Genomic DNA, 57,671 nt, shown 5'->3' on the forward strand with positions numbered 1-57,671 from the left:
TAAATATCCAGTTGCGTCAAAACCTTCCCCAGTCATTTTATGCCATCCAGCAACCATCCAGTTGTAACCGAGCCATAATCGTAAAACAGTCAGCAGGCCAGCAGCAACCTTGTTTCCCCTAAGCCAATCAGCAAACATATCAATCGCTTCCCTTCAAGAATGATTTATTATTTGATTACACTACAATATATTGATCCTCCATTTTAATATGAGGGCTGGAAGCCTTTGTTCACAAAATAGCAAAAACATATTGTCAGGATTTTGAACACTTGACGATGGTGATAACGGTAAAAAAAGAGCCAGGCAATTGCCAGGCTCTTTTTTTATAATTTCAGTTAAACTGCTTTATTCGCAGTTTCAGCTTCTCTTTTGAATACAGTTTTGCGGATGAAAGGGACCACCCAGCGGTCCAAACCGTATTTACCAGCGTTGTAGCCAGCGAAAAGGATAATGAAGCCGAAGAAGATGTCAGTTGGGTTGTGAGATACTGTTCCGGCAAGGAAGAAGCTGAAGTTCATCACTAGACCGAAGAACATAGCAGCTGTTGTCAAAGTACCAAGGATCAATCCAAGGCCAACTAAAAATTCACCAAGCGGAACGATGAAGTTGAACAATTCGATATTCGGAATCGCAAAGCTTTCAAGGAAGTTCACGTACCAACCATAAACCATGTTTCCATCAGGACCTTTTACCGGATTAGCAACGGCATTTTTTAAATAGCCAGTTGCATCAAAGCCTTCACCAGTCAACTTGCCCCAACCAGCAGTCATCCAGTTATATCCGAGCCAAACCCTAATCACAGTCAACAGGCCAGCAGCAATATTGTTTTCTCTCAACCATTTAGCGAACATATAAATCGCTTCCCTTCAAAAATAATTAATTATTGATTACACTTACAATATATCAGAATCCGAAATAAAAATGATTATTTTGTGAAACTGTTCACAAAAAAGCAACAACAAATTGACAGAATATTGAACATGAATTCTATAAAGAGGTTTTAAAGGCTACAGTGCCTAGATAGATAAAGAGCTTAATCAGGAAGGGTGAATATTAATGGACCAACAATCAGGGGCAACTCAACACAAACCAGACACTGAAAAAATCTGGAGCAGGGATTTTTTATTCATTTTCCTTGCCAACTTTTTTATATTCCTTGGATTCCAAATGACACTGCCGACGATTCCATTGTTTGTGGAGCAGCTGGGGGGAAATGATCAACTGATCGGTTTCATAGTAGGAATCTTCACTTTTTCTGCATTGCTCGTCCGTCCTTTTGCAGGGCGCATGCTTGAAACCCAGGGGAGAGGCTTTGTTTACTTGATCGGCCTGGCGATATTTGTGATATCCGTTGGCTCATTTGGGTTTGCAGTCAGTATCGCCTTCTTGTTTTTAATGAGGGTTGTACAGGGAGTAGGCTGGGGTTTTTCTACTACTGCTTCTGGCACAATTGCAACAGATTTAATCCCACCCCGACGGAGAGGCGAGGGAATGGGTTACTTTGGGCTCTCCGGAAACGTTGCACTTGCGATGGGACCGACTCTCGGCTTAGCACTCGCTGAAGTCATTACGTTCAAACAGCTGTTTTTAGCTAGTGCCTTTCTCGGCCTGACAGCTTTTCTATTAGCATCAAGGATCACGTATAAAAAAGTTGAAAAAAGTGAGAGGGAAATCGAGCGGCGCAAATGGGATGTATATGAAAAATCTGCTTTGCAGCCATCTTTATTGCTATTATTCATCACGGTGACCTTTGGAGGAATCGCATCTTTTCTGCCACTATATTCGGCCCAAAAAGGTATTGAAGGAATCCAGTGGTACTTTTTCATTTTTGCGATGTCCCTGATGCTGTCACGGTCCTTTGCCGGAAAGCTTTATGATAAAAAGGGCCACGGCGCGGTTTTCCTGCCAGGGACTTTATTAATCATGACCGGGATGATCCTGCTGGCATGGCTGCCGAATAGTCTTGTTATGTTGATCGCAGCAGGGTTATATGGTTTCGGGTTTGGGGCCGTCCAGCCGGCGCTGCAGGCATGGGCCGTCCAGGATGCTCCGATGAATCGCAAGGGTATGGCGAATGCAACCTTCTTCTCCTTTTTTGATTTAGGCGTTGGGGTTGGCGCAATGGCTTTTGGCCAAATCGGGCACTGGCTTGGATATGGCAGCATCTATATTGCCTCAGCCATTTCAGTTTCGATATCTATTATCTTATATATTTTTATGGCGAGAAGGACTGTCAAAAATTAGACCTGTTCCATACCGGAGCAGGTTTTTTATTTGAAGAAAAAGCGTTATACAAATTAAAATACGATTATAGGTATTTATTGGGATTAGAGCAGCGCCCGTTGGCATATTTTACGGCTTTTAAAAAATATGGTGCAGGGTATAGAGGAGTATAGTCTTCATTAACCTATGAAAACAAAAAATGCAGGAGGAATCGCTATGTATTTCAAATCTTTTTTTGATGATCAGCTAGCACATATGTCTTATTTGATAGGCTGCCAGAGAACGGGTGAAGCCATTATCATTGACCCGGCAAGGAATATCCATCCGTACCTGGATATCGCAAAAAAAGAAGGCTTCAATATTTCGGCCGCAACAGAAACTCATATTCATGCAGACTATCTCTCTGGTGCAAGGGAACTTGCTCACCATCATGGCGCAAAGCTTTATGTATCAGACGAAGGGGATAAAGACTGGAAGTATCAATATGTCGATCAGTATGAGCATGAATTGCTGACTGAGGGCTCGACTTTCAACATTGGGAATATTTATTTTGAAGTTATTCACACACCGGGCCATACACCGGAGAGTATTTCATTCCTGTTGACTGACAAGGGCGGCGGTGCTAACGAACCGATGGGCATTTTCACCGGTGACTTCCTGTTTGTAGGCGATGTCGGCCGTCCAGATCTTTTGGAAAAAGCTGCAGGCATTAAAGATACATCTGAATCAGGGGCGCGCCAGATGTTCGAATCCCTCCGCAAAGTGGAAAAACTGTCTGACTTCCTGCAGGTATGGCCAGCTCACGGCGCGGGCAGTGCCTGCGGAAAATCCCTCGGCGCTGTGCCGATGTCCACTTTAGGCTATGAGAAAAAATTCAATTGGGCTTTCCAAATCAACGAGGAGGAAAAATTCGTAGAGGAGCTACTTTCTGGTCAGCCAGAACCTCCTAAGTATTTCGCCGAGATGAAAAAGCTCAATAAAGTTGGCCCAGAATTACTTCGTAGGGAGGAAACTCCTGAAGTTTCGTTCTCGGATGCCAACAATGCAGCAGTCATCGACACCCGGCCAGCAGATGAGTTCGCGGAGGGACATGCTGAAGGAACAATCAACATTCCGTACAACAAATCTTTCACGAACTGGGCAGGCTGGCTATTAAGCTATGAGCAGGACATCGTGCTGATTGCTGATCCTGAAAAGCTTCCTGACGTAAAGAAGTCGCTACAGTCGATTGGTCTTGACCAGGTGACTGGTTACATTGACCCGAAAGAACTAGGTGGTAAGCTGGAAGAATACAAGACCGTAACGGCCACCGAGGCAAAGGAACTGATGGAAGATGAAAACTACTTTGTGATCGATGTCCGCAACCAGAGCGAGTGGGACAGCGGCCATATTCCAGGTGCCCACCATCTTATGCTCGGAAGCCTGACTGAAAACCTGGACAAGGTACCAAAAGACAAGAAAATCATCGCACATTGCCAGTCAGGCGCACGCTCCGCAATCGGTACAAGCCTGTTGCTGAAAAATGGCTACAAAGACGTAGTCAATCTCGAAGGCGGCTACTCCGCCTGGGAAGAAGAAGGACTACCTGTTAAAAAAGATTAAAGAACTAGAGCCAGCTCAGCACAGATGAGCTGGCTTTTTGCATTTCATTAGAGTGAACCAGAAACTTTAAGGGATTGCGGAAAAGATTAGAAGCCTATTGGCGCCATTTTCATGAGAAATGGAGAAAAGAGGTCACCGATGAGGCGTATTGGCGCATGGATTTGTAGTAAACAGGAAAAACAGGTAACCAATAGAGCGTATTGGCATCTCGATTTGCAAGAACCAGGAAATTAAGGTCGCCAATAGAACCTATTTGCGCCTAATCTTGTAAAAAACTGAGAAAACAGGTCACCAACGACCTGACTGGAAAACTTAATGGGATTTTATTCTGTTACTCGAGTTGTCCCCGTGACGCATCAAAAGATGAACAAACTATGACCAACCTATTAAAAAATCTGTAACAACGGGCTAAACAGTTGATTCTGCTTGCGTTGAGCTTTAATTTAGATATAACAGATATCCGATAAGAGGGGATTAGCGTGAAAATATTAGTCATTGAGGATAATGAGAGTGTCTGCGCGATGATTGAAATGTTCTTTTTAAAAGAGGGCATCGAAGGGCAGTTTGTGAATGATGGACTGAAAGGGTACGAGGCTTTTAATAAAGGCGAATGGGATTTGTTGATTGTCGACTGGATGCTTCCGGGAATGGATGGTGTCACCTTATGCAGGAAGATCAGGCAGGAGGGCAGTGATGTACCGATCATCATGCTGACGGCGAAGGACAGTGAGTCGGACCAGGTGCTCGGACTGGAGATGGGGGCGGATGATTATGTGACGAAGCCCTTCAGCCCGCTTGCTTTAATGGCAAGGATCAAGGCTGTGGCCCGACGTTATCAAAAGCAAAAGCCAGAAGAAAATAGTGAAGTTGGGACTAGCCTTATAAAAGTCAATAAGGAAACACGTGAGGTGACGCTTGGTGGCAAGCCAGTAACGAACTTGACGCCAAAGGAGTTTGACCTCCTTCTCTTTTTCGCCCAGCACCCACGCCAGGTTTTCACTCGGGAGCAGCTTCTCGAGCGGGTCTGGGGATACCAGTTTTATGGAGATGAGCGTACTGTTGATGTCCATATCAAACGTTTGAGAAAAAAGATTGGTACGCCTGAACAGCCACTGTTCCATACTATTTGGGGCGTCGGGTATAAATTCGATGAGTCGGTTGATGGGCATGAAGGTTAAGTATATTTACCAGCAGTTCATTAGCCATATCAGCATCATCATCGTGGCTTTCCTCATCCTGAGCCTTGTTTTTACACAGTATGTGGAAACGCTGGTTTATAAAAATAAGACGGAGGAGCTTATTTCCTATGGGGAGAATATCCTTCGCGATCTTGATCGAGGCAGTGAGCGCCCTGACCAGGTGATTAATCAATATGCCCGCGTTCTTTTTGGCCGGGACATTCAATTCAGTGTGTTTGATGAAAATATTCAACTTCTCAATCCAATCAGATGGAGGGGCCCGGCAATTGAACTGACGGAAAAAGAGTTGAGCCAGCTTACAAAAGGAACGCCAATCGTAAAAAATTATGATCTAGAACGCTATAACCGGGCAGTGACCCTGGTTGTTTTGCCATATTTGGACCGAGGCGATTTTGTTGGCGGCATTCTTCTTACCTCTCCAATTAGCGGGACACGGGAAATGATCACTGAAATCAATAAGTACTTATTTTATACAATGCTAATCGCACTTGCCGTATCGTTCCTGTTGAGCTGGGTGCTGGCGCGCATCCATGTCAACCGGATCAAAAAGCTTCAGGAAGCAACATCGGTGGTTTCAGCAGGGGATTATACGGTAAAAGTTCCGTCCTCTGACTTCGATGAGATCGGTGAATTGGCGAATGATTTTAACAGCATGGTGAGCAAGCTTAACGAATCCAAGTCTGAAATCGAAAATCTGGAAAACCGCCGCCGCCAGTTTATGTCTGATGTATCACATGAATTGAGGACTCCGCTCACGACCATAAGCGGGATCATTGAAGGTTTGAGGAATAATATGATTCCAGAAGCTGAAAAAGACCGAGGCATCAATTTGGTCAGCCAGGAAACGAAGCGGCTGATCAGGCTGGTGAACGAAAACCTCGACTATGATAAAATTCGCTCAAATCAGGTACAGCTTTTCAAAGAAGATATTGAATTGGTTGAGGTGCTGGAAATCATCCAGGACCAGCTCGGATTTCAGGCGGAGGAGCAGCATAATCGGATTGAGATCGAAGCTGAGGAATCAGTAATGGTCCATGCCGATTATGACCGGCTTGTCCAGATTCTCATCAATATTACGAAAAACAGCATCCAGTTCACTGAATACGGGACAATTTGGCTGCGTGGCAGGATGGATGGGCCCCATACGGTCATTGAAGTCGAGGACACTGGCATGGGAATTGAACCAGCTGAGATTGAAAAGATCTGGCATCGTTTTTACAAAGCGGACATCTCAAGGACAAGTAATCCATTTGGGGAATTTGGGCTTGGTCTGTCCATCGTCAAACAGCTGGTACAGATGCATGACGGAAAAATAAAAGCGGAAAGCGAGCATGGAAAAGGGACAAAGTTTGTGATCGAGCTTCCGTTTCGATAAGATGGAAAATGAAGCTGCGGGCATTGCCGCCAGCTTTTGCTATTTGAAAGGGTGAACAACATGGTTCGTTTCGGAGTGGTAGGTACGAATTGGATTACAGAAGCATTTATTAAAGGAGCAAGTCACCATAAGGATTTTCAGCTGGCGGCAGTTTATTCTCGTTCAAAGGAACGAGCTGCAGAGTTTGCGGGTAAATTTGGAGTTAATACCATTTTTACTGATTTGGAAGAGATGGCGAAAAGTGATGTGATTGATGCAGTCTATATCGCCAGCCCAAACTCAATGCATGCAAGCCAGGCAATTACATTCATGGAAAATGGCAAGCATGTGCTGTGTGAAAAAGCGATCGCGTCAAATAGCGACGAGTTGGCACACATGATAAAGACTGCAAAAGAAAATCATGTAGTTTTGATGGAGGCATTAAAATCAACGCTCATGCCCAACTTCAAAGCTGTCCAGGATCATATTGATAAAATCGGCAAGGTCAGAAGGTACTTCGCAAGCTATTGCCAGTATTCTTCCCGCTATGACAAATATAAAGAGGGTAAAGTGCTGAATGCCTTTAACCCGGAATTTTCGGCAGGTTCTTTAATGGACATAGGCATTTATTGCATCTATCCGCTCGTTGTTTTGTTTGGAGAACCAAGATCTGTCCAGGCGAATGGCTATGTGCTCGAGTCCGGGGTAGATGGGGAAGGCAGCCTGATATTGAAATACAATGAAATGGATGCTGTCATCATGTTCTCGAAAATCACTGATTCGACTCTTCCATCAGAAATTCACGGCGAAGATGGCAACATCAGGATTGATAAAATCAGCACGCCAGAAAAAGTGGAAATCATCTATCGTGATGGCAAAAAGGAAAATATATCAAGAGAGCAGCTTGCTGATAATATGTTTTATGAAGCAGAGGAGTTCATTACTTTGATTCAGCAGGGTAAAACAGAATCAATGAATAACTCGCTCGAAAACTCGAGAATTACCATGGGAATTTTAGATGAAGCAAGATCGCAAATGGGAGTCAGGTTCCCGAGTGACAAATAAAAAACAGGGCAGGTGCTGTGAGAAGCATCTGCCCTGTTTGTAATATTCACTTTGAGAAATGTCCAGCTCCCGCGCTTTTCGGGGCTGACCAAGTCGCTTGCGCTTTTCTGATTAGTAATTCAAAAACTTCACGCATACCGGGTCCGGAACTTTTACATCAGACTGCAATAATGTCAATTTGCCTGTTTCCTCATTCCGGGAAAATAGAACGACATTGCTGGAATTCTGGTTAGTCGCAATCAGGAATTCCTCACTAGGATCTAGTACAAAATCCCTCGGCCAATTCCCTTCTGTCGATGTGTGTCCGACATATGAAAGCTTGAAGCTTTCAGAATCTACCTGGAAAATAGCAATACTGTCATGGCCGCGGTTGGCAGCGTAAACAAATTTCCCGTCAGATGAAATATGGATGGCGCTTCCCTGGTTGTTTTCAGTGAAATCCGCGGGAAGAGTAGAAACCGCCTGAAGATGTTCAAAACGGCCATCTTCAGAATGATATCTATAGACAAGGACTTCTGAACTGAATTCTGTCATCAAATAGGCAATATTGTTGTTTGGATGGAAAACAAGATGTCTTGGACCGCTTCCTGGGGTTACACGCAATACGCTTTTCTCGATTAACTGGCCGTTATCCAGGGAGTAGGTGATCAACTGGTCGGTGCCAAGGTCGATGACTGCTACGTATTTTCCATCCGGAGTGAAACCGGCATAGTGAGTGTGCGCTTTTTCCTGGCGTTCATCAGGACCTGAGCCTTCATGTACAGCACTTGATAAAACTGCCTCAATACTGCCATTTTCAGGGTTTAGCAGATACGAATCTGCAGAGCCTTTATGATAATTTGCGGATAAAAGCAGGTTGTTTTCTCTGTTCACGCTCACATGGCATGGAGACGCTCCTGCGGAAAGCTGGGTATTGATGAACGATAATTCTCCTGAATCCTTAATGCTGAATCCTGCAACACCACCCGATCCCCCTTCCTTTGCAACTGCATATAGAAAGCGGTTATCTTCGCTGATTGTCAGGTAGGTAGGATTTTCAAGTGCTGCCTCGGCTTTCACTTCAACGATTTTTCCATTTGCAGCATCAAGTGTAAAAGAATAGATGCCCTCACTATCGCCTTTAGTATATGTACCGAAATAGCCTGTGAATTTTTCATTAGCTGCCATTTTTAATGCCTCCAATTTGATTTAAGCATTTATAGTCTAAGTTATAGTCTAGCAAAAAAATCGTGGCGGACAAAATGTTACGAACAACAAGCGATTGGGTAAAATAGTAGATGAGAGCTTCATCTTTTAAAACGGAATGTTAGATAACCTGACCAAAATCTGGACTTTAAACTTTTTAAGGGATATGCTTTTTTTAATGGTGTTCTCGCAAAGGCAGTTTATTGTGAAAGAGCATGATGAATAGTTCATAGTGTTTAGGAGGTTCATTATGAGTTTGCAAAAACAAATTATAGAAGCGTTGAATGTTCGCCCTGAAATCGATCCTCAGGAGGAAATCAAGAAGAGAATCGACTTTCTGAAGGAATACTTACAGACTTCAAAAGCAAAAGGGTTCGTTCTTGGAATTAGCGGAGGCCAGGATTCCACACTTGCCGGAAGACTGGCACAGCTTGCAGTAGAGGAACTGCGCTCAGAAGGTACTGAGGCCAAATTCGTGGCTGTAAGACTCCCATATTCAGTGCAAAAAGATGAAGAGGATGCACAGAAAGCACTGAAATTCATCCAGCCTGATAAAACGATCACGTTCAACATCCAGCCAGCAGTAGATACTTTTAATACGCAGTTTGAAGATGCCATCGGCGATAAAATGACTGATTTTAACAAGGGTAATGCGAAGGCTCGAATGAGGATGATCACCCAGTATGCAATCGCTGGTCAGGAAGGTTTGCTTGTGATTGGTACCGACCATGCCGCGGAGGCCGTAACAGGATTCTTTACCAAATACGGTGATGGCGGAGCCGATTTGCTGCCACTAACTGGCCTGAACAAGAGACAGGGAAGGGAGCTGCTCAAAGCATTGAATGCAGAACCAAGGTTGTATCTTAAAGAGCCAACAGCTGATCTTCTTGACAACAAGCCGCTCCAGGCCGATGAAACTGAGCTTGGTGTGAGCTATGAAGCCATCGATGATTATCTAGAAGGAAAGCAGATTGACGAAGCAGATGCCGCTAAAATTGAAAGAAGATATCTAACTTCAGAGCATAAACGACAAGTACCCGCATCCATGTTTGATTCATGGTGGAAGAAATAAGACAAAAAAGCCTGGCTGATATTTTTTATCAGCCAGGCTTTTCCTTTACTCAGATTGGGCAATTGCAAAATGAGGTGCTTCTTCTCTTTCGGTGACTTTATCAATTTTATCCGTAAACATTTGGAAGACTCTTTTTTTCTCTTCCAGTTCCTTGATATATTCCTTTAAATCATTAAATTTCTCTTCAAATGGCTGATGGTACAATTCACGGATCTTCCTGTTCAAGTCAGGATTGACGGTTGATTGCACAACCTGCTTCGTGATGTTGAATTTATATGTATATACCTTTAGCTCATTTTTTACTTCTTCATATTCCGCGTCAATTTCTTTAAGAATCTCTTCAATTTCTGCTTTCCATTCATCTAGCGACATCTTAACATGCTGTTCCATACGGATCCTCCTGCCATTCGCCTGTAATAAAGCTTCTTCTCTCTATTCTAGCAAGTGAATTTTACATGGAGATTGCTGGTATATTACAATGTTAAAACAATCTACTCCGAACCAGAGCTCCCTTCGGACAAAATCAGGGGACGAAGCAGGGAAAATGTCTGAACAAGTCCTGCCCTTCCCTTCCCAAAAGACGTGCCTATCAATCTGCGACAATAAATGTTTCGCGGATTATGTTTTCACATTATCTGGCCGTGGGATAATAGACTCATATTTGTAATTAATTGGCGAATTTTGTTGAAAAAATAGTCCTTAAGATTTATATTTTAATTAGAACTGAAAAAGGCAAACTTATCGAAAGGTAAGGACGCAAAGCCACGAGTCTAAGGCTTTTTTAGCTATGATCGTCGGGTTGCCAAAAAAGATCGGATGCAATAAAAAGATAGGTAAATGGTTTTGCTTTACCTCTTGTCGAAAAAATCCGCCATCTTTTTGGGGATTTTTTATTTTGGAATGTCCCTTTCTACACAATATTGCAAAAAGAACTGAATTTCACGTTTGCATATTGCGAGATAGGTTAAATAATACTTAAGTTACTTGACAGGACAAAATAATATAATCCTTTTGGCAGGTTTGGTTTTTAGCAGATAGGATTTCAAATTTTAACGGAAGGTGGAGGAATCGTTGACTGTATTATTTGGGACGGTAGAGTACTTCGAACGGGAGATAGAGTTTCATTTATCAGAGATAGAAAAAAGAGAACGGCTGATAGAAGAAATCAACCAAATTCAAATGAAGCTTGAAGAAGAACTGCTGAATGATTTTATTTGCGACGAGAAGCTAAGGATGGAATGCTTACAGAATTTATCAAATGCTTGCAGTAAATTAACTGAAGATTATGTAGTTTGAAAACTACTAAAATATAAAAGCCTGTGGTCCGGACCACAGGCTTTTACTATTAATCAATATTTTCTATAATGGTCGCAACGCCCATGCCGCCACCGATACAGAGAGTTGCCAGTCCGTATTTCTGCTCTCTCTTCTTCAATTCATGGATAAGCGTTACAAGGATTCTTGCGCCGCTCGCTCCAATTGGGTGGCCTAGCGCAATCGCTCCTCCATTGACGTTAACATTTTCTTCACTCATGCCAAGCTCCTTCATAACAGAAAGGGCCTGGGCTGCAAATGCCTCATTTGCTTCGACTAAGTCGATATCACTTAATTCCATATCTGCTTTTTTCAAAGCTTTCTTAACGGCATCGACCGGGCCGATTCCCATGATTGATGGGTCAACACCAGCAGAAGCATTCGCCTTGATCGTAACAAGCGGAGTGACTCCGAGTTCTTTTGCCTTTTTGCCGCTCATCACGACTACAGCAGCAGCTCCGTCATTGATTCCGGAGGCATTCGCTGCAGTGACCGTTCCGTCCTTTTTAAATGCAGGTCTTAATTTTCCTGCTTTCTCAAGAGTGCTGCCGAATTTAGGGTGTTCATCCTGATCGACTATGATTGGATCTCCTTTTCGCTGCTTCACTTCGACAGGGACGATTTCATCCTTGAAACGTCCAGAAGTAATCGCTGCTTCTGCTCGATTCTGACTCTTGACTGCGAAAGCATCTTGTTCATTACGTGAGATTTCATATTTTTCCGCAAGGTTTTCAGCTGTAATGCCCATATGGTAGTCATTGAATGCACATACAAGACCATCGCCAAGCAATGTATCGACCATCTTTTGGTCGCCCATTTTGAAGCCTTCACGTGCCCCCTTTAGAACGTAAGGCGCCTGGCTCATGTTTTCCATTCCGCCAGCGACAACAATATCAGCTTCACCTGCTGCAACTGCCTGATATGCCAGGTGAACAGCTTTCAAGCCAGACCCGCATAGTTTATTGATCGTCATGGATGGACATGTCTCAGGGAGTCCTGCTCTCATCGCAGCCTGACGTGCCGGGTTTTGGCCCAGGCCAGCCTGAAGGACATTTCCCATGATGACTTCATCGACAACATCCGCGCTGACATTCGCTTTTTCCAGTGCCGATTTAATAGCCGCTGCGCCAAGATCCACGGCTGATACTTTTGAAAAAGCTCCGCCAAATGCTCCAGTAGCGGTCCTTACTGCACTTGCAATTACAATTGTATTTTCCATTTTAACTGCCCCTTTCGAAATCAAAATAAGAAAGGGGGAATGTCTCCCCCTATGATCTTGTTATTATTATACTAGTCCAGTTAGCTTGTAGACTGCAATGATGAAGAATACAGCTAATGTCTTAATGATTGTGATCGCAAAAATATCTTTATAAGACTGTTTGTGTGTCAATCCTGTAACAGCAAGCAATGTAATGACCGCTCCGTTGTGTGGAAGTGTATCCATGCCACCGGATGCCATTGAGATGACACGGTGCATAACCTCTGGCGGAATATTGAATTCAGTGATGGCTTTCATATACGTATCTGCCATGGCACTCAATGCAATTCCCATACCACCAGAAGCAGATCCTGTCACACCTGCAAGTGTAGTTGTCGTTATTGCTCCATTGACAAGCGGATCTGTAAATGTAGACGAAATTCCTTTACTTACAACTGAGAATCCTGGCAGAGAGGAAATGACTCCGCCGAATCCATATTCTGCTCCTGTGTTCATGGCAGCAAGCAATGCTCCGCCGATTGCCGTGTTGACGCCGACCTTGAATCCGCCCGTAACCTTTTTAAAATCATATAAAAGAGTTGCGATGATCCCAAGAAGCAGAGCCAATTCAACGGACCAAATGCCTACTACTCCAGACATCTGGACGGTTCCGTATGATTCAAGCCCGATTTTTGAAAAATCAAAGCCATCTGGATACCATTTTGGCAGGTTCACTGTAAAGAATTTGTTAGCTAACCCAACGAGCACTAATGGTGCAAAAGCCATTATAGCTCTTAATGTGCTTGTTTTAGCAGTCATATCAATGCCGTTAACGCCTTCCTCAAGTGCATCAGCCTCAGCTGCAGCAGCGGATTCAGCGTTATCAAATCCATAGAAGCCTTCGCCGCGTTTGGCAGCTTTCTTTCGAAGCGTTTCAAGATAAAGTATACCTAATGTGAAAACAAAGATCGCACCAATGATTCCGAGTCCAGGTGCAGCGTAAATATCAGTCCCAAAAAAGCTTGTTGGAATAACGTTCTGGATTTGTGGCGTGCCTGGAAGTGCGTCCATCGTAAAGGTAAACGCTCCAAGTGCAATCGTTCCTGGAATAAGTCTTTTAGGAATGTTCGCTTGTCTAAATAAATTTTTAGCAAAAGGATAGATGGCAAAAACGACTACGAATAAACTAACGCCACTGTATGTTAAGATTGCGCCCATTAATACGATTGCAAGAATCGCACGTGTGCCGCCGACCAATTTAATGATCGATTTTGCGATGGACTCGGCAATTCCAGACATTTCAACGACCTTACCGAAGATCGCACCGAGTAAAAATACAGGGAAATAGTTCTTAATGAATCCGACCATCTTCTCCATGAAGATGTTGCTGAAAAAAGGAAGCACATGGCTTGGATCTGTCAGCAGCACGGCAAGCAGCGCTGCAATTGGAGCAAACAGGATGACTGAATATCCTTTGTATGCAGTGAACATCAACAAACCGAGTGATAAAAGTATAATAAATAGCTCCATATTGGGAACCCCTCTCTAATACACAAGATATAATTGCTTAGATTGCTGCAATATTACTGAAATCAACGGGTGTTTCATTTTTCATGCCCATGGGCTCATCCGTGAAAATCCGGCTGTCCATTAATTTTAAGTCTTTGGCAATCAGTGGACGGAAATTCATTTGGGCAAGAATGTCTCTTTCTATATTGATTCCAGGTGCAATCTCTGTGAGTGTCAGGCCTTCAGGCAACAGTTCAAAAACAGCGCGTTCGGTAATATACATTACCTTTTTCTGATTTTCACGTGCCACATCACCGCTGAAAGTAATTTGTTCTACGTCTTCAATGAATTTTTTGGCTTTGCCCTCCTGAAGGATTTCAAGCGTGCCGTTGCTTGCATTCACCTTTAATCCGCCAGCAGTGAACGTTCCGCAAAAGGCAATTTGCCCCGCATTTTGGGTAATATTGATGAATCCGCCGCATCCGGCAATTTTAGGGCCGAATTTCGATACGTTAATATTGCCTTTTACGTCACATTGCGCCAGGCCAAGGAATGCTGCATCGATGCCGCCGCCATCATAATAATCAAACATATATGGCTGGTCAATGATCGCCTGTGGCCCGATTGAGCAGCCGAAGTCCAGTCCGCCAGCTGCTGTACCGCCAATTGCACCAGGCTCCAGCGTTGGAGTGAACTGGTCATTCATTCCTTCTTCCTGAAGGACGTTCGCAATAATTTCTGGCACGCCGATTCCATAGTTTAATACTTTAATATCTTTGTTCAATAACATTGCCGCACGACGGGCAATCACTTTGCGTTCATTTAACGGATATTTCTTATCTGACTGCTGGTGAACAACATCGCCACGGTAAAAATCTTCATTATGCTGTGTGCCGAATGTTTGCATATGGTTTGCCATGTTTTCAACAATGACAACATAATCTACTAAAATTCCCGGAATAGCGACCAGCTTAGGATCGATTGAGCCGTTTTTGACGATCTTCTCTACCTGGACAATCACTTTTCCGCCGCTGTTGCGGGCGTTCATCGCAATTGATAGGATTTCTAGTGTAAGAGGTTCTTTTTCAAAGCTAATGTTACCATTTTCATCGGCAACCGAACCTTTCAGCAGTGCAAAATCAAGTTTCTGTGTTTTATAGGCAAGATAAGGGTTTCCGTCAAAGCTTACTTTTTCGACAATCTCATCTTTTGTGTTTGTATTCAGTTTGCCGCCATCAATGTCAGGATCAACAAATGTTCCCAGTCCAACATGGGTAATCGTACGTGGTTTGCCTGCAGCTCCATCACGGAACATTTGCGAAATGACTCCTTGCGGAAGATTATAGGCTTCAATTTTGTTATTGACCACTAACGGCTGGAATTTTGGTGCAAGTCCCATATGACCGCCGATGATTCTCTTCACAAGTCCTTCATGAGCGTAATGGTTCATACCCCGGTCCACACCGTCACCGTTTCCTGCTGCATAGATCAGGGTTAAATTGCTAGGAGACTGGCTTTCAAGGAATCTATTTTCTACCTCTTTATAAATTTCTTCTGCGACGCCTACACCGATAAAACCGCCCAGGCCTACAACCGCGTTGTCAGTAAGCAGACTTGCTGCTTCTTTTGATGAAATGATTTTTACAGAAGACATGGTAAACACCTCATTGTAGTATTCTTGTTATATTCGAAGGAGGGCTTATAGTTTTAATCCGCCAGTTACTTCAAGAACGTGTCCATTTACATAGCTGGATTCATCGCTGGCAAGGAAAAGGACGGCATTAGCGATTTCCTGTGGCTGTCCAAGGCGGCCAAGCGGAGTCTTTTCCCTGATTGGCTGAAGGACTTTGTCTGGCACAGTTGCCATCATTTCTGTCTCAACATATCCTGGAGCGATTGCATTTGAGCGAACCGCTGCGCCTTTGCGTGTGAACTCTTTTGCCCACGTATAAGTCATGCCGATTACACCGGCTTTAGTTGCTGCATAGTTTGTCTGGCCAACGTTGCCATAGACACCGACGACAGAAGAGATGCTGACAATAGATCCTTTTCCGTTTTCCATCATGATTGGCGCAACCGCCTGAGTCAGATTGAACACACCTTTAAGGTTGACGTCAATCACTGAATCCCACATATCTTCCGTCATTTTCTGGATTAAAGCATCACGTGTGATGCCAGCATTGTTTATGAGTACATCAATTTTGCCAAACTCATCTTTAACTTCTTCGACAAATTTCGCAACTTGGGCACGATTCGTCACATTCAACTGAACATGGCGCACATTTGGCAATTCATATTCTCCAGTACCCATATCCACAGAATAGACTACCTTGGCCCCTTCATGCGCAAACGTTTCCACAATTTGGCGCCCAATGCCGCGCGCTCCTCCTGTTACAATAGCTACTTTACCTTCCATTCTATTCATAATGTAAGCCCCCTACATGAATTAAAATATGTACATTCTTAATGTAAGCGGTAACAACGATAAAATGAAATACATAAAAATCATATTAATTATAACTTTTGGTTATAAAGAAAAAACAGCAGGAGAAAAAGCCTGTTTTTGCTTCTCTCCCGCTATTTGGATTCTATTTAATATGTTGTTTTACATAATCAATTAATTTTTGGGCTGCGAAAGAGACATACCTGTTTTTCTTTATAATGATGGCAATCCGCCATTTCATTTCAGGATGCTCAATTGGGATTTGTTTGATGTTCTGACTGTTGAACCGCGCCAGAATAGGCCTTGGCAAAATCGAGATTCCTTGATTCAGGCAGACCAGCTCGGTCAAAAAATCCCATTGCGAGCTCTTGAAATAGATATTAGGTTCAAAGCCTGCTTCACGGCAAGCTTTGATGACATGATGATGAAGCAGGAAGGTCTCATTGAGAAGTGCAAAGGATTCATTCTTCAGATCTTCAAATCTAACTTTATCCCTTGCTGCCAGCGGATGGTCGTTATGGACGATTAAGACGACCTCATCCTCAGTAACTGGTATATATTCAATTCGGTCCGAAAGCTCAGGCAGAATGACAAGTCCCAGATCTACATATCCTTTTTCAACCATTTCATACACAGTAACTGCACCGCTTTCAATGATCGAAAGATTGATTCCGGGGTAATCATGCCGAAAGTTTGCAATCAGCGGGGGGAAATAACTGGTCCCAATGACCGGGGGAATCCCCACGCTCACATTCCCAGTTTTTAGATTCTTTGTATCCCGAATTGCTTCGGTAATGGAATCTAATTCCGAAAGCACCTTTTGTCCTTCTTCAAATAGTTTTTCTCCAGCATCTGTTAAAGTCATTTTGTGTTCAGATCTGTCAAATAGCTGGACACCAAGGTCTTCTTCCAGCTTCTTAATCATTTTGCTTAAAGCAGGCTGTGAGAGGTGAAGATTCCTGGCTGCTATCGTAAAACTGTTATCTTTTGCAACTTGAACAAAATAGGCCAACTGTCTGGTATCCATACGTTTTTCCTCCGTCATCTGTCCAATCAATCCATAAGTATGAATATTGTAACACAAGCAGGTTGAAGAAAAATAATCCATGGAAGAAAACATAAGTGAAGTTGGATCCAAGAGGTTTTACAGAATATTAGGGTAAAACGGGATTCTATTAATTTGGTTTGAACACTTGTTTCTGGGGATATGTTTATAAGTAGGACAGCAAAAGGGGAATCGACATGGAGAAAAAGGAATATAATAAGCTAGTTAGAGACTACTTTCCGGAATTAATGAAGGAAAAGGGGAAAGAAGTTGAATTTGAAATTTTAAATAGCGGTCAATTTAGCGAGAAACTTATGGAGAAGTTCAATGAGGAAGTTGAAAAATTCCGTCATGCCGGAACGGACAGGCTGCTGAGTGAAATAGTGGATTTGCTTGAGGTGGTATATTCGATCGCTGAGCATCGGGGTATCACGGAAGCTGAAGTGGAGTTCATGCGCCAACTGAAGAAGAACCGCAGTGGCGGCTTTAGGAAAAAAATCATGCTAAAAACCATTGAGGAAGATTTAAACTGAAAAAATGCCCTCTGCCTAATGGCGGAGGGCATTCTATATATCGTTAAGCGGATTTATGTGCTGCTTCTGGTGTTTGTTTGAAAACAGTCTTGCGGATGAAAGGAACCACCCAGCGGTCTAAACCGTATTTACCAGCATTGTAGCCTGCGAACAGGATGATGAATCCGAAGAAGATGTCAGTTGGGTTATGAGATACTGTTCCCGCAAGGAAGAAGCTGAAGTTCATTACAAGGCCGAAGAACATAGCTGCAGTTGTCAGTGTTCCAAGAATCAAACCAAGACCAACAAGGAATTCTCCTAGTGGAACAATGAAGTTGAAAAGTTCTACATTCGGGATCGCAAAGCTTTCAAGGAAGTTCACGTACCATCCATATACCGCATTTCCGTCTGGACCCTTTACAGGATTTTCTACGGCACGTGTTAAATATCCAGTAGCGTCGAACCCTTCACCAGTCAATTTGCCCCATCCAGCAGTCATCCAGTTGTAACCAAGCCATACACGAATCACAGTCAACAGGCCAGCAGCATAATTGTTTTCTCTTAACCATTTCGCGAACATCTAAATCGCTTCCTTTCAAAAATTAATAATTATTACACTTTTAAGATATCAAAGCAATTTATGGAAATCTGTGAAAAAAGTGTGAAGACACACATCAGCCATAATGTTTTGAACAAATTTTGTCAAATGATTTCCTTTAATGGAATATAACACCTAACAGGGTATCGGTGCGATTATTCATTTTCCTTGTCGCATATGTTGGAAATATATAGAATAAATATATTGTGAAGTACAAGCTAGAAAGGGGAATGGAATTATGAGCGAGCTCTTATTTAAGCAGTTTGAATTAACAAGAGGTTTATTTTTGAAAAACATTGAGGCAATTACTCCTGAACAGGCAAGTGTTCAGCCAGAGGGCTTCAATAATAACATCCACTGGCAGATCGGACATGTGCTGACAGTTACAGAACAATTCATGATGGGATTCCCGAAAAAATCAAATCATCTTCCTGCAAACTACATAGAGTTATTCGGAAAAGGTACCCGACCCTCCGAATGGACTGGAGATGTTTCCTCTGCTGAAGTATTGAGTGACCAATTGAAGGCGCAGCTGGGGAGGATTAAGGAAGTGCCAGCTTCGATGCTGGACGAGAAGCTTAAAAAGCCCTTCCTTGGTCTGGAGACTTTTGGAGAGCTTGCCAACATGGCACTATTTCATGAAGCCTATCATCTTGGCCAAATCCATGCGATGAAAAAGTTAGTAAAATAGCAAAATAGCAAAACAGCAGAGTCCTATAATGGGCTCTGTTTTTTGAAACCTGACAACCCTTTTTGCGTATTAGAAAATAAGGAAGACAGGTGTGAGCATTGGGCAAGGATAAGGATTCAAGGCTTCTAAGAAGATGACTCTTCTTATTCATTTCCTTTGCGGTAGCTGGAGCATTATTCCCTTTCATTGACATCGCGTGGATCAAGAAGACACTTTCGGTCATACTGCTGTTAATCGGTTTTGTCACTGCTGGCTCAGTATATGAGTTTTATGAGACTTGGTTAAATAAGCTGGATAAAAAAGTGATAAGAAATAAAGACTCTTATTGAAAACATTGAGGTTGCTTTTCAAATGATGTACGACCCTGCACCGGAAAGGCCACTGCCAATGAACTAAACGGAACGGATATCCAGTTTTTATTATTTAACATGGAAATTCCGCGAAAACTTTAGTTTTTTCCGCGAATGACTGACAGGTTCCAGGGTGTAGAGCCCAAAGCTGTCAAGAAAGAGCATTTATTATGACAGGTTTCAGAGTTTAGAGCGCAAAGCTGTCAAGAAAGAGCGTTTATTATGACAGGTTTCAAGCTGTAGAGCGCAAAGCTGTCAAGAAAACGCATTTATTATGACAGGTTTCAGGGTGTAGAGCACAAAGCTGTCAAGAAAACACGTTTATTAAGACAGGTTTCAAGGTGTAGAGCGCAAAGCTGTCAAGAAAACGCGTTTATTATGACAGGTTTCAGGGTGTAGAGAGCAAAGCTGTCAAGAAAACGCGTTTATTATGACAGGTTTCAGGGTGTAGAGCGCAAAGCTGTCAAGAAACCGTGTTTATTGTGACACGAATCAATTCCGTGATATTACGCTGGAATTCCGCGAACTGAATATATACATGGTTTTTTCCAATTAAAATGTAGCGAGAATGGAGGCACTAGAATATGTACCAGGATAATTGTCCATATTGCAATCTGGATGCAGATAAAGAGCAGGAAATCGTACTGGAGAATGAAACATGTTATTTTATCCAGAAGGAATCTGAGCAGCAGATCCTTCAGGGAAGCGGTCTGATTATTCCGAAGCATCATAAGCAGGATGTCTTTGAGTTATCAGAACAGGAGTGGAAGGATTCCAGGGATTTGCTGCTTGGTGCAAAGAAGATCCTTAATCAAAAGTATGCTCCCGATGGTTACAGTGTAGGCTGGAATACGGGAAGGGCCGGTGGGCAATCGATTTTTCATGCGCATTTGCATGTCATACCGCGATTCAAGGATGAACCTCATGCAGGCAAGGGGATCAGGTATTGGATTAAACAAAAGGAGAATATGCGGAAATAATCCACGAATTCATATTGGGAAAATTCCTGCGAAATTATTTGAATATTTTTACAAAAATGATTCTAAAATCCCGGGCGAGCAGTCACGGGATTTTTCTATTTTACAGGAGGGTTGGGCCTATAGTGGTATAGACATCTATACTGTTATTTAGATAGTCTAAGGGTACAGCATGAAAGCCTTTTCAAAGTTTACTAGATTAAATGGAGCGATAGCTCAGAAAAGGAGGAAACATGAAGAAAAAACGACTATCAATTGCCTTAGCGACAGCAGTTCTCGGAACAGGGGTGATGATCCCAGTGTCATTTGCGCAAGGCAATCAAGTACCAGGGGCATCGATTGAACAGCGGGAGAGCAAAGCGGGCTTCCAGGAAGTCCATCCTGTATTTTCATGGGATAAGCCAGGTCCTTTATCGCCTGTCCTTCATAAAGGATCGGTTCGGGGAGCGGGCATGGTACAGCAGCCGCTGGACGAGATTGACGGGCATATGGAAAGAATGATTGAAGACAGAGTGATGCCAGGTGCTGTCGCGTTCGTCGCCCGCCGCGGCCATATCGTGAAGCAAGAGGCCTATGGATTTGCCTACAGATATGAAGATGACCAATTCACTGAATCTAGTGAACCGGTCATGATGGAGGAAGACACCATCTTTGACCTTGCCTCTATCAGTAAAATATTTACGACAACTGCAGCAATGATTTTGTACGACCAGGGAAGATTCGGCCTCGATGATAAAGTGTCTAAGCACATTCCTGAATTTGCTGTTAACGGAAAGGAAGACGTCACGATCAGGCAGCTCCTTACGCACACATCTGGTTTCACTGCATGGGTTCCCCTTTATACAAAAGGAAGCAGCCGCGAAGACAGAATGAATTTCATATTAGAGCATCCCTTATACAATGAGCCGGGCAGTACTTATACATACAGCGATCTCAACATGATCACGCTCGGTTTATTGATCGAAAGGCTTTCAGGCCAGCGCCAGGATGAGTTTGTCAAAGAAAATATAACAGAGCCTCTGGGAATGGCGGATACAATGTACAACCCTCCTGCATCACTAAAAAAGCGGATCGCCGCTACTGAATACCAGCCATGGACGAATCGCGGTGTTGTCTGGGGAGATGTACATGACGAAAACGCCTGGTCACTGGATGGTGTGGCAGGGCATGCTGGAGTGTTCTCCACTGCTGAGGACCTGGCAAAGCTCGCCCATATGTATTTGAATAACGGCCGTTATGGCAGTGTGCAAATTCTGAAGCCAGAAACAGTGGAGATGATCATTGAAAACCAAATCCCAGAATTCCCTGGTGATGACCATGGTTTAGGCTGGGAGCTTGCCCAGGGATGGTTCATGGATGCATTATCGGAGGGGACATCGCTTGGTCATACTGGTTATACAGGTACCTCGATTGTCGTAAACAGAAATAACGGCACGATCGCAATCCTGCTCACCAACAGGGTCCATCCTAGCCGGAGCACTGTTTCTACGAACGTCGCGCGGAGACAGCTGGCAAGGCAGGTTGCCGATTCAATCCCAGTAAAAATACCAGATGGGTCTGCCTGGTTTTCAGGATATGGAGACAAACTCCAACGGACGATGATAGCTGAAGTGGAGCTTTCAAAGCCTGCTAAACTATCATTCGACACCTGGCACCGGATTGAAGCGGATGCCGATTATGGCTATCTGGAAATCTCTGCAGACGGTGAAAACTGGGAACAAGCAGCTATTTTCACAGGAAGCAGCGTGGAATGGGATAAAGCCGAAGTTGAAATACCTGCAGCGACAAAGCAAGTCCGTTTCCGATATCAAACGGACAGTTATACAAATGGACGCGGCTGGTATGTCGACAATATTAGACTAGTAACTTCTGATGGTAAACAGGTTGAGCCTGATTTTTCAGGAGAAGGCTGGCAGCAAAGAAATTACTAACTTTAGTAATTCTCAATAAATTGGATAAAATATGCAAAATGGAGGAGATTTCATGAGGAAAATCAGCAAGCTTATGCTTTATTCACTAGTGCTCGTGCTGGCTTTTTCACAGATGCTGCCCGGGATTTCGAAGAAGGCTAGTGCTGAGGAAAAGAACACAGTGGAGGATCTCGTGATTTACGAAAACGTTCCTGAAGCGGAAGCAGCAGTTAAAGGTGGAAAGATACAATTGAAAGCACTCCATGTGTATTCAGAAGGACACCTCATGCTGGCATCTGAAAACCTTGCCTGGGAGTCAGCAAATAAGAATATCGCAACAGTGGACCAGGATGGAAATGTGGAGTTCACAGGACAGAATGGACGGACGTTCATTACAGTGACAGACGGTACTTTCAAGGATCGTATTGCATTCGATTATAAAGTGAAACCATCCTCTAAAGAAGAAGGGAAAAAAGGAAAGCCTGAATCCGAAACGGTGGTCATTAAGCAGGAAGGTCAGCGATATGACTTGATTGGCAATGCGATCAGCAAAATGACCCTGGAGGAAAAAACAGGGCAAATGCTGATGCCTGATTTCAGGACTTGGAAAGGTGAAAATGTAACCGAAATGCTGCCGGAAATTGAGCAGCTCGTGAAAAAATACCATTTGGGAGGGGTCATCCTTTTCCGTGAGAATGTAGTGACAACAGAACAGACAGCACGCCTGGTTTCCGATTACCAGCAAGCGGCCGAAAAATTCGGCCTGCTGCTGACGATTGACCAGGAAGGCGGAATTGTCACAAGGCTTCAATCTGGTACAGATATGCCAGGAAATATGGCATTAGGCGCAACACGTTCACCAGAAATTGCTTATAACGTGGGCAACTCAATCGGTGAGGAACTGGCGTCTTTGGGAATTAACATGAACTTCGCACCAGTTATGGACGTTAATAACAATCCGGACAATCCAGTAATCGGCGTTCGCTCATTTGGCGAAGACCCACAGCTTGTTGCCGACATGGGGGTAGCTTATACAAAAGGACTCCAGGCCGCTGGTGTTGCGGCGACAGCGAAACACTTCCCGGGACATGGGGACACGGCCGTTGATTCCCACCTTGGACTGCCTGAAGTTCCACACGATAAAGAACGCTTGAAGGAAGTCGAGCTGTATCCATTCCAAAAGGGAATGGAAGCCGGTATTGACGCGATCATGACAGCACATGTGACTTTCCCTAAAATTGACGGGACAAAAGCCGTTTCTCAGAAAACCGGAGAAGAAATCGCGATTCCGGCAACCCTTTCATACAAGGTCCTGACAGAGCTGATGCGTGAAGAAATGAACTATGAAGGTGTCATCACAACAGATGCGATGAACATGAAAGCGATCGCTGACCATTTCGGTCCTGTCGATGCAGCCATCCGCGCGGTAAAAGCAGGTACCGATATCGTTTTGATGCCAGTCGGTCTTGAAGATGTAGCAGCAGGACTGCTGGAAGCAGTGAAAGCTGGTGATATTTCCGAAGAACGAGTCGAAGCATCCGTTAGACGTATTCTAACCTTGAAGGTAAAAAGAGGTGTGATCAAGGAAGAAACGCCTGTTTCAGTCGAAGACAAGATTGCGAATGCAGTGAAGGTGGTTGGCTCTGCTGAGCATAAGCAAATTGAAAAGGAAGCGGCTGAGAAATCAATCACTTTGGTTAAAAATGACGCAGGACTGCCTCTGAAGCTGGCTAGTAGTGAGAAGATCGTAGTTGTTGGCAATACTTTTATCAGTAGTGTGGGTGAAGCGGTTAAAAAGCGTCATGATAATACAACCATCATTTCATCTTCAACTTATAAACTGACAGAGGTTCAGCTGGAACTAATTAAAAACGCCAGCGCGGTAGTAGTCGGCACCTATACTTACAATGTGTCAGGCCGGACACCCTCCAGCACCCAAATGGCTATGGTCAACCAGATCATTGAGCTGGTCGATGCTCCTGTTATCGGTGTCGGCATCCGCAATCCATACGACGTTATGGCTTACCCCGAAATTGACGCATATTTAACCCAATATGGTTTCCGTCCAGCAAGCTTTGAAGCAGTGGCCGGGGCGATGTTTGGAGAATTCGCGCCAACAGGAAAGCTGCCTATCACGATTCCTGATTATAATGGCGGAGTTCTCTACGAATTTGGCCATGGTTTAACCTACTAAAAAATGAATAGGCGGGCTTCACGAATGGGGCCTGCCTTTGGCTTTTAGTGGCAGAAAGGTTCATCGCAAAATTATAGTCTAAAAATCTATTAAAAACAGGAGTGATTACATTGAAAAAATGGCTGGCAGCATTATTGACGACCGTCCTTATTCTCTCTTCATTGACCATTGCATTGGCAAACCATGATAGTGGACAGGGCAAGAGCCAGGAGATGAAGAAATTCAAGGTTGGAGCTGAAGCACTGCTACAGGACCACAAGGATTTAATCAAAGGCAAGCGAGTCGGACTGATCACGAATCCTACTGGAGTAGACCAAGATCTGACCAGTGTTGTCGACCTGCTTTTCAATGATCCTGATGTCGAGTTGACCGCACTTTACGGTCCTGAGCATGGCGTGCGTGGAAGCGCACAGGCTGGAGCTTATGTAGAGTACTATATCGATGAAAAAACACAGCTTCCTGTATACAGCCTTTACGGGAAAACGAAGAAACCAACACCGGATATGCTCGAAAATGTGGATGTCCTGTTGTTTGATATCCAGGATGTAGGGACAAGATTCTATACGTATATTTACACAATGGCTTATGCGATGGAAGCGGCAAAGGAAAACGATATCCCATTCATCGTGCTTGACCGTCCGAATCCGCTTGGCGGACATAAAGTGGAGGGACCTGTCCTTGAAACAGATTATAAATCCTTTGTAGGAAACTATGAGATCCCTCTGCGTCACGGCATGACGGTAGGTGAGCTGGCGAAGCTCTTTAATGAAGAATTCAACATCGGCGCAGACTTGACTGTAGTTGAGATGGATCGCTGGAAGCGCACAATGCATTATGGTGAAACGCCTCTGGAGTTTATCATGCCATCACCAAACATGCCTACCTTGGATACTGCATTCGTCTATCCCGGAGCGGCACTGATTGAAGGAACGAATGTATCAGAAGGAAGAGGCACAACAAAGCCGTTTGAGCTGATCGGGGCACCGTTCATCAATTCTGATGACTTGTCCGCAAAATTGAACTCTTTGAATCTTCCAGGAGTAAAGTTCCGGGCAGCGTCGTTCACTCCGACATTCTCAAAGCATGCTGGCAAACTGTCCCATGGAATCCAGATCCATATTACGGACGGTGATTCATTCAAACCAGTAGAAACAGGGCTTCATATTGTAAAAACAATTCATGACATGTATCCTGAAGACTTCCAATTCCGCGCTGAAGACAGCAGGGGGATTTCCTTCTTCGATCTATTGACAGGAAACGGCTGGATCCGGGAAGAAATTGAAGCCGGAACATCCGTGGAAGACATTCAGGCCATGTGGGAAGATGAATTGAATGAGTTCAAGCTGGTGAGGGAAAAGTACCTTCTCTATTAAGTGATTGACGAAGAAAAATGGCCTCTGCGCATGCAGCGGCCATTTTTATATTGTACTGTTGCTCCAATCTGTATATAATCCACTGCCGCTGCAGCCAGGACATTCGTATGGTGCGGCGTAATAGACAAACTCATTCGCGGAAAATGCATAGTATCCTCTGCCGTGGCAGTCAGGGCATTTATTCTGGTCCTTCATATTTGAAAGGTGGTTTTCATATCTAGCATTTCTCCATTGGTTGAGCGCATTAAATAAACCCATTTTTTAACACCTCCATCTATTCATAGTTTGGAGAAATAATTACTTTATTATGTATAGTTTATGGAGAATTTTAGTTTTTGACCCGGTACTAGCACATAACTTGTCTGAAAAGTTGACAGTCCTGTGAATATTTCTGCGATCTAGCCGCTATTGGATAATCTTGGACTATAATGAATCCGTACATATAAATTGGAGGGATAAAGATGAAAAATGAATTGACGCAGGCAGTCAACAAGCAGATCGCAAACTGGACTGTACTCTACATCAAGCTCCATAACTACCACTGGTATGTGACAGGGCCGGAATTTTTCACCCTGCACGCAAAATTCGAAGAGCTGTACAACGAAGCGGCCTTACATATCGATGAACTCGCAGAAAGATTGCTGGCAATGGGTGACAAACCTGTCGCAACTATGTCCGGTGCACTTGAACTCGCCTCTATAAAAGAAGCATCAGGAAATGAAAGCGCGACTGATATGGTCGCAAGCATAGTCGATGACTATTCAACAATGATTCAAGAACTAAAGAAGGGAATGGAGCTGGCAGAGGAAGTCAATGATGACACAACAAGCGACCTGCTGCTATCCATTCATTCAGGTTTAGAGAAGCATGTGTGGATGCTGAATTCTTTCCTGGGGAGATAAAAAAAACAATAAAATATTCCAAGAGACGCCAAAAGCACCCATTCAATGGGTGCTTTTATGATGAAAATTCCTTCTTGGAATCTATTATCTAGTTTTCCAGCCAGCTCTGTGACCATTTTTCTATTTCTTTCATAAGAGGTTCCAGTGCCTTGCCTTTTTCGGTCAAAGAATATTCGATCCGGACTGGAGTTTCTGGATGAACTTCACGTCTCACAATACCTTCACTTTCCAAGTCCTTCAATCGCTCAGAGAGCACTCTTCCACTAACTCCTACAGAGGATTCAATCGTACAAAAACGCTGTGGTCCAGTAAGCAGCTGATATATGATCATTCCAGTCCAACGCTGGCTTAGGATTGTCATGGCTTTTTCAAATCTGGGACAAATCGACTTATCCATATCAATCACTCCTTATTAATATTATAAACATATCAATTGAAAAATAAATTACTTTTTATAAAAAACATACTTGACGTAATTTAATTACAGTTATATAGTTACTTACATAAAGTAACTAACTTACTGCAGCTGAGTTGAAAATTATTTTAATAAGGAGAGTAATGGAAATGATAAAAAAGCATGAAGCAGCAGCAACTATTTTAAGATTAGTATTAGGAGCTACATTCTTGATCCATGGAGCTGCAAAGTTCCAGGGGGGCATTGAAAATACAGTCGGCTTTTTTGAAAGCATTGGTTTTCCTGGATTCTCGGCATACATTGTTGCCTTAGTAGAACTTATTGGCGGGTTAGCAATGCTCCTAGGTGTAGGAACGAGGGTGATTTCTATTTTATTTGCGATCGTTTTAGCAGTAGCTGTTGTAAAGGTGAAACTTGCAGGAGGATTTCTGGGAAATGGTCAAATGGCGGGCTTTGAGCTTGATCTGGCCTTGCTGGCAATCTCCATCTTTCTTGCCATTACAAACAAATCGCTATTTGCCCTGGATAATGTGATTTTTCAATCAAAGAATGCATAAAGGAGGAAGTAAATATGAGTTTTCATCAACCGCCGGTTACTTTTGTAAGTCAGGTAAATATAAAAGTACAAAGTTTTGAACGTTCCCTTGCCTTTTATGAAGATGTAATTGGTTTTAAGGTATATGAAAAAACGGATAAATCCGCCAAGTTAACTGCCGATGGAAAAACGGTGCTGTTAAGCATTGAGCAGCCATCCGATGTGATCCCGAAGAGGGGAAGATCTACTGGATTGTATCATTTCGCACTGTTACTGCCTGACAGGATTGACCTGGCAAAAATACTGAAGCACTTCCTGCAGTCTGGATATCCATTGCAGGGGGCATCTGACCATCTAGTAAGTGAAGCACTGTATTTAGCAGATCCGGATGGAAATGGAATTGAGATCTATACAGATAGACCAGCTTCAAAATGGGAATGGAATGAGCAGCAAGTGGTGATGGCCACTCACGCCCTGGATGCAGAAAATCTTCTTGCAGAGGATATGGAGCAAGATTGGAATGGGCTTCCTGCAGGAACAGTGATGGGACATATCCATTTACATGTCGCAGAACTAGAAAAAACAGAAGAGTTTTACACAAAGGGACTTGGCTTTGAAGTGGTAAGCCGTTACGGACCACAGGCTCTCTTTATTTCTTCCGGAAAGTATCATCACCATATCGGGCTGAACACCTGGAATGGAGTAGGTGCACCTACACCGCCTGCTAATAGCGTAGGACTTGGATCTTTTTCTCTAGTTTTGCCGGATAAAGCGAGTTTGAAAGAAACAGTTCACCGCCTGAAAGAAATCGGGGCAGCTGTCGAAGAAGAAAAAGGCATGTTCATTACGGAAGATCCTTCAGGAAACCGCATCAATCTGGAAACAGCTAAGTAAAATTAAAAGATTTGAAGGTGAAAAATATGAGTTTATTAAACAAACTTTTTGGAAGAAAAAAGAAGGAGGGAACAAAGATGACAACAGAAAAAATGAATATGGGAATTATTTTAGGCAGTACAAGACAAGGGCGTGTTAGCCCTCAGGTTGGCGAATGGGTAAAGGGGATTGCTGACCGCCGCGGAAATGTAAATTACGAGATTGTGGACATTGCTGATTTTGAATTGCCTTTCCTTGGCACGACTGACGGTTCTGAGCCTGGGATTGCTGCCTGGAATGAAAAGCTTGCCAGTCTGGATGGTTTCGTATTTATTGTCCAGGAGTACAATCACAGTATTACAGGAGCCTTGAAAAACGCACTTGATTTTGCACGCGAAGCATGGAATAACAAAGCTGCTGGAATCGTAAGTTATGGTTCAACGGGTGGAGCAAGGGCAGCTGAGCATTTAAGAGGAATCTGCGGTGAATTGAAAATTGCCGACGTCCGTACACATCCAACATTATCCCTATTTACAGACTTTGAGAACGGTACAGAATTCAAACCACAAGCCCTGCATCTCGATAATGTCAATGCAATGCTGGATGAAGTCGAGGCATGGAGCCGTGCATTGAAAACATTGAGATAAGCAGACGAGCATTTCTTTTGACCTTTGATGAAAAACGGCTTAATATCTCGAAGTAAGCTATTTTAATTTCGAGATTTACTCTCTTCGAAATAGTTTAAAAAATTAAGACAGAATAGGTGGAATAACATCATGGCTAAAGTTTTATACATCACAGCACATCCGCTGACTGAAGAACAATCTTTCAGTCTGGCAGCAGGAAAAGCGTTCATTGACACGTACAAAGAGCAGAACCAGAATGATGAAATCATCCATCTGGATCTATATAAAGAAAACATTCCGCACATCGATGCCGACGTATTAGGAGGCTGGGGAAAGCTGCAAAAAGGAACTGAGTTCTCTGCGCTATCCGCAGACGAACAGGCAAAAGTAGGCCGTCTTGCTGAACTGGTTGACCAGTTCACAGCAGCAGATAAATTTGTTTTCGTGACACCGCTTTGGAACTTCTCATTCCCTCCAGTCATGAAGGCATATCTGGATGCAGTAGCAGTAGCAGGCAAAACATTCAGATATACACAGGAAGGACCTGTCGGCTTAATGACAGACAAAAAGGCCCTTCACATCCAGGCGCGCGGCGGTTATTACTCAGAAGGACCGGCAGCGAACATGGAAATGGGAAATCGCTACATCGAAACGATAATGAATTTCTTCGGTGTACCTTCAATGGAATGCCTATTCCTTGAAGGCCACAATGCGAACCCGGAAAAAGCACAGGAAATCAAAGAAAACGGAATTGCGCGTGCTAAGGATTTGGCACATACATTCTAATAGATAGTAGACGAAGCAGGCTGGATTACCGGTCTGCTTTCTTTTGTTAGAGCTCTTCTAACGGACACATTTCAGGAAATCGTCGTGAGTTTGTCCGATAGAACCCTTCTAACGCTCATCGGCTTATATATGAAAAAAACGGATGCCCCATATCGGGCATCCGTTTCTCGTAATATTAAACTTCCTGTGGTACCTGCAGGCCCAATCCTTGAGCAATACGTGTTCCGTATTCAGGATCGGCTTTGTAGAAGTGGCCGATCTGACGAAGTTTTATATCATCGCGCTCGACTGGCTTCATGGCAGCGACAATGTTAGCAACTAGGCGCTCGCGTTCTTCTTCGCTCATCAAGCGGTACAGGTCACCGGCTTGTGTGTAATGGTCGTGGTGATCGTAGCCCACATTTTCTGCTACGCCGCTGACAGGGAAGGCTGCCTGCTTGTGCTCATTTACCTCAGTTGGTCCTCCGAAACTATTAGGCTCATAGTTCACTGTTTTGCCGCCATTGCCGTCGAATCGCATCTGGCCGTCGCGCTGGTAGGAGTTCATTTCTGATTTCGGCCTGTTGATCGGCAGGTGATTATGGTTTGCCCCAACACGGTAGCGATGGGCGTCAGCATACGCGAACAAACGTCCCTGAAGCATTTTATCAGGAGATACATCGACACCCGGTACAAGCGTTCCAGGAGAGAATGTAGCCTGCTCTACTTCCGCAAAGTAGTTATCAGGGTTGCGGTCCAACACCATGCGGCCAACTTCGATTAATGGATAGTCTTTTTGTGACCATACCTTTGTGACATCGAATGGATCGAAACGATATGTGTTTGCATCCTCAAGAGGCATGATCTGGACATATAGCTTCCAAGCTGGGAAGTCTCCAGCTTCAATCGCATTAAACAAATCTTCTGTATGGTAGTCAGGATTTTCTCCGGCAATTTTAGCCGCTGCATCTGCTGAAAGGTTTTTCACTCCTTGTTCTGTCTTGAAGTGGTACTTGATCCAGACGCCGTCGCCTTCAGCATTGGTCCATTTGAATGTATGGCTGCCAAAGCCATGCATATGGCGGAGGGTAGCCGGGATGCCGCGATCGGACATCAAGATGGTTACCTGATGCAATGCTTCTGGTGATAGGGACCAGAAATCCCAAACTGCATTTGGATCCTTCAAGTGTGTCTGTGGGTTTCTCTTTTGTGTATGGATAAAATCAGGGAACTTGATCGCATCGCGGATAAAGAATACAGGAGTATTATTCCCGACGATGTCATAGTTTCCTTCCTCTGTATAAAACTTTACCGCGAAACCGCGTGGGTCACGGACAGTGTCTGCTGATCCTAGTTCTCCTGCAACAGTAGAAAAACGGATGAATAGAGGAGTCTTCTTGCCAACCTCTGAAAGGAAATCCGCCTTCGTATACTTTGTCACATCATTTGTCACTTCAAAATATCCATGTGCCCCGGCACCTTTTGCATGAACAACACGCTCCGGAACACGCTCACGGTTAAAGTGCGCCAATTTTTCCAAAAGGTGTACGTCTTGAATTAAAGTTGGACCTCTGTGGCCCGCAGTCATGGAGTTCTGGTTGTCACCAACCGGCGCTCCCCAGCTTGTAGTAAGATGCTTCTTTTGATTATTGCTCATCATTAACCCGCCTTTATAATGAATTTGGTTTATAGCTAAATGATAACACTTTTCAATTTAAAATCAATACTTAATTATAATTAGTTTAATTAAGTAATCAATCTAAGTAGTGAAACTCTCTATAAACATTTGTTTTGTACCGTTCGAATTTTAGATGGTAGATTTTAATATCGTGCTTTACTATCAATCCGGATTCCGAGTAGCGGTAACAAGTTGGTCAGATTATTGGGAAAAGTGGTCGAATTATCTTTAAATGTGGTCGAATAAATTAAAAATCCGCCAAAATAATGCAAAATGTGGTCGAATAAATTTATTTTTCGCTAATAAAATTAAAATCGTCACTTAAATCCAGGAAATCTTCCGAGATGACTCTGTAAGGAGAATAATATCAACAAAAATATTAAAATTCTAAGTTACAAACATGTAACACTATGTAAAATTCGAACCGTAAACTTACAAGTCTGGTTATAGAAGGAAAGCGGCCGGGAGTGGAATAAACTTCTAGGTTTAAGAAGAATTAAGGAGTTTCAACGGATAGAAGAGGTTTCTCCTAAATGGCACTTATTGGACAATGAATAACTATGTTACAACTGCTAGCCTTATTAGTAGAGAAAGAGAGTAACTCTACTGGGAGGTATGGAAAATGAGAAAATTGAAAAAGACATTGGCAGCGCTAACAGCAGTAACATCCTTATCTTTGTTTTCAATGGGAGCAGCTGCAGAAGCGGCAACATACCAAGTGAAAAGCGGTGACACATTCTGGGGAATTGCCAGCAAATATGGTGTGCCACTATCAGAATTGAAAACAGTGAATAATAGAACTAGTAATCTACTATATCCAGGACAAAAGTTGACAATCCCGGCTGTATCAGTGTCTGCAGCGGATCAGGATCTTCTTGCACGTTTGGTCCACGCTGAAGCAAAAGGTGAGCCATATGCAGGGAAAGTAGCAGTAGCAACTGTTGTCTTGAATAGAGTAGCAAGCCCTGATTTCCCAAACACAGTAAAGGGAGTTGTCTATGAGAAGTCAAACGGTTACTATGCTTTCACTCCTGTAAAAAATGGTGCAATCAATAAGGCGGCAGATGCAGAGTCCAAGAAAGCCGTAAAAGAGGCACTCGCTTACAGAGGCCAGGGAAAAGGTTCATTGTTCTTCTTTAACCCGAAGACTGCAGTGAGCAAGTGGGTGTTCTCAAGAGAAGTAACCGTGACAATAGGAAACCACCGATTTGCAAAATAGCATTGAAAAAAGCTGTGCAGGTTTCTCAACTGCACAGCTTTTTCTCATTTATGGCTGCCTTGCGAGGATTTTGACGAGCTGGTCTTCGATTTTCCTGCCATCTCTGTCATCCAGGAGGTTATTCAGTAAAACGGTAAAGATAAGAGTCTTGCCACTCCTTGTTTTTACATATCCAGCAAGTGTGCTCACACCTGTGAGCGAGCCTGTTTTGGCCTGGATCCTATTCATCAGTGCTTCATCTTTCAACCTATTTCTCATTGTCCCGCCTATCATCCTGTCTTTGGCACCTGCAACGGGAAGTGAACGCTGGAAAGCAGGGAACCACTTCTCGCTCTGCACAAGATATAGCAGTTTTGTCATTTCATTTGCTGGAATGAGATTTGCGTGAGAGATTCCAGATCCGTCACGCAATACAAGCCGGCTGGTATCAACCCCGATTCCGGAAAGCTCTGCATCCATAACCTCAAGACCACTATCCCAGCTTCCTTTCCCATGGACGACCTTTCCCATTTCCTTTACCAGCACTTCCGCATGCCCGTTATTGCTTAATTTCATGAACGGTATCACCAGTTCAGAAAGCGGCATCGATTTATGAGAAATTAGTCTGGTCATTGTGTCGGTGGCATGTCCTATTTTAATTTTCCCAACTACTTTTATCCCATGTACTTCTAGTGATTTTTTTAAAAGGCTTCCTGCATACAGGGTAGGCTCCCAAACGGCAACCCATTCCCTTGTTTTATTAGCATTCGCCGGGATTGTTCCACTCACCAATATGTTGTTCGTCCCATGCACACGTTCAATTGTTATGTCATGTTGTCCCTTGGAATCTACTGTTCTTGTTTCATTTATGACATTTACATAATTGGTATCAGGCTCGATTGAAATGTTTGCTGCTCTTCCTTTCTTGCCTGGTAAAATATTGATAATGACAGTACCAGCATCAAAATCCTGGTTCGGCGAAGCGGTAAGGGCGGAAACCTGGGAACCGTAATATTGATGCTCATCATTCCAGGTTAAATCTTCTGAATAACGGACATCATCGTACCAACTGTCATCAGCCACTAAATCTCCGGCAACCTTTTTGATTCCCATACTCTTTAATTTTTTTGCCATTTCATCAAAGTTTGTGGGGAGCAGGGTCGGATCTCCCATTCCTTTTAGATAAATGTCACCGGCTAGCGTTCCGCCGTCAATTTTTCCATCTGCCAACACTTCAGTTGTAAAGCGATATTCATCCCCTAATACGGACAGCGCCGTCGCGGCGGTGAACAATTTCAGCACAGAGGCTGGCTGCAAGCGAGTGTCCCCGATATGCTCGTATAACAGTTTTCCATCTTCCGCAGATCTGATGCTGATCCCAGCCAAAGCACCATCAAGGACTGGCTCAATTTCTAACAGTTTACTGATTTCTGCTGACAGGTCACCACTAGGCTCAACTGCCTTGGCTGGTGGTTCCTCTGTATGAAAAAACGGAATGATGGCTAAGATGATAACAAATAAGAATACGGTGATTATTGTAGTTTTTTGTTTCAATTTTTTTGTTCATTCCTTTCATTTCTCAACTGTATTCGACAGGGATTTTCCCAATAACCAACTAGTAGAGTCTATGATAATGTTTAAATAAATATAAGGTTCAGGAGGGAAAAAAATGTACCGATACTTTTGGAATACTTTACTCATTCTAGCCATCGGAGCAGGATTTTACTTCTATGCACAACTGATTTTTTCGAAGGTGACTGACCCTCTGTACGGAACATTGGCGGTGCTCGCTGGCAGCATGTTTGCGGCAGGGATTTCAAGAGAGCTTCTGTTGATCGGGCAAACTAGGAGTGAGAATAGTCAAATTTAGCATGTAATGTACTACACCCTGATTCGTAGGGTGTATTTTGTTTTTATTAAGAAAAAATAGGTTTTATGATAGGTACTATTAGGGGGTATGATAAAATAAGTATAAAAGCTAAAAGGGGGTTTTTAGATGGACATTTTAGAGCCCGAAGTGAACCCGTCTGATTGTGGTGACAACTGCTGCTCATCAGAACGAAAGAGCCATCATTCTGAAAAAACGAAAAAGAATCTCGTGACGAGATTGAATCGGATAGAAGGACAAATTCGCGGGATCAAAGGCCTGATTGAAAGAGATACGTATTGTGATGATGTCATCACACAAATTTCCGCAACACAGGCAGCTTTGAACAGCGTGGCAAAACTCCTCCTTGAAGGGCATATGAAATCATGCATCGTCGAACGAATTCATGATGGCGACAATGAAGTAATTGATGAGCTTTTGACAACGATTGAGAAGTTGATGAAAAAATAAAAGGTTGTTTTGTTTTTCATTTAACTTAATGTTCTGTATAATGACACTAACTTAATACATTCCTTCGGGGTCGGGTGAAATTCCCAACCGGCGGTGATGAAGCCATGCTTCTTAGTCCGTGACCCGGTTAACATTTGTTAAACGGTGGATCTGGTGAAACTCCAGGGCCGACAGTTAAAGTCTGGATGGGAGAAGGAAAAAAACGAGGATTAAAAGAATGGGATAAGTATGCCCTTTTTTAACCCTCTAATTAGCCATTGCCTTTTTTAGGACCCCGAAGCAATCTTGTTTCGGGGTCTTTTTATTTTTTCGTAAAAACCCGAAGGGAAACTACTATTTTAAGGAAGGAGGAAGCAGGATGAACGACCGGGACTATATGGCACTAGCCATCAATCTGGCCAGTGCGACTGAAGGTCAAACCTCACCTAATCCGCAGGTTGGCGCTGTTCTTGTAAAAGACGGTCAGATCATTGGCATGGGTGCCCATTTGAAGGCGGGTGAGCCGCATGCTGAGGTCCACGCGATTCGAATGGCAGGTGAAAAGGCCGAAGGCGCCATACTGTATGTGACCCTCGAGCCATGCAGCCATTTCGGAAAAACGCCGCCATGTTCGAATTTGGTTATAGAGTCAGGCATCAAGAGAGTATTTGTCGCTTCGGTCGATCCGAATCCGCTTGTTGGCGGAGCAGGGGTGAAAAAGATGCTGGAGGCAGGCATAGATGTCCAAGTTGGATTAATGGAGGAAGAAGCCTCTGCTCTTAATAAAGTATTTTTCCATTACATAAGCACGGGGCTCCCATATGTGACCTTGAAGTCTGCGACCAGCCTTGACGGCAAAATCGCAACTGTTACCGGGGAAAGTAAATGGATAACCGGGGCAGAAGCAAGAAAGGATGTCCATCAATTTCGCCATGTACATGATGCCATTTTGGTTGGTGTTAATACTGTCATTAGAGACAATCCAAGTCTGACGACAAGACTGGAAACTGGCGGAAAAAACCCAATACGGGTGATTCTGGATTCTAACCTCAGGACACCTTTGGAATCGGGAATTGTCAATGACCAGGCTGCTGAGACAATTATTGTGACAGGTGCAAACGCAAAGCCTGAAAGTGAAGAACAATTTACAGAGCTGGGTATAGAAATAATCAAGCTGGAGACTGACAAAGTCGGGATCAAAGACATGCTGAAGAAACTGGGTGAACGGGGTATTACTTCTGTCTACGTAGAAGGCGGAGCCGAGGTGCATGGCAGCTTTTTAAAAGAAAAAGCCTTCCAGCAGGTGATTACGTATATCGCTCCAAAGCTGCTCGGCGGGAAAAATGCTCCGGCTGCATATGGAGGCGAAGGCATTGCCCAGCTTGAGGATACAGTTTCTTTGGAAATTATTGATGTAAAACAAATTGGCCGGGATATTCGGATCATCTCTGAGCCGGTCTAAAAGGAGGTTTGTATGTTTACAGGTATTATTGAAGAAATTGGGACGGTCGCGAATATTCAGCATAGTGGCGAGTCATTTGTCCTGACAATTGACGCAAAAAAAGTCCTGACAGATGTCCATCTGGGAGACAGTATTGCTGTAAACGGGGTATGCTTGACCGTCACCTCATTTACAGAAAATCGATTTACGGTTGACGTTATGCCGGAAACGGTCAAAGCATCCAGTTTGAAAACTGTCAAAAGAGGCTCGAAGGTGAATTTGGAAAGAGCGATGGCAGCGGGCGGACGGTTTGGCGGCCACTTTGTTGCCGGCCATGTGGATGGAGTCGGAACCATTATAGGGAAAAAGCAAATTGAGAATGCGATTTACTATGAAATTCAAGCTGACCCTGAATTGCTGAAATATGTCATCATGAAAGGCTCTGTCGCTGTTGACGGGACGAGCCTGACTGTATTTGGGATCTCAGAAGAAAGTCTAACTCTATCGCTAATTCCGCTTACCCTTTCCGATACGGTATTAGGGTTCAAGGGGACAGGCGATATCGTCAACATCGAATGTGACATGATCGGCAAGTATGTAGGGCACTTTTTGAGTAACCAGTTTCCGACAGCCCCAAAACGAGGAAACAATATTACAGCCCAATTCTTAGAGGATAATGGGTTTATGTGAGGGTGATGAAAATGTTTGATCCGATTGAAGAGGCTATATATGAACTCATGCAGGGAAATGTAGTCATCGTTTGTGACGATGAAGACCGTGAGAATGAAGGTGATTTTGTCGCGCTGGCGGACAAGGCAACACCGGATGTTATCAATTTCATGGCAACGCACGGCCGGGGATTGATCTGTGTACCAATTGAACAGGATTTAGCCCAGAAGCTTGATTTAATTCCGATGGTATCCCGGAATACGGATCCACACGGCACGGCTTTTACCGTCAGCATTGACCATAAGTATTCAACAACCGGGATTTCCGCTTTCGAGCGCTCGGCAACTGTATTAAGCATGCTGGATCCAGAGTCAAAGGCTGCTGATTTTAAAAGGCCTGGACATATTTTTCCGCTTGTTGCCAAGAAGGGCGGAGTACTAAGGAGAGCCGGTCATACAGAGGCGGCTGTGGATCTGGCTAAATTAAGCGGTGCCAAGCCTGCCGGGGTCATCTGCGAAATCATGAATGAAGATGGGACAATGGCTCGAGTCCCAGAGCTCCGCAAGATTGCCGACCAGTTCGATTTGAAAATGATTACGATAAAAGATCTTATTGAATACCGCAACCGGAAGGATCAGTTGATCAACAGAGAGGTTGAAATCAATCTTCCTACAGAATTCGGTATTTTCAAGGCAATCGGTTATTCAAATGTAGTAGATGACAAAGAACATATAGCACTTGTAAAGGGGGAAATTGACCCTGATGAACCGGTTCTTGTAAGGGTCCACTCTGAATGCCTGACTGGTGATGTGTTCGGCTCTTTCCGCTGTGATTGCGGTCCGCAGCTCCATGCAGCATTAAACCAGATTAACAAGGAAGGGCGAGGTGTCCTTCTGTACATGCGCCAGGAAGGCAGAGGCATCGGCCTGATGAACAAGCTGCGTGCGTATAAGCTCCAGGAAGAGGGGTATGACACTGTAGAAGCAAATGAAAAACTAGGCTTCGGTGCCGACCTGCGTGAATACGGAATTGGAGCTCAGATTTTGAAAGACCTAGGCATCAAGCAAATTAAATTGCTGACCAACAATCCAAGGAAAATCAAAGGGCTTAAAGGATATGACCTTGAAGTGGTTGACCGGGTACCAATCCAGATGCCAACAAGGGAAGAAAACGAAAATTATTTAAAAACAAAACATAGCAAATTAGGCCATTTACTTAATTTTTAAATCGTAAAGAATCGATGAACAAATTTAAACCATCTAAACTGGAGGAATAAATATGAACAGAACATTCGAAGGTAATTTAGTAGGAACGGGTCTTAAAGTGGGAATCGTTGTTGGGCGTTTTAATGAATTTATCACAAGCAAGCTTTTGGGTGGCGCGCAGGACGCGTTGAAAAGACACGGTGTCGAGGAAACCAACGTGGATGTAGCCTGGGTTCCGGGTGCGTTTGAGATTCCACTTGTCGCGCAAAAAATGGCTAAAAGCAATAAGTATGACGCAGTCATCACATTAGGTACAGTCATCCGCGGCTCCACCCCACACTTTGATTATGTTTCCAATGAAACAGCAAAGGGAGTATCAGCCGCTGCGATGAATTCAGGAGTCCCTGTAATCTTCGGAGTACTGACTACAGATACAATTGAACAGGCAATCGAACGTGCTGGCACTAAAGCTGGCAACAAAGGCTGGGACGCTGCAATGTCCGCGATTGAAATGGCCAACTTGATGAAGGATATCGAAATGTAAAAGTTTTTTATGAAGCTGCAGGCAAAATTGTCTGCAGCTTTTTATTTTTATGGAAGTAATGATTTTTTCGAAGGGTCTGGTCCTATGTAGTGTAATATTCATATCGCAAAAATCTTCCCGATATTTTAAAAACCTCGCCGCAGTTTGTTAATAATTTGTTCATAATTTCTGGTTAAGATGAAGACAAGTTAGAAGCGAGGAGGAAAACAACGTGAATGAATTTGAACAGCGTTCCCGGTACCAGGAAGTGGAACCGGTCAAAAAATCTAATAAACTTAAAAGCATCATGTCAACTGTGATGGCGGGGGTAGTCGGTTCGGCAATCACGCTTGCGGCAGTGAATTATACGGACACAGGGATTGGGAATCAAGTACAGCCACAAACGGAATCAGCTACAGAAAGCAATTCAAATTTTGTGACGACACCGACTTCGACAAAGAGTACTGGCTCGATCGCCGATATCATTGAAACCTCATCTAAATCAATAGTCGGCATCACCAATATCCAGCAGCAAAGCAATCCTTTTTCCCGAAGCCAGGGAAATGTTGAAAGCGGATCTGGTTCTGGTGTTATTTTTAAGAAAGAAGGCCAAGACGCTTTCATTGTAACGAACAACCATGTCATTGAGGGTGCTTCAAAGGTTGAGGTCTCCTTGTACAATGGAGAGAAGGTTGATGCGGAAGTTGTAGGAGCAGACGCATTGACAGATTTAGCGGTTGTAAAAATCGATGCAGTTCATGCAGCAGATGTCATTGAATTTGGTGATTCATCTATATTAAGAGCTGGCGACCAGGTGCTGGCCATCGGCAACCCGCTTGGCCTGGACTTATCACGCACTGTCACCCAAGGAATCGTAAGTGCAGTTGATCGTTCTATCTCAGTTCCAACCTCTGCGGGGGAATGGGAAATGAACGTCATCCAAACGGACGCGGCAATCAATCCAGGCAACAGCGGCGGTGCGCTGATCAATACGGATGGTAAAGTGATTGGCATCAACAGCTTGAAAATATCGCAAAATGGCGTGGAAGGCCTCGGTTTTGCGATTCCAAGCAATGAAGCTATGCCAATCGTCAACCAGCTGATCGAAAAAGGGAAAGTGGAACGCCCATATTTAGGTGTAAGCCTTGCTGATCTGGCGCAAATTCCAGATATGTATCTCGACAACCTGCCGGACAGTGTGAATTCAGGTACGATGGTTACCTATGTAGACCCTAATTCTGCCGCTGCAAAAGCTGGCCTACACGAACAGGATATCATCGTTGGTATCAATGGTGAAAAAGTAGAGAATGCAAGTGATTTAAGAAGATACATGTATACTAAACTTCAAAATGGTGACAATGTCGAATTGAAAATATACCGCGATGGCAAGCAGCAAACCTTACAGGTTGCCCTGTCTGCTGCTAACGCTGAATAATGGAGGAATATGATGATTGCTTTTATGAAAAATAATAAACTCTTAATGATATTTGCAGTGATTTTCTTAGGACTCCTCTTGATCTTTGCGACAGCTTTTTCAGAAACAGAAACGGCAGCGATCATTAATGGGGAGAAAATCACAAAGGACGAACTGAATACGAAATTGACCGAAATGTATGGCGCGGATATATTGGATTCACTGATCACAAATAAAGTGATTGAAATGGAAGCTTCGAAGGAAAAGGTAAAAGTGACCGGGAATGAGATAGATGAAGAACTGACGAAGCTCCAGGAATCCTATGGCGGTGAAGAAGCATTTGCTTCGGCACTTGAACAAAACCAGGTTTCAATGGACAGAATCAGGGAGGACATCGAAATTTATCTGCTCGCGGAAAAAATGATCGGATCTTCTATCGATGTGACTGAAGAGGAAATGAAGACATACTTCGAGGAAAATAAAGATACTTTTGACCAAAAGCAACAGGTGAATGCGAGCCATATTTTAGTCGAAGATGAGGCAACGGCCAAGAAGGTCAGGGAAGAGCTTGATAATGGAAAAGACTTTGCTGAACTGGCAAAAGAATATTCAACAGATACAAGCAATGCTGATAACGGCGGCGATCTTGGGTATTTTGGAAAAGGAGAGATGGCTGAGGAGTTTGAGAGTGCTGCATTCGGAATGGAAGTAAATGCAATCAGCGAGCCTGTAAAAACAGAATTTGGTTACCATATCATCAAGGTCATCGATAAAAAAGCTGCAAAATCAGCAGTGTACGACGACCATAAAGAAGAAATAAAAGAATTGTTATTTGACCAAAAAATCCAGTCGGAATACGCTGGCTGGCTGGAAGAGAAAAAAGCAGAATATGAAATTAAAAGTTATTTATAGTTAATTAGGCCAACCCCTGCAGCTTTTGCAGGGGTTTTTGGTTGTAAAGGAATCAAATTTATAAAAGTTTTCGAATTATTTAGTTGCAGGCCAAGTTTCCTTTGCGTTAAAATGTTTACCAAGGGAAACTTTTTAATCCACATGCATATATTGTTTTGTAATAGGAATCCTGCACTCAAAAAGTTTACCAAAGGAAACATTGTGGAATATGCCCATTATTTTCGCGATATAATACTTGAAAGTTCAGCAAGTGTAACATTTTCGTTTTGTGGCATAAACTAAGAATTATTGTTTTCTTTCATACATTACGATGGGTCAGGTCAAATATTGATTTTTAAAGGAGAATAAAAATGACAGATGAGATTTTATTTGCATTTGGTTTGACTTTATTTGCAGGTCTTGCCACCGGAATCGGCAGTATTCTTGCCTTTTTCACATCGAGGACCAATACAAAATTTCTTTCGATCGCACTTGGCTTTTCTGCTGGCGTGATGATTTACGTGTCGATGATTGAGATCTTCGTCAAAGCAAAGGATTCCCTCGTTTCTGCGATGGGCGTGCAATTAGGCAACTGGGCAACTGTAGGTGGTTTCTTCGCAGGAATCCTGCTGATTGCCTTGATTGACAAGTTCATACCAAAGCAGGGAAATCCTCATGAACTGAAAAAAGTCGAGGATATGAACGCGCCGACTAATGCTTCCCACGATGCAGCCTTGTTGAAAATGGGCACCTTCACAGCTCTGGCAATCGGGATTCACAACTTCCCGGAAGGAATCGCTACCTTCACTTCCGCAATACAGGATCCTGCTTTGGGTGTGGCAATTGCCATTGCGATCGCAATCCACAACATTCCAGAGGGGATTGCAGTTTCTGTACCGGTTTATTTTGCCACAGGCGATAAGAAGAAAGCTTTCAAACTATCATTCTTGTCAGGATTATCCGAACCCATTGGCGCACTGGCAGCCTACTTATTCCTAATGCCATTCCTGAATGATATTATGTTCGGAGTCATTTTCGCCGCAGTAGCAGGTATCATGGTCTTCATTTCCCTCGATGAACTGCTTCCTGCAGCTAAAAAGTATGATGAATCGCATCTAGCCATTTATGGTTTGGTCGCCGGGATGGCAGTTATGGCCGTAAGTTTGCTGTTGTTTATTTAATCTGAAAAACAAAAGTGCTAATAATACTATTATTTTCCATTTAAAAGAGTGGCCTGTAAAAAAACGGTCACTCTTTTTAGTTCTTTGGATATTGGGAAAATTTTAAAATAGAACTTTAGGCATGTGACTTTTGCGTAAACGTGCTGATTTACCTGATTCTAAAGACTCAAAAATGAATAGTTTAGCACATTGATATTATCAGAATATTTTAAATATAATAGAGTCTGTAAAACCGGCAACACCAAAAAATGCAGAGGAGTGGTTGAATGAAAAAGAAGAAAGTACTAGGAGCCGCACTATTAAGCATGACAATGGGGTTATCTATGTTTACGGCTGGTGCATTTGGCCAGGCGCCTGAGGCACAGGATTCTTACCGGGTATTAATCCAGGGTCCGACAGCTGAAAAAGCGAAGGCTAAGGATCAATACGGTGCAAGATGGGATTTTGGAACAAATGGATTTACAACAACGGTTAATGCAAAGCAATATCAGGCACTACTTCATAATAAGAACCTAAATGTGGAAACAGTCTCTCAAGTGAAGCTAGAAGCAAAACCGGGCTCAGACGCCCAAGCTGCGCCATCTGACCGCACACCATGGGGAATGGAAGCAATCTATAATGATAGCAATCTACAAGCAACTTCTGGTGGTAACGGTGTTAAGGTAGCGGTCCTTGATACAGGAGTAAATGTTGCTCATAATGATTTAGCGGGCAGCGATGAACAATGTAAGGACTTTACTAATCGCCGCACACCATTAGTAGAGGGTTCTTGTACAGATAAGAATGGTCACGGTACCCACGTTGCCGGCACCGTATTGGCACACGGAGGATCTGGAAATGGAATTTATGGAGTAGCTCCTGAAGCGGAACTGTGGGCATATAAGGTTTTGAATGATCAGGGATCAGGCTATTCTGATGACATCGCAGGTGCAATCCAGCATGCTGCAGACGAAGCAGTTCGCACAGGCTCGAATGTCGTCATTTCAATGTCACTTGGTTCAAGCAGCAAGAGCACACTGATTGCTGATGCTGTAGACTATGCATACGGAAAAGGAGTCCTTGTTGTTGCAGCAGCTGGAAACAGCGGCCCTAATGCAGATACAATTGGATACCCAGGCGCATTGACTAATGCAGTAGCCGTCGCAGCTCTTGAGGATGTCCAGGAAAACGGTACATACCGTGTCGCTGACTTCTCTTCCCGCGGAAACCCGCTGACAGATGGTGACTATGTCATCCAGGAACGAGATGTAGAATTATCAGCACCAGGAAGAGCAATCGAATCAACCTGGTATGACGGCTCGTATAACACAATCAGCGGAACATCGATGGCAACTCCGCACGTGTCCGGATTGGCAGCGAAAATCTGGGCGGCAAATCCAAGCATGAGCCACACACAACTTCGTGCAGAACTTCAGAACCGTGCAAAAGCGAACGACATCCTTGGCGGATCAGGAGCAGCATCTGGTGATGACTATGCATCAGGCTTCGGATTCCCGCGTGTGAAGTAAACATAGTGTAAAACCGCTTAATCGAGAGTCGATTGAGCGGTTTTTGTTCGTTAGGGGACTTGACCGACCTCGTTAATAAGTGATTGTTATTTCGCGAACTGGAAAAAAACGCTCGGAATTTCCAGTTCGCCAATAAAATCGTATTTTCGCCAATAAACTAGCGGAAATCGCCAATAAAAATTAAAAATCGCCAATATAGTTGTGAAAATCGCAATAAAATTTTTCAAGGCAAGAAACTTAGTGTTTTTCTTGAGATTAGTAATGCAAACTGGTCTTGAACATGCCTGTTAATAGGAATCGATTGTATATAATAGTGAAAATCCAGAGCAAAAATTATAATTTAATAACGATTCGCATTTTTTATAGCGATTTTCTGAGTATCATAGCGAAAACGTCATCTTTATAGCGTACTGGAGATTTTCTGCGTTTTTTTCCAGCTCCTCCATTAAAAAAAGAAACCGAGCCAATTAAATTGGACTCGGTTTAAAACTTCCTTTTCGTATAAAAATTCTCAGTAAAATAAGGCTCATGCTTCGGACCGAACGCAACGCCGACGCCGAGTAACTTAAAATCTGGCTTAAGGATATTTTCACGGTGCCCGAGCGAATTCATTAATCCTTCGTGGGCGAAAATGCTGCTGAATTGTCCATACGCCAGATTCTCCCCAGCGACGGAAAACGCAATATCATCCTCGGCCATCCTGTCAAAAGGCGACTGTCCTTCAGGATTCGTGTGGCTGAAAAACGAGTTTTCCGCCATATCGGCACTGTGCTTTCTGGCAGTGATCCTCACCTCGTCATCCCAGGTAAGAATGCCAAGACCATGCATCAATCTCGATGCATTGGTCAAATCAAACAGCTGATATTCGAAACCTTCCTTCAAATCCTCACTCGCTTCCGTATAAAAGCTCGCTTTGCTTTGCTCCAGTTTTTCACTGATCATCTGGATTGCTGTCACCGTATTATTTTTGTGTTTATCATAAAAAACCGTTACATAGCTGTCATCCAAATTGTATACGTCATAGTCCTGATCCTTTTGGAACTGATAATAGACAAGCCCTTTCCTTATCTCGGTGAGTGGTTCTCCAAGCGTCTGACGGACTGTCTCTTTTGGAGAGCCATACTTGATGCCATTTTTGGCAGCAATCAAATCCTGATTTGTGTACAAAGCATTCACAACCCCATCTTTGCTGTAGGAAACCATGATGAAGTTTTGGAAATTCTCGTGATAGGCATGCCACTCTGTTCCGTATTCGTTCACGGAAACACGTTTCGCAGTCCCAAGTTGACTTTCTACTTCTTCTTTTGCATCGCCAATGCCAATATTATGGATCGTAAATGTATTTTCCGCAGGTGTTTCCAATTCTGGTTTAGCTACTTTTGGAATATCACTCTGCTTATCCATTGTCAGTTCTTCCTTTTTCTCATTCAGCTGCCAGATCAACTGGTTAATCCCTTTATTAACCGTTTCTAACACATCGCTGAACTCAGGGGTGTCTCTTAACTTATCTATTTCATTATTAATATTTTTTATATCTTTTTCATTCGTTAAAAATGGCCAAGCAAAATAAAGCAGGGCTCCTAAAATTAAGAGTGAAAACAGGCGTCCCAAATTTTTTCACCTTCCTTTAATCCTTATCACCAATATACCCTTTAATTGTTGATTTAAAAAGCATACTAGCTTGGCGACAGGGCAAACTTGGGATGGGAAACTACTTGAGATAACAATTTGTGAATAAATTCACAAATTGTTCATAACTACTCTGAAAAAATCTCATGATTCCACTGTATTATTACTATGTCGATAGTGTTTATATTGCCAGGAGGTTTTATAATGAAAAAACTGTTACAGATTATAATTGGCTTTGGACTTATCCTGACACCTTTTTATACAAATGCTCATGTCAAATGGTTCACCCAGGTGGCGCCAAAGAAAGAAACAATCGAAAACATTTTATCGCCATTATTTATGGGGCTGGCATTGCTGGCGGCTCTAGTCCTTGCGTCATTGACGTTAATTATCCCCAAAATGGCCCAATGCCCGTTAATCAAAAAATGGGATGATTTCCTTTCCGGCTTCAGGAAATATTCAAGGTATCTATTGAAATATGGAACAGCGGCAGCATTGATCATCCAGGTCACAAACGGTACTTTGTTTGCACCAGAGTTCCAGGTGGACAGCACCTTGATGACGATTTTGGCGTGGGTTACAATTGGGCTGCTCCTCGTTCCCCATCATATCGCAACTAAATTAGGGGCAGCCGTTTTACTGATACTATTCATCATGGTGACTGTAAAGCATGGTATTTTCTATATGCTTGATTACGGTTTTTATGTAGCTATCATCGGCGTGCTGCTTGTTGGCAACACAAAGCTTGAAAACGTTGGCTTCCCGTTTCTATATTTGGGGACAGGACTTTCATTGTGCTGGGTCGCTGTAGAAAAATGGGTATATCCAACGATGGCGTTTGATATCGTCGCAAACCACCAGGTGCCTACTTTCGGATTTGAACCGGCAGCCTTCATCGTCATGGCCGCCTTTGTAGAATTCGTTGTCGGCTATTTGCTTGTAGTCGGAATCCTGAATCGAGTGCTTGGCTTTGTCGTCACAACCATCTTTATTTTAACGACGATGTTATTCGGATATAAAGAAATCATCGGCCACTTCATGATCCATATTGTCCTGATCATCTTCATCATCGAGGGCGTATCCTTCTATAATCCGCCGATTAAATTGCATAAAACAAAAGCAGACCAATTCATCTTCATTTTCTTGAACTTCATTTTCGTGCTATCGACCTTTTTGTTGATCTATTATCGATTTGCTTAAGTTTGGCAAACAGTCTCCTTTCTGGAGGCTGTTTTCTTTATAGATAAACAGTGAAATTTCACTTCGAGTAATGGCCAGCTACAGCGCCTAGCCAGTTTTCATCAATGAGAGTACTTCCTTGAGTATCTTGCGAGAAGCGTTTGTCGGGGCTGACCAAGGCGTTTCCGCATTTCTTAGAATTATCAGACCTTTTGTTGACGCTTGCTTCGTTTCTTTGATACGATTTCTCTAGTTGCAAATGGAATGGGAGAGAAGATGATGAAACCTTATTCTTATGAAGCTGGTGCGAATTTTGCTGCACAGCTTGACAGGGAAGATATCCTAGCCGGTTACCGGGATGAATTTTACCTGAAACCTGATTCGATCTATCTTGACGGCAATTCGTTAGGTCTGCTTTCAAAGAGGGCCGAACAAACATTGCTTGAATCGTTGGCTGACTGGCGTGAGCGTGGCATCGATGGCTGGATGGATGGTAACCATCCGTGGTTCTATTTATCTGAAAAACTAGGAGAATTGACAGCTCCGCTCGTTGGTGCTTCCCCTGAGGAGGTTATTGTAAGCGGATCCACAACAGTCAACCTGCATCAGTTGGTGGCTACTTTTTATAAGCCAGAAGGGAAGAGGACAAAAATCCTTGCAGATGAATTGAATTTTCCGTCTGATATCTATGCGCTGCAAAGCCAGCTCAGGATCCATGGCTATGACCCAGATAGCCATCTGATCAGAGTGAAGAGCAGAGATGGAAGGTTCCTTGATGAGGACGATATTATTGAGGCGATGACGGATGAAATTGCGCTTGTCGTGCTGCCGACCGTTTTGTACCGCAGCGGGCAAATCCTTGATATGGAGCGCCTGACAAGAGCTGCACACGACCGTGGAATCCTGATTGGTTTCGATGGCTGCCATTCAATTGGCGCAATTCCGCATTCCTTCTCGGATTGGGGAGTCGATTTTGCCTACTGGTGCAATTATAAGCATTTGAATGGCGGACCTGGAGCAGTAGCGGGTCTCTACGTGAACTCGAAACATTTTGGTGCGAAGCCAGGTCTTGCAGGCTGGTTTGGCTCACGAAAAGACAAACAGTTCGATATGGAGCATGTCCTTACACCTGCTGAGAATGCTGGTGCTTACCAGATTGGAACTCCACATGTGTTGAGCCTCGCTCCTTTACTTGGCTCATTAGAAATGTTCGCGGAAGCGGGAATCGAGAATATCCGCGAAAAATCATTAAAGATCAATCACTATTTAATGGACCTGATCGAGCAAGAGCTTGGGGATGCCGGGTTTAAAGTCGGCAGTCCTGCAGAAGACTTCCGACGAGGTGGCCATGTCAGTCTCGAGCATAAAGAGGCTGCGAGAATTTGCAAAGCGCTGAAGGAAAAAGGAATAATACCTGACTTTCGGGCGCCAAATATCGTCCGCCTGGCACCTGTGGCTCTTTACACTTCTTACACTGATGTCTGGAATGCTGTCCAGATTTTGAAAGAGATCATGGATCATAAATTATACGAAAAATTCAGCAATGAGCGCGAGGTAGTGGCGTAGAGGAGGAGTCTGGCAATGAAGGAAGAACAAAAAACTTCACATAAAATTCATACCGATTTTTCAAAAGAGCTTTCTTATGGAAGCTACTTGCAATTAGATAAAATTTTATCCAGTCAGCAGCGTCTGTCTGATCATCATGATGAAATGCTGTTCATCATTATCCACCAGGCTAGCGAGCTATGGATGAAGCTGATTTTACATGAAGTAAGCGGGGCGATTGACTGTATCCGGAAAAATGATCTGGAGCCATCTTTCAAGATGCTATCAAGGGTGTCGAGAATCCAGCAGCAGCTGATCCAGTCATGGAGTGTGCTATCGACGCTGACTCCGGCAGAATATATGGAGTTCCGCGACAAGCTTGGGCATTCATCCGGTTTTCAATCCTATCAAAATCGCTTGATCGAATTCGCTCTTGGTCAAAAGAGCTCACATGTTCTGTCTGTTTACAAACATGATGCTGAACTGTATAAACAAATGGAGAATGCACTTCATGAGCGGTCGATTTATGATGCGGCGATCAGTGCAATGGCGATGCGTGGGCTTCCAATCGATGATGCCGCGCTAAACCGTGATTGGTCGGAACCGTACGAACCAAATGCCAGTGTCGAGGAAGCGTGGCTGACGGTGTACCGCAACGTCGACCAATACTGGGACCTGTATGAGCTTGCGGAAAAGCTTGTCGATATCGGCAGCCAGCAACAGCTTTGGCGCTACAACCACATGAGTACGGTTGAACGAATTATCGGCCACAAGACTGGAACAGGCGGTTCTGCCGGTGTGTCCTATTTGAAAAAGGTTGTAGACCACCGATTTTTCCCTGAGCTATGGAGCCTGAGGACGAAGCTATAAAAAGAAAGTAGGAAACAGTATGGGAAATTGGATTGATATTTCGCAGGTTTTACATGATAAAATTCCTGTTTGGCCAGGCGACACGCCATTCCATTATGAAGTGAGCTGGGGAATGGAAGAAAGCGGCTCCGTGAACGTCGGACAGGTAACGATGAGCACGCATACCGGCACACATATCGACGCGCCTTTTCATTTCGAAAACGATGGAAAAAAAGTGATCGAGCTGGACTTCAACCTTTATATTGGACCTGCTCTTGTGATATATGTAGAGAAGCCTGAAAGTATTGGCCTTAAAGAGCTGCAAGGTGTGGATTTAAAGGGAGTGAAGCGTCTGTTGATCAGAACCGATGCCTGGCAGGATAAAACTGTGTTCCCGGAATCAATTCCGCATATCGAACCTGAATTGGCTGCTTATCTAGCCGAGCATGGAGTACAACTGCTTGGACTGGATTTGCCATCGGTCGATCCTTTAGATAGTAAAGAGCTGAGCGCTCATCATGAATTGAACGACCAGGGAATTCATATTCTTGAAGGACTAGTGCTTGATAAAATTGAACCAGGAGAATATGAGCTCGCTGCACTGCCGCTGCCTCTGGAACAGGCGGATGGCAGTCCTGTAAGAGCCGTGATTCAAAAAAAAGAATAAGATGGAAGGCTGCCTAGATTGGCAGCCTTTTTTCTGTCGAAAAATGTACTATGATTGTTATTGACCGAAGTGGTCAACGAGGAGTAAGATGTAATTGACCAAGGTGGTCAATTTAGTTTTAAGGAGGTCGTTATGTCTTCGAAGTTTGTAAGTTTAAATCCTGAAAAGCAAGAACGAATCCTGAACGCTTCTCTAAAGGAGTTTGCCCTGAAAGGATACGAAAATGCATCCACAAATGAAATCGTAAAATTAGCAGGGATCTCAAAAGGGCTGCTATTCCACTACTTCGCTAATAAAAAAGAACTCTATTTGTTTCTCTATAACCACTTTGTTGATGTATTAATGAAAGAGTTCTTCAATGAACTGGATTTCACAGGACGTGATATTTTTGAGAGGCTAAAGAACCTGATGATTCTAAAAAACCGGTTGATGGCCAGACATCCCGAGATATTCAACTTTATGATGTCAGCCTCAATGGAAGCTTCAGAAGAAGTAAAAGAGGCATTGAACGACTCCAAGACAGAACTGATGCACACCAGCTACGGCAGACTATTCGAGAATATCGACTTAACAAAGTTCCGTGAAGGCACGGATATTCAAAGAACCATCAATATCATCATGTGGACTCTCGAAGGCTTCAGCAACCAGGAACTAGAAAAAGCAAAAAAACTGAACAAAGATAGTCTTGATTTTGACGAAGCATTTAAAGAAGCCGAAGTGTACATCGATATGCTGAAGAAGTCTTTTTATAAGAGTCATTAACAAGATGACACAGATATAACCGTAGATAAAAATGATTTACCCGGAAATAAAGATAATCCAACCGGAGATAAAAAATGGTCTAACCGGTAAAAAAGTGCTCCAACCGTTAGAAAGTTGAAAATCGAACCCTGTCGATATCAAAAACGGGCTCAACTGGTATTAAATCGAACCGAACTGGTTTTAAAACAGTTTGTAGTGTTATTGAATTAACAATATTAGGGGCCTGCGCCAACAAGGGTTAGGAATTAAGTTCCAACGGGGAAATTAAGCGCTCTAATCGGGAAATAAGGCTGGTTAACCATATTCAAAAATCAATGGTCCGCTGCGCGTGTAGCATATAGAAAACATAAAAAGAAAAAGTATCTGGGAGGGTCTGGCATGAACGTGATTGAGATTAAGAATCTGACGAAAATGTACGGCAAGGCCAGGGGAATTGAGGATGTTAGTTTTAATGTGAAGGAAGGGGAGATATTCGGTTTTATCGGCCCGAATGGCGCAGGAAAATCGACGACGATCAGGACGCTGCTCTCACTGATTTACCCGACGAGCGGCAGCGCGACGATTTTCGGAAAAGATATCATTACAGCCGCACCGGAAATCAAAAAGGATATCGGTTACCTGCCATCTGAAGTATTTTACTATGACAATATGAAGGTTATCGACCTCTTGAAGTACTCAGCAAGCTTTTACAAGAAGGATTGTACCAAACGGATCAAGGAGCTTGCTGATATCATGGAGCTGGACCTTACGAAGAAAATCGATGACCTTTCCCTTGGGAACAAGAAAAAAGTCGGCATCGTCCAGGGTCTGCTTCACGAACCGAAGCTGATTATCCTCGATGAGCCAACGAGCGGGCTTGATCCGCTCATGCAGCAGAAGTTCTTTGACCTGCTTGAAAAAGAAAACAAGAAAGGCGCGACAATACTGTTTTCATCCCATATTCTCAGCGAGGTGCAAAGGCTGTGTGACAGGGTCGCCATCATCAAGGAAGGCAGGATTGTCACTGTCGAGAAAATCAGTACGTTAAAAGAAAACACATACAAGAAATTCAAGATCGAATCAAATTCAGTAATCGATAAAAGCCTTTTCGATATCGACGGAGTGAACCAGCTTGAGCAAGATGGCGGAACGATCAGCTTCCTCTTCAGGGGAAACATCAACTCCATCATAAAAAAAATCGCAGAAACCGAGATTGCGAATCTTTGGGTTGAGGAGCCTGACCTGGAAGAGATTTTCATGCATTACTATGAAAAGGAGGAATAGAACATGAATATATTCCTTCATGAATTGAAGGCATACCGCAAGTCTACAATTATTTGGACTTTGTCATTGGTGGCATTGGTTGTGTTGTTTTTATCGATGTTCCCTTCTTTCTCAAAGGATGCGGAAGAGTTCAAGAAGCTGCTTGAAGGATTCCCGGTTGAATTAAGGAAGGCAATTGGGTTGTCAGTGGAAAGCATCGCGACATTGATTGGCTTCTTCTCGTATACGTTCCTGTACCTGAAGCTTGCGGGCGCAATCCAGGCTATGAATCTTGGAACCTCGATTTTATCGAAGGAAACCAGGGAAAAAACGGCGGACTTCCTGCTGACGAAGCCGGTGACAAGGGCGCAGGTGGTAACTACAAAGCTGCTCGCCGCGCTGGTTTCCCTGTTCATCACCAATATCGTTTTTATAGCAGCTACTTTCGTGATGGCATCCATCGTAGCAGGGGGCGATTTTAACAAGGAAGCTTTGTTCTTGATTGCTATCTCCCTGTTTTTCATCCAGCTTATGTTTATGGCGCTGGGCACAATCATTTCGGTAATTTTCCCAAGAATTAAGTCCGTGATTTCGGTATCGCTCGGTACTGTGTTCGGGTTTTTTATGCTCGGGATGATCAGTTCGACGACAGATGATAAAGCCCTGCGTTATTTGACGCCATTCAATTATTTTGACTCAACGTATATCACAGAAAACTCAAGCTATGAAACTTCTTTTATCATATCCGGGGTAATTTTTGTCATAGCTGCGGTAGTTGCCAGTTATTATTTGTACGCGAAAAAGGATGTCCATTCTGTTTAGGGAGGAGGGAAAGTCATGAATCTTTTTAAAAGAGAAATGAAAGCAAACCGGAAGTCGCTCATCATCTGGAGCATCGGCGTCATCTTCATGGTTGCCTCGGGCATGGGCAAGTACGCAAGCATGGAAGGGACCGGGCAATCGATGAATGCGCTGATGGCTGAAATGCCTAAATCGCTCCAGGCGATCATGGGCACAGGGTCGCTCGATTTGTCGACACCACTCGGTTATTATGGAGTCCTATTCTTATACCTGGCTGTGATGGGAACAATTCATGCCGCAATGATTGGTTCGAATATTATTGCCAAGGAAGAGAGAGACAAGACGATTGAATTCCTGCTGGTCAAACCAGTTTCAAGGACGAGAATGATCACATCCAAGCTATTAGCTGCTCTGGTCAACGTCTTGATTTTCAATGCTGTGACCTTCGCTTCCTCTGTGGGAATGGTCCGGAAATATGCGGAAGGTGAGGATGTGACGGGGGATATCACCTTGCTTATGGTCGGGATGTTGATCCTTCAGTTGCTTTTCCTTGTCATCGGGACCGCGATTGCCGCTATCTATAAACATGCTAAAAAAGCTACATCATTGGCAACGGGAATTTTGCTCTTCCTTTTCATTCTGTCGATCGCAATAGATTTGAATGAAAAGCTGGATGGATTCAAGTTCCTGACTCCATTCAAATATTATGACGCTAAGATTGTTTTGCAGGAAGGCGGGTTCGAACCGCTTTATCTGGCACTGTCCGGTTTGTTGTTGCTCGGGCTCACAATTGTGACCTACGTGTTTTATCGTAAAAGAGATATGAATTTGTGAAATCCCGGGAAATCCGGGATTTTTTCATGGAGAAGTAGATATTTTGTGAATACCACACTTTGTTTCGCCAAAGTGTATAGGCATTCCACGAATTTTCTATCTAAGAACGGGAGTATGAAGCTTAATTCCGCGTAATACCCACCTGATTCCGCGAAAAAGATGCTTAATTCCGCGAAATTCTAACTTAATTCCGCGAAAATCAATGATGATTCCGCGAACTGGAAATTATCCGTATTTTTTTCCAATAATATCGTTCACATTTTAGTAAAAAAACGGCCATCTTCCTTTTTATTTCGGGTGCTATACTTTTTATATGTTAAAAACTTCACATACCTACTTAAATCAACTATAGGATAATCACTACATTACAAGGAAACAGGTGAGCGGAATGGATAAAAAGAAGGTCATTGTTGTTGGCGGCGGAATCACAGGACTGGCAACAGCATATTATCTCCAAAAAGAAGCAAGGGAAAAGCAACTAAACATCAAAGTGAAATTGATTGAGGCAAGTGACCGCCTTGGCGGCGTCATCAGCACTGAGAAGCGGGACGGCTTCGTCATTGAAAGAGGACCGGATTCTATCATAGCGAGAAAAAAGAGTGCTATCAGATTGATAGAAGAAGTTGGCCTCAAGGATAAAATCATCTCCAACACTGCCGGGAAGTCCTATATTTACGCCAGAGGCAAGCTTCACACAATGCCTGAAGGATCTTTCATGGGAATCCCGACAAGGGTGACTCCGTTTGCGTTATCGGGGTTATTTTCGCCGCTGGGAAAACTGCGTGCTGCGGGGGACTTTATTCTACCGAAAGGCGAACCGAAAGCAGACCAGTCACTTGGAGCCTTTTTCCGCCATCGGCTTGGTGATGAGGTAGTGGACAACCTGATTGATCCGTTATTGTCAGGTATATATGCAGGGGATATTGACGAGCTAAGCCTGATGGCCTTATTCCCGAATTTCTATGAAATCGAACAGAAGCATCGCAGTCTGGTTATCGGATTGAATAAATCGATGCCAAAGCCGCCGAAAACAGCTAAACAGCCTGGCTCCAAAAAGGGAATGTTCATCTCATTGTCAACGGGCCTTGAGGAGCTGATTTACCAGGTTGAAAGCCGTCTGGAAGAGGGGACGGTCATGAAAGGTACGGCTGTAAAAAAGGTAGTGAAGACAGGCGGGACCTTTCAAGTCCAGCTCGAAACTAGAGAAGTAGAAACAGCTGACAGTGTCGTCATCACTACTGATCATTTCCACGCACAGAGCATGCTGTCGGATTATGCATTCATGGAACCATTCAAAGATATGCCGTCCAATTCCGTCGCAAATGTGGCGATGGCATTCCCGAAATCGGCGATTGAAAAAGATATCGACGGAACAGGTTTTTTGGTTTCGAGAAGCAGCGATTTCAGGATAACCGCATGTACCTGGACGCACAAAAAATGGCCCGGCACATCTCCTGAAGATATGGCATTGCTCCGCTGCTATGTTGGCAAACCGGATGACCAAAAAGCAGTCGAACTGTCCGATGAGGAAATCGTCGACCTGGTATTAAGAGATTTGAACAAGACGATGAATATCACCGCAAAACCAATCTTCCATTTCGTGACGAGATGGAGAAAAGCGATGCCGCAATATACGGTTGGGCATCTTGAGAAGATCGCCTATGTTAAAAAACAGCTCAGTATTGAACTCCCTGGAGTCTTCCTTGCCGGAGGGTCATTCGAGGGTGTTGGCATCCCTGGCTGTATCGACCAGGCGGAGGCTGCAGTGGAAAAAGTAATCGTACATCTGACCTGATAATAATTCCTGCCGCTATCGTTAAGAGATAGCGGTTTTTACTTTTAATAGAGAGATAGCCAAATATACCTTTTTAAAAATCGAAATCTTCTGTAAAATGGACTTATAAGGATAAAAAGTTTGGAGAGATCTCTATGCGAAATAGTTTTCCGATATTTGGGACTGATGATGAAACAATCTATAATCCAGATGAACTGCTAAGTTTATTTTTGGATTGCACGGCTGATGGGTTTGCTATTGTCGATATGGAGAATCGATTTTTAAGGATCAACCATATGTACACGAAAATTTTCGGTTATACAGAAGAAGACTTAATTGGGAGAACATTTCATGAGTTTTCAAATCCCGATTTTGTGCCAGGAATTATAACTGAAGTCAAGAATGGTAAAACATATACCAATATGATAACGAAGCGGTTCCATAAAGATGGATCCATGCTCGATATTGCTGTCTCTTACTCTCCTTTCCGGAATAAGCATGGGAAAATCATAGCAATCATTGCGATTTACCGTGACATCACCAAAATAGTCAGCATGGAGCGTGAACTAGATAGAACCCGGGAATTGTACGAACTAATCACCGAAAATACGACCGATATGATCAAGGTGATTGATAAGAATAAAGTGATCCTGTATGCTTCTCCCTCACATGAAAAAGTAATAAGTCTGAAGACAGAGCAAATTATCGGCAAAAGCCTGAGTGAATTTTTGACGCCAGAGGAAGATGCCATCCTTGACAGAAAGCTGAAGGAAATTATCGAAACAGGTGAGCCGCAGATTTTACGGAAGAAGTTTACCACTTGCGACCTGAATTCTGTATACACAGAATACAATTTTTCGCCAATATACAATGAGAGAAAAGAGATAGAGTCCTTTGTCAGTGTCGGCAGGAATATTACGGACCGAGTCAAGAGTGAGGCAACAATTCGAAATTTGGACAGGCTGTCTGTTACCGGGCAGCTGGCAGCGGGGGTGGCTCATGAAATCCGCAATCCTCTGACTTCATTAAAGGGTTTTTCAAAATTATTGCAGACTTGCCTTGATAAAGAGAAGCAATCGGATTATCTGGCAATCATCATGAATGAACTTGACCGGATCGATATGATTGTCAACGAGTTTATGTCACTAGCAAAGCCGCAGGCCGTCCAGTATGTCAATGAGGACCTGAAGTCAATCCTGGACAGCACGATCAATATCATTAATCCGCAAGCATTGATGCACAATGTCCAAATCAACACAGCTTATCCAGAAGAGGACGTTAGACTATCGTGCAATCAGCATCAGCTAAAGCAAGTGTTTGTGAACTTTTTGAAAAATGCGATTGAATCCATGGCTGATGGAGGGGATATTTTCATAGAACTTCAAAAAAATGGCCCGAGAAAAGTGTTGGTCAGCATTTCGGATGAAGGAACAGGAATCGAATCAGACCGGCTTCGGTATCTCGGCACCCCATTTTACACTACGAAAGAAAAAGGCATCGGCCTTGGGCTGACAGTAAGCAATAAAATCATCCAGGAGCATAGTGGAACTATGAAGATTTCTAGCGAAAAAGGTCAAGGTACAACAGTGATTGTTGAATTGGATTGTTTCGAGACAGATGAAAACTTCTCAAAATAAAAAAATGCGGCTTCCTTAAAACGGGAGCCGCATTTTTGTTATTTCTCTTCATTGAACCAGAGTGGGTCGTTATTATCCACTTCACCATTGTAATTGATGACAATTTCTTCCCCAGCGCTTATGTCGCGATAGGCAAAGAAATCAAAAGTGTGATTGTCGAAATTGATATCATATGTTGCGTTAGGCTCATATGAGTGGTTGAATAACATCCCATAACCAAGGAGGATTGCAGAATGATTACTGCCATATTCGAAGGCATAATCAGCCAGCGCAGTCTTCTCGATGTGAACATGCTGGTCGTTTGGATAGGAAAGGACGGGAGCCTCATGGATTAGTTCGCCTTTTGCAATATCGCGAGTTGCGAATACCCCTCTGTTGAATTCTCCATCACTAATTTCAGAAGTCTTAATCTCAATCATTGTATCACCTGCTCGTTCCACTACTTTATTTATGTTTCATTCTATCAAGCATGACGGTAATAAAGAGTAAATGCAAGTTTTTAATATAAAACAAAAAAATTCTAAGCAAGAATCTCTAATATTTACCCTGCAAGACCTAAAAAGTTCATAAAAAACAATCTAATTTACCTATAAACATTAGTATGTCATGTGCCAAAGTAATTATTAATTTATTATGGTAAAAATTTCATTTTCTATTATTTTACATAAAAAATATGGCGTTAAAGGAAAAAGTGTGATTAATGGACTACTGACTAAGTATGTAGTTTTATAATCCTAGGACAATAGGTATAGTATAATTTTTTGAAAAATCAGGAAAAACGGTGGATTTTGTAGAAC

Annotated in this window: 55 protein-coding genes and 2 riboswitches (1 of these 57 cut by a window edge); of the genes, 39 read left to right on the top strand and 16 right to left on the bottom strand. The window is 43.3% G+C overall.

All coding sequences use genetic code 11. The features are described from left to right. Both DYI25_RS16815 and DYI25_RS16820 read right to left on the bottom strand, forming a co-directional pair. Positions 1–138: the beginning of a DoxX family protein gene (locus tag DYI25_RS16815; protein WP_213370958.1), read on the bottom strand. The gene continues 366 nt to the left of window position 1, outside the view; 138 of the gene's 504 nt are visible here — the first part of the coding sequence; the start codon lies at positions 136–138; its stop codon lies off the left edge, out of view. 197 nt (positions 139–335) lie between these two features. Next, positions 336–851 (bottom strand): DoxX family protein, encoded by a 516-nt coding sequence (locus tag DYI25_RS16820; RefSeq protein ID WP_213370960.1) that lies wholly within the window; start codon positions 849–851, stop codon positions 336–338. 205 nt (positions 852–1,056) lie between these two features. On the opposite strand from DYI25_RS16820, the gene DYI25_RS16825 reads away from it, so the two are divergent. From DYI25_RS16825 to DYI25_RS16845, 5 genes are all read left to right on the top strand, one after another. Then, entirely contained in the window at positions 1,057–2,244 is a 1,188-nt protein-coding gene (locus tag DYI25_RS16825) for an MFS transporter (RefSeq protein ID WP_213370962.1), read from the top strand. A gap of 195 nt (positions 2,245–2,439) precedes the next feature. Then, positions 2,440–3,825, top strand: a complete 1,386-nt coding sequence (locus tag DYI25_RS16830) for an MBL fold metallo-hydrolase (protein ID WP_213370964.1) — start codon at positions 2,440–2,442, stop codon at positions 3,823–3,825. A gap of 479 nt (positions 3,826–4,304) precedes the next feature. Next, on the top strand, positions 4,305–5,003 hold the full coding sequence (locus DYI25_RS16835; RefSeq protein ID WP_213370966.1) for a winged helix-turn-helix domain-containing protein: 699 nt from the start codon (positions 4,305–4,307) through the stop codon (positions 5,001–5,003). Continuing rightward, positions 4,993–6,399: a sensor histidine kinase gene (locus tag DYI25_RS16840; RefSeq protein ID WP_213371280.1), complete on the top strand. Its 1,407-nt coding sequence runs from the start codon at positions 4,993–4,995 to the stop codon at positions 6,397–6,399. The genes DYI25_RS16835 and DYI25_RS16840 overlap by 11 nt, the downstream gene beginning before the upstream one ends. 60 nt (positions 6,400–6,459) lie before the next feature. Next, positions 6,460–7,443, top strand: coding sequence for a Gfo/Idh/MocA family protein (locus tag DYI25_RS16845; protein ID WP_213370968.1), 984 nt, complete (start codon positions 6,460–6,462; stop codon positions 7,441–7,443). A 111-nt stretch (positions 7,444–7,554) separates the two neighbouring features. On the opposite strand, the gene DYI25_RS16850 is transcribed toward DYI25_RS16845, so the two are convergent. Next, a complete protein-coding gene (locus DYI25_RS16850; RefSeq protein WP_213370970.1) occupies positions 7,555–8,610 on the bottom strand; it encodes a lactonase family protein in 1,056 nt (351 codons plus the stop codon). A 268-nt stretch (positions 8,611–8,878) separates the two neighbouring features. Here DYI25_RS16850 and nadE point away from each other — a divergent pair, with 268 nt between their 5' ends. After that, the gene (gene nadE / locus DYI25_RS16855; RefSeq protein ID WP_213370972.1) at positions 8,879–9,700 is read left to right on the top strand and encodes an ammonia-dependent NAD(+) synthetase; all 822 of its coding nucleotides are present in this window, start codon (positions 8,879–8,881) and stop codon (positions 9,698–9,700) included. 45 nt (positions 9,701–9,745) lie between these two features. Here nadE and DYI25_RS16860 read toward each other — a convergent pair whose 3' ends face one another. Next, entirely contained in the window at positions 9,746–10,090 is a 345-nt protein-coding gene (locus DYI25_RS16860) for a hypothetical protein (RefSeq protein ID WP_213370975.1), read from the bottom strand. Between the two features lie 331 nt (positions 10,091–10,421). Continuing rightward, positions 10,422–10,507: riboswitch (cyclic di-GMP riboswitch) on the top strand. A gap of 264 nt (positions 10,508–10,771) precedes the next feature. Here DYI25_RS16860 and DYI25_RS16865 point away from each other — a divergent pair. Then, positions 10,772–10,996 (top strand): hypothetical protein, encoded by a 225-nt coding sequence (locus DYI25_RS16865; protein ID WP_213370977.1) that lies wholly within the window; start codon positions 10,772–10,774, stop codon positions 10,994–10,996. A gap of 49 nt (positions 10,997–11,045) precedes the next feature. Here the strand turns inward: DYI25_RS16865 and DYI25_RS16870 are convergent, their stop codons facing one another. The 5 genes from DYI25_RS16870 to DYI25_RS16890 form a co-directional block, all read right to left on the bottom strand. Further along, positions 11,046–12,233 (bottom strand): acetyl-CoA C-acetyltransferase, encoded by a 1,188-nt coding sequence (locus tag DYI25_RS16870; RefSeq protein ID WP_213370979.1) that lies wholly within the window; start codon positions 12,231–12,233, stop codon positions 11,046–11,048. 66 nt (positions 12,234–12,299) lie between these two features. Then, positions 12,300–13,742, bottom strand: a complete 1,443-nt coding sequence (locus tag DYI25_RS16875) for a GntP family permease (protein WP_213370981.1) — start codon at positions 13,740–13,742, stop codon at positions 12,300–12,302. 37 nt (positions 13,743–13,779) lie between these two features. Beyond that, positions 13,780–15,375: an acyl CoA:acetate/3-ketoacid CoA transferase gene (locus DYI25_RS16880; protein ID WP_213370983.1), complete on the bottom strand. Its 1,596-nt coding sequence runs from the start codon at positions 15,373–15,375 to the stop codon at positions 13,780–13,782. A gap of 45 nt (positions 15,376–15,420) precedes the next feature. Then, a complete protein-coding gene (locus DYI25_RS16885) occupies positions 15,421–16,146 on the bottom strand; it encodes a beta-ketoacyl-ACP reductase (protein ID WP_213370985.1) in 726 nt (241 codons plus the stop codon). A 163-nt stretch (positions 16,147–16,309) separates the two neighbouring features. Beyond that, positions 16,310–17,191: a LysR family transcriptional regulator gene (locus tag DYI25_RS16890; RefSeq protein WP_213370987.1), complete on the bottom strand. Its 882-nt coding sequence runs from the start codon at positions 17,189–17,191 to the stop codon at positions 16,310–16,312. 215 nt (positions 17,192–17,406) lie between these two features. Here DYI25_RS16890 and DYI25_RS16895 point away from each other — a divergent pair, with 215 nt between their 5' ends. After that, a complete protein-coding gene (locus DYI25_RS16895; protein WP_213370989.1) occupies positions 17,407–17,742 on the top strand; it encodes a nucleoside triphosphate pyrophosphohydrolase in 336 nt (111 codons plus the stop codon). 43 nt (positions 17,743–17,785) lie between these two features. Here the strand turns inward: DYI25_RS16895 and DYI25_RS16900 are convergent, their stop codons facing one another. Further along, a complete protein-coding gene (locus tag DYI25_RS16900; protein ID WP_213370991.1) occupies positions 17,786–18,301 on the bottom strand; it encodes a DoxX family protein in 516 nt (171 codons plus the stop codon). Between the two features lie 256 nt (positions 18,302–18,557). On the opposite strand from DYI25_RS16900, the gene DYI25_RS16905 reads away from it, so the two are divergent. The 5 genes from DYI25_RS16905 to DYI25_RS16925 all read left to right on the top strand — a co-directional run bounded on the left by DYI25_RS16905 (position 18,558) and on the right by DYI25_RS16925 (position 25,814). Next, positions 18,558–19,010: a DinB family protein gene (locus DYI25_RS16905; RefSeq protein ID WP_213370993.1), complete on the top strand. Its 453-nt coding sequence runs from the start codon at positions 18,558–18,560 to the stop codon at positions 19,008–19,010. 934 nt (positions 19,011–19,944) lie between these two features. Further along, entirely contained in the window at positions 19,945–20,340 is a 396-nt protein-coding gene (locus tag DYI25_RS16910; protein WP_213370995.1) for an HIT family protein, read from the top strand. 230 nt (positions 20,341–20,570) lie between these two features. After that, complete coding sequence (locus DYI25_RS16915; protein ID WP_213370997.1) at positions 20,571–22,268, top strand: serine hydrolase domain-containing protein; 1,698 nt, start codon at positions 20,571–20,573, stop codon at positions 22,266–22,268. Positions 22,269–22,320: 52 nt separating this feature from the next. Continuing rightward, entirely contained in the window at positions 22,321–24,441 is a 2,121-nt protein-coding gene (locus tag DYI25_RS16920; protein WP_213370999.1) for a glycoside hydrolase family 3 protein, read from the top strand. Between the two features lie 110 nt (positions 24,442–24,551). Next, the gene (locus DYI25_RS16925) at positions 24,552–25,814 is read left to right on the top strand and encodes an exo-beta-N-acetylmuramidase NamZ family protein (RefSeq protein ID WP_213371001.1); all 1,263 of its coding nucleotides are present in this window, start codon (positions 24,552–24,554) and stop codon (positions 25,812–25,814) included. Between the two features lie 45 nt (positions 25,815–25,859). Here DYI25_RS16925 and DYI25_RS16930 read toward each other — a convergent pair whose 3' ends face one another. Next, positions 25,860–26,072 (bottom strand): methionine aminopeptidase, encoded by a 213-nt coding sequence (locus DYI25_RS16930; protein ID WP_213371003.1) that lies wholly within the window; start codon positions 26,070–26,072, stop codon positions 25,860–25,862. A 203-nt stretch (positions 26,073–26,275) separates the two neighbouring features. Between DYI25_RS16930 and DYI25_RS16935 the strand changes: the two genes are divergently transcribed. Further along, the gene (locus DYI25_RS16935; protein WP_213371005.1) at positions 26,276–26,716 is read left to right on the top strand and encodes a Dps family protein; all 441 of its coding nucleotides are present in this window, start codon (positions 26,276–26,278) and stop codon (positions 26,714–26,716) included. A gap of 88 nt (positions 26,717–26,804) precedes the next feature. On the opposite strand, the gene DYI25_RS16940 is transcribed toward DYI25_RS16935, so the two are convergent. After that, positions 26,805–27,113, bottom strand: a complete 309-nt coding sequence (locus tag DYI25_RS16940) for a winged helix-turn-helix transcriptional regulator (protein ID WP_213371007.1) — start codon at positions 27,111–27,113, stop codon at positions 26,805–26,807. A 167-nt stretch (positions 27,114–27,280) separates the two neighbouring features. On the opposite strand from DYI25_RS16940, the gene DYI25_RS16945 reads away from it, so the two are divergent. From DYI25_RS16945 to DYI25_RS16960, 4 genes are all read left to right on the top strand, one after another. Continuing rightward, positions 27,281–27,688, top strand: coding sequence for a DoxX family protein (locus DYI25_RS16945; protein WP_213371009.1), 408 nt, complete (start codon positions 27,281–27,283; stop codon positions 27,686–27,688). A 14-nt stretch (positions 27,689–27,702) separates the two neighbouring features. Then, positions 27,703–28,560, top strand: a complete 858-nt coding sequence (locus DYI25_RS16950) for a VOC family protein (protein ID WP_213371011.1) — start codon at positions 27,703–27,705, stop codon at positions 28,558–28,560. 26 nt (positions 28,561–28,586) lie between these two features. Then, positions 28,587–29,186 carry an NADPH-dependent FMN reductase gene (locus tag DYI25_RS16955; protein WP_213371013.1) on the top strand — a complete coding sequence of 200 codons (600 nt, stop codon included), beginning with the start codon at positions 28,587–28,589 and terminating at the stop codon, positions 29,184–29,186. Between the two features lie 129 nt (positions 29,187–29,315). Further along, a complete protein-coding gene (locus DYI25_RS16960) occupies positions 29,316–29,951 on the top strand; it encodes an FMN-dependent NADH-azoreductase (RefSeq protein WP_213371015.1) in 636 nt (211 codons plus the stop codon). A gap of 175 nt (positions 29,952–30,126) precedes the next feature. Here the strand turns inward: DYI25_RS16960 and katA are convergent, their stop codons facing one another. Next, positions 30,127–31,587, bottom strand: coding sequence for a catalase KatA (gene katA, locus DYI25_RS16965; protein ID WP_213371018.1), 1,461 nt, complete (start codon positions 31,585–31,587; stop codon positions 30,127–30,129). A gap of 643 nt (positions 31,588–32,230) precedes the next feature. Here katA and DYI25_RS16970 point away from each other — a divergent pair. Continuing rightward, positions 32,231–32,827: a cell wall hydrolase gene (locus DYI25_RS16970; RefSeq protein WP_213371019.1), complete on the top strand. Its 597-nt coding sequence runs from the start codon at positions 32,231–32,233 to the stop codon at positions 32,825–32,827. Between the two features lie 48 nt (positions 32,828–32,875). Here the strand turns inward: DYI25_RS16970 and dacB are convergent, their stop codons facing one another. Next, positions 32,876–34,360 carry a D-alanyl-D-alanine carboxypeptidase/D-alanyl-D-alanine endopeptidase gene (gene dacB, locus DYI25_RS16975; protein WP_213371021.1) on the bottom strand — a complete coding sequence of 495 codons (1,485 nt, stop codon included), beginning with the start codon at positions 34,358–34,360 and terminating at the stop codon, positions 32,876–32,878. A gap of 115 nt (positions 34,361–34,475) precedes the next feature. Here dacB and DYI25_RS16980 point away from each other — a divergent pair, with 115 nt between their 5' ends. From DYI25_RS16980 to DYI25_RS17025, 10 genes are all read left to right on the top strand, one after another. Further along, positions 34,476–34,676: a hypothetical protein gene (locus DYI25_RS16980; protein WP_213371023.1), complete on the top strand. Its 201-nt coding sequence runs from the start codon at positions 34,476–34,478 to the stop codon at positions 34,674–34,676. A 126-nt stretch (positions 34,677–34,802) separates the two neighbouring features. Then, entirely contained in the window at positions 34,803–35,144 is a 342-nt protein-coding gene (locus tag DYI25_RS16985; protein WP_213371025.1) for a metal-sensitive transcriptional regulator, read from the top strand. 56 nt (positions 35,145–35,200) lie between these two features. After that, a riboswitch (FMN riboswitch) is annotated at positions 35,201–35,345 on the top strand. Between the two features lie 157 nt (positions 35,346–35,502). After that, on the top strand, positions 35,503–36,585 hold the full coding sequence (gene ribD / locus DYI25_RS16990) for a bifunctional diaminohydroxyphosphoribosylaminopyrimidine deaminase/5-amino-6-(5-phosphoribosylamino)uracil reductase RibD (RefSeq protein WP_213371027.1): 1,083 nt from the start codon (positions 35,503–35,505) through the stop codon (positions 36,583–36,585). A 12-nt stretch (positions 36,586–36,597) separates the two neighbouring features. Then, entirely contained in the window at positions 36,598–37,254 is a 657-nt protein-coding gene (ribE, locus tag DYI25_RS16995; RefSeq protein ID WP_213371029.1) for a riboflavin synthase, read from the top strand. 11 nt (positions 37,255–37,265) lie between these two features. Then, positions 37,266–38,459, top strand: coding sequence for a bifunctional 3,4-dihydroxy-2-butanone-4-phosphate synthase/GTP cyclohydrolase II (locus DYI25_RS17000; protein ID WP_213371031.1), 1,194 nt, complete (start codon positions 37,266–37,268; stop codon positions 38,457–38,459). A gap of 52 nt (positions 38,460–38,511) precedes the next feature. Then, the gene (gene ribH / locus DYI25_RS17005) at positions 38,512–38,982 is read left to right on the top strand and encodes a 6,7-dimethyl-8-ribityllumazine synthase (protein ID WP_213371033.1); all 471 of its coding nucleotides are present in this window, start codon (positions 38,512–38,514) and stop codon (positions 38,980–38,982) included. Positions 38,983–39,193: 211 nt separating this feature from the next. After that, entirely contained in the window at positions 39,194–40,396 is a 1,203-nt protein-coding gene (locus tag DYI25_RS17010) for a S1C family serine protease (protein WP_342032531.1), read from the top strand. Positions 40,397–40,405: 9 nt separating this feature from the next. Continuing rightward, positions 40,406–41,287: a peptidylprolyl isomerase gene (locus DYI25_RS17015; protein ID WP_249745486.1), complete on the top strand. Its 882-nt coding sequence runs from the start codon at positions 40,406–40,408 to the stop codon at positions 41,285–41,287. 350 nt (positions 41,288–41,637) lie between these two features. Beyond that, positions 41,638–42,447, top strand: a complete 810-nt coding sequence (gene zupT, locus DYI25_RS17020; protein WP_213371035.1) for a zinc transporter ZupT — start codon at positions 41,638–41,640, stop codon at positions 42,445–42,447. Between the two features lie 266 nt (positions 42,448–42,713). Then, positions 42,714–43,955: a S8 family peptidase gene (locus DYI25_RS17025; protein ID WP_213371037.1), complete on the top strand. Its 1,242-nt coding sequence runs from the start codon at positions 42,714–42,716 to the stop codon at positions 43,953–43,955. Positions 43,956–44,438: 483 nt separating this feature from the next. Here DYI25_RS17025 and DYI25_RS17030 read toward each other — a convergent pair whose 3' ends face one another. Continuing rightward, positions 44,439–45,566 carry a CAP domain-containing protein gene (locus DYI25_RS17030; RefSeq protein WP_249745487.1) on the bottom strand — a complete coding sequence of 376 codons (1,128 nt, stop codon included), beginning with the start codon at positions 45,564–45,566 and terminating at the stop codon, positions 44,439–44,441. A 222-nt stretch (positions 45,567–45,788) separates the two neighbouring features. On the opposite strand from DYI25_RS17030, the gene DYI25_RS17035 reads away from it, so the two are divergent. The 10 genes from DYI25_RS17035 to DYI25_RS17080 all read left to right on the top strand — a co-directional run bounded on the left by DYI25_RS17035 (position 45,789) and on the right by DYI25_RS17080 (position 56,874). Further along, positions 45,789–46,784 carry a hypothetical protein gene (locus DYI25_RS17035; RefSeq protein ID WP_213371039.1) on the top strand — a complete coding sequence of 332 codons (996 nt, stop codon included), beginning with the start codon at positions 45,789–45,791 and terminating at the stop codon, positions 46,782–46,784. Between the two features lie 258 nt (positions 46,785–47,042). Then, the gene (gene kynU / locus DYI25_RS17040) at positions 47,043–48,329 is read left to right on the top strand and encodes a kynureninase (RefSeq protein WP_213371288.1); all 1,287 of its coding nucleotides are present in this window, start codon (positions 47,043–47,045) and stop codon (positions 48,327–48,329) included. A 15-nt stretch (positions 48,330–48,344) separates the two neighbouring features. After that, positions 48,345–49,178: a tryptophan 2,3-dioxygenase gene (gene kynA, locus DYI25_RS17045; protein WP_213371041.1), complete on the top strand. Its 834-nt coding sequence runs from the start codon at positions 48,345–48,347 to the stop codon at positions 49,176–49,178. A gap of 19 nt (positions 49,179–49,197) precedes the next feature. Beyond that, positions 49,198–49,824 (top strand): arylformamidase, encoded by a 627-nt coding sequence (gene kynB, locus DYI25_RS17050; RefSeq protein ID WP_213371043.1) that lies wholly within the window; start codon positions 49,198–49,200, stop codon positions 49,822–49,824. A gap of 132 nt (positions 49,825–49,956) precedes the next feature. Continuing rightward, positions 49,957–50,586 carry a TetR/AcrR family transcriptional regulator gene (locus tag DYI25_RS17055; RefSeq protein WP_213371045.1) on the top strand — a complete coding sequence of 210 codons (630 nt, stop codon included), beginning with the start codon at positions 49,957–49,959 and terminating at the stop codon, positions 50,584–50,586. Between the two features lie 378 nt (positions 50,587–50,964). After that, positions 50,965–51,849: an ABC transporter ATP-binding protein gene (locus DYI25_RS17060; protein WP_213371047.1), complete on the top strand. Its 885-nt coding sequence runs from the start codon at positions 50,965–50,967 to the stop codon at positions 51,847–51,849. Positions 51,850–51,852: 3 nt separating this feature from the next. After that, a complete protein-coding gene (locus DYI25_RS17065; RefSeq protein WP_213371049.1) occupies positions 51,853–52,650 on the top strand; it encodes an ABC transporter permease subunit in 798 nt (265 codons plus the stop codon). Between the two features lie 15 nt (positions 52,651–52,665). Further along, positions 52,666–53,463: an ABC transporter permease subunit gene (locus DYI25_RS17070; protein ID WP_213371050.1), complete on the top strand. Its 798-nt coding sequence runs from the start codon at positions 52,666–52,668 to the stop codon at positions 53,461–53,463. 388 nt (positions 53,464–53,851) lie between these two features. Further along, entirely contained in the window at positions 53,852–55,258 is a 1,407-nt protein-coding gene (hemY, locus tag DYI25_RS17075) for a protoporphyrinogen oxidase (RefSeq protein ID WP_213371052.1), read from the top strand. A gap of 134 nt (positions 55,259–55,392) precedes the next feature. Then, positions 55,393–56,874 carry a PAS domain-containing sensor histidine kinase gene (locus DYI25_RS17080; RefSeq protein ID WP_213371054.1) on the top strand — a complete coding sequence of 494 codons (1,482 nt, stop codon included), beginning with the start codon at positions 55,393–55,395 and terminating at the stop codon, positions 56,872–56,874. 38 nt (positions 56,875–56,912) lie between these two features. Here the strand turns inward: DYI25_RS17080 and DYI25_RS17085 are convergent, their stop codons facing one another. Continuing rightward, positions 56,913–57,293, bottom strand: coding sequence for an SET domain-containing protein (locus tag DYI25_RS17085; protein WP_213371056.1), 381 nt, complete (start codon positions 57,291–57,293; stop codon positions 56,913–56,915). Between the last annotated feature and the right edge of the window lie 378 nt (positions 57,294–57,671).

The organism is Mesobacillus boroniphilus, assembly GCF_018424685.1.
Lineage (GTDB): Bacteria > Bacillota > Bacilli > Bacillales > Cytobacillaceae > Mesobacillus > Mesobacillus boroniphilus_A.

What these genes read in the sequence shown, in the direction of transcription:
- DYI25_RS16825 (WP_213370962.1), top strand. Translation starts at nt 1,057, where the DNA reads ATGGACCAACAATCAGGGGCAACTCAACACAAACCAGACACTGAAAAA.
- DYI25_RS17055 (WP_213371045.1), top strand. Translation starts at nt 49,957, where the DNA reads ATGTCTTCGAAGTTTGTAAGTTTAAATCCTGAAAAGCAAGAACGAATC.
- DYI25_RS16980 (WP_213371023.1), top strand. Translation starts at nt 34,476, where the DNA reads ATGTACCGATACTTTTGGAATACTTTACTCATTCTAGCCATCGGAGCA.
- DYI25_RS16930 (WP_213371003.1), bottom strand. Translation starts at nt 26,072, where the DNA reads ATGGGTTTATTTAATGCGCTCAACCAATGGAGAAATGCTAGATATGAA.
- DYI25_RS16940 (WP_213371007.1), bottom strand. Translation starts at nt 27,113, where the DNA reads ATGGATAAGTCGATTTGTCCCAGATTTGAAAAAGCCATGACAATCCTA.
- DYI25_RS17080 (WP_213371054.1), top strand. Translation starts at nt 55,393, where the DNA reads ATGCGAAATAGTTTTCCGATATTTGGGACTGATGATGAAACAATCTAT.
- DYI25_RS16820 (WP_213370960.1), bottom strand. Translation starts at nt 851, where the DNA reads ATGTTCGCTAAATGGTTGAGAGAAAACAATATTGCTGCTGGCCTGTTG.
- DYI25_RS16955 (WP_213371013.1), top strand. Translation starts at nt 28,587, where the DNA reads ATGAGTTTATTAAACAAACTTTTTGGAAGAAAAAAGAAGGAGGGAACA.
- DYI25_RS16970 (WP_213371019.1), top strand. Translation starts at nt 32,231, where the DNA reads ATGAGAAAATTGAAAAAGACATTGGCAGCGCTAACAGCAGTAACATCC.
- DYI25_RS16895 (WP_213370989.1), top strand. Translation starts at nt 17,407, where the DNA reads ATGGAGAAAAAGGAATATAATAAGCTAGTTAGAGACTACTTTCCGGAA.
- ribE (WP_213371029.1), top strand. Translation starts at nt 36,598, where the DNA reads ATGTTTACAGGTATTATTGAAGAAATTGGGACGGTCGCGAATATTCAG.
- ribH (WP_213371033.1), top strand. Translation starts at nt 38,512, where the DNA reads ATGAACAGAACATTCGAAGGTAATTTAGTAGGAACGGGTCTTAAAGTG.
- DYI25_RS16915 (WP_213370997.1), top strand. Translation starts at nt 20,571, where the DNA reads ATGAAGAAAAAACGACTATCAATTGCCTTAGCGACAGCAGTTCTCGGA.
- zupT (WP_213371035.1), top strand. Translation starts at nt 41,638, where the DNA reads ATGACAGATGAGATTTTATTTGCATTTGGTTTGACTTTATTTGCAGGT.
- DYI25_RS16870 (WP_213370979.1), bottom strand. Translation starts at nt 12,233, where the DNA reads ATGGAAAATACAATTGTAATTGCAAGTGCAGTAAGGACCGCTACTGGA.
- nadE (WP_213370972.1), top strand. Translation starts at nt 8,879, where the DNA reads ATGAGTTTGCAAAAACAAATTATAGAAGCGTTGAATGTTCGCCCTGAA.
- DYI25_RS16890 (WP_213370987.1), bottom strand. Translation starts at nt 17,191, where the DNA reads ATGGATACCAGACAGTTGGCCTATTTTGTTCAAGTTGCAAAAGATAAC.
- DYI25_RS17000 (WP_213371031.1), top strand. Translation starts at nt 37,266, where the DNA reads ATGTTTGATCCGATTGAAGAGGCTATATATGAACTCATGCAGGGAAAT.
- DYI25_RS16950 (WP_213371011.1), top strand. Translation starts at nt 27,703, where the DNA reads ATGAGTTTTCATCAACCGCCGGTTACTTTTGTAAGTCAGGTAAATATA.
- DYI25_RS17035 (WP_213371039.1), top strand. Translation starts at nt 45,789, where the DNA reads ATGAAAAAACTGTTACAGATTATAATTGGCTTTGGACTTATCCTGACA.
- DYI25_RS16960 (WP_213371015.1), top strand. Translation starts at nt 29,316, where the DNA reads ATGGCTAAAGTTTTATACATCACAGCACATCCGCTGACTGAAGAACAA.
- DYI25_RS16860 (WP_213370975.1), bottom strand. Translation starts at nt 10,090, where the DNA reads ATGGAACAGCATGTTAAGATGTCGCTAGATGAATGGAAAGCAGAAATT.
- DYI25_RS16880 (WP_213370983.1), bottom strand. Translation starts at nt 15,375, where the DNA reads ATGTCTTCTGTAAAAATCATTTCATCAAAAGAAGCAGCAAGTCTGCTT.
- DYI25_RS16945 (WP_213371009.1), top strand. Translation starts at nt 27,281, where the DNA reads ATGATAAAAAAGCATGAAGCAGCAGCAACTATTTTAAGATTAGTATTA.
- DYI25_RS16885 (WP_213370985.1), bottom strand. Translation starts at nt 16,146, where the DNA reads ATGAATAGAATGGAAGGTAAAGTAGCTATTGTAACAGGAGGAGCGCGC.
- hemY (WP_213371052.1), top strand. Translation starts at nt 53,852, where the DNA reads ATGGATAAAAAGAAGGTCATTGTTGTTGGCGGCGGAATCACAGGACTG.
- DYI25_RS16845 (WP_213370968.1), top strand. Translation starts at nt 6,460, where the DNA reads ATGGTTCGTTTCGGAGTGGTAGGTACGAATTGGATTACAGAAGCATTT.
- DYI25_RS16985 (WP_213371025.1), top strand. Translation starts at nt 34,803, where the DNA reads ATGGACATTTTAGAGCCCGAAGTGAACCCGTCTGATTGTGGTGACAAC.
- DYI25_RS16830 (WP_213370964.1), top strand. Translation starts at nt 2,440, where the DNA reads ATGTATTTCAAATCTTTTTTTGATGATCAGCTAGCACATATGTCTTAT.
- DYI25_RS16905 (WP_213370993.1), top strand. Translation starts at nt 18,558, where the DNA reads ATGAGCGAGCTCTTATTTAAGCAGTTTGAATTAACAAGAGGTTTATTT.
- katA (WP_213371018.1), bottom strand. Translation starts at nt 31,587, where the DNA reads ATGAGCAATAATCAAAAGAAGCATCTTACTACAAGCTGGGGAGCGCCG.
- DYI25_RS16900 (WP_213370991.1), bottom strand. Translation starts at nt 18,301, where the DNA reads ATGTTCGCGAAATGGTTAAGAGAAAACAATTATGCTGCTGGCCTGTTG.
- DYI25_RS16875 (WP_213370981.1), bottom strand. Translation starts at nt 13,742, where the DNA reads ATGGAGCTATTTATTATACTTTTATCACTCGGTTTGTTGATGTTCACT.
- kynA (WP_213371041.1), top strand. Translation starts at nt 48,345, where the DNA reads ATGAAGGAAGAACAAAAAACTTCACATAAAATTCATACCGATTTTTCA.
- DYI25_RS17025 (WP_213371037.1), top strand. Translation starts at nt 42,714, where the DNA reads ATGAAAAAGAAGAAAGTACTAGGAGCCGCACTATTAAGCATGACAATG.
- DYI25_RS17070 (WP_213371050.1), top strand. Translation starts at nt 52,666, where the DNA reads ATGAATCTTTTTAAAAGAGAAATGAAAGCAAACCGGAAGTCGCTCATC.
- DYI25_RS16840 (WP_213371280.1), top strand. Translation starts at nt 4,993, where the DNA reads ATGAAGGTTAAGTATATTTACCAGCAGTTCATTAGCCATATCAGCATC.
- DYI25_RS16920 (WP_213370999.1), top strand. Translation starts at nt 22,321, where the DNA reads ATGAGGAAAATCAGCAAGCTTATGCTTTATTCACTAGTGCTCGTGCTG.
- DYI25_RS16935 (WP_213371005.1), top strand. Translation starts at nt 26,276, where the DNA reads ATGAAAAATGAATTGACGCAGGCAGTCAACAAGCAGATCGCAAACTGG.
- kynB (WP_213371043.1), top strand. Translation starts at nt 49,198, where the DNA reads ATGGGAAATTGGATTGATATTTCGCAGGTTTTACATGATAAAATTCCT.
- DYI25_RS16850 (WP_213370970.1), bottom strand. Translation starts at nt 8,610, where the DNA reads ATGGCAGCTAATGAAAAATTCACAGGCTATTTCGGTACATATACTAAA.
- ribD (WP_213371027.1), top strand. Translation starts at nt 35,503, where the DNA reads ATGAACGACCGGGACTATATGGCACTAGCCATCAATCTGGCCAGTGCG.
- DYI25_RS17015 (WP_249745486.1), top strand. Translation starts at nt 40,406, where the DNA reads ATGATGATTGCTTTTATGAAAAATAATAAACTCTTAATGATATTTGCA.
- DYI25_RS17065 (WP_213371049.1), top strand. Translation starts at nt 51,853, where the DNA reads ATGAATATATTCCTTCATGAATTGAAGGCATACCGCAAGTCTACAATT.
- DYI25_RS16910 (WP_213370995.1), top strand. Translation starts at nt 19,945, where the DNA reads ATGTACCAGGATAATTGTCCATATTGCAATCTGGATGCAGATAAAGAG.
- DYI25_RS17085 (WP_213371056.1), bottom strand. Translation starts at nt 57,293, where the DNA reads ATGATTGAGATTAAGACTTCTGAAATTAGTGATGGAGAATTCAACAGA.
- DYI25_RS17060 (WP_213371047.1), top strand. Translation starts at nt 50,965, where the DNA reads ATGAACGTGATTGAGATTAAGAATCTGACGAAAATGTACGGCAAGGCC.
- kynU (WP_213371288.1), top strand. Translation starts at nt 47,043, where the DNA reads ATGAAACCTTATTCTTATGAAGCTGGTGCGAATTTTGCTGCACAGCTT.